This window comes from Bacillus sp. BACIII, from assembly GCF_057836745.1.
Window position 1 is genome coordinate 3043954 of sequence record NZ_CM174437.1, and the last position, 54534, is coordinate 3098487.

Consider the following 54534-nt stretch of genomic DNA (forward strand, 5'->3'; position numbering starts at 1 on the left):
GTGCGAACCGGTTACAATCACTTCACCCGGAGACTGGGTGCCCGAAAGTCTGCCGAAAACATTGCCGACGTCATCGAATCTTGTTTCAAGTCCGAATGAGGACATTTCCGTCTTCACTGCAAGCTGTGCGTCCATCCACTCTTTTGTGTACAAAAGCCTCGTTACACCGCCGTCTGCTGATGCGCCGTATTGGGCGAGCCATTCAATATAATCTGTGATGCTGTTTTTGACTGAAAGCTTCTGCTTCTCCATGTACTCCCCCCTCTGGCCGTTATGGTGACTTCATTATAGAAGGAGGAACACGACAGTTCATTGGCAGATTAACCAAAAAAACGTTTATTTTTTGGTCACAGTATCTCATGTAAAGCCCACAGAAAACACAGTAATCAGCCGCAATGGATGAAAGAACCAGCGAGAGGAAAAAAGGAGGACAAAAAACCTTTCATATGAACAAGCCAAGCTTTGAGGGAGAAGCGATGCGCAGAGCGCGGGCCGGATGAAAACAGAAATACCGGCAGCTTGCCTCCTCCTAACTGAAGCAAAAACCGAGTCTCAGGATACCCCCCAAAGGAACCAATTTACAATTTTAATGAAAAATATACAAAATGACACTTCTATCCTTTATATCAATTTTAGATAATAGATATGAGTTGATAAAAGGAGGGCAAGCGATGACAAAAAAAGCATGGTTTCTGCCGTTCGTCTGTGTATTACTGATTTCCGGATGGTTTGCGCCGGCAGCTTCAGCAAGCGCGCAAACCGCATTAAGCCTGAATGACCGATTGGCGTCTTCCCCTTCAGGAAAAGTGAGCCTTCTCTCATTAGCCGCACCCGCAGCACCTTATACTGATATTGACACCTATTATGAAGGGGCTGACGGAAAAACAGGGAAATCGCTAAAAAGCGCCCTGCACCGCATCATCAGCGGACACACGATGCTGTCCTACAGCGAAGTGTGGAACGCGCTGAAAGAAACCGATGAAGATCCGGCAAATCCGAATAACGTCATCCTGCTCTATACGAATGAATCTCGGTCCAAAAACTTGAACGGCGGCAATGTCGGCGATTGGAACCGCGAGCACGTCTGGGCGAAATCCCATGGCAATTTTGGTACGGGCAAGGGACCCGGAACTGATATTCACCATTTGCGCCCGGCTGATGTCCAAGTTAACAGCGCCAGAGGAAATATGGATTTTGACAATGGCGGCACTGAATATAAGAAAGCACCCGGAAATTATTATGATGGCGATTCATGGGAACCCCGCGATGATGTGAAAGGCGATATTGCCCGCATGCTGTTTTACATGGCTGTCCGTTACGAAGGTGATGACGGCTACCCTGACCTTGAGCTTAATCATAAGACAGGCAACGGCTCGGCTCCTTATATCGGCAAACAATCTGTCCTGCTCGACTGGAATAAACAGGACCCGGTTGACGACCGTGAGCGAAAAAGAAATGAAATCATTTATGAGAAATACCAGCACAACCGCAATCCATTTATCGACCACCCTGAATGGGCCGGCGACATCTGGCCGTAAGTAAAAGGTGCTCCTGAAAAGACATCTTCAGCATGAGCAAATTGCAGAAAAGCATAAAACAATCTCTAAATGATCTTACGCTGGCATATTCAGCTCGGCGCTGTCCCGATTCCAAAATCAGCATCGCTAAAAATATCTCTGTTTTTGATTTCTCCCTTGAAGAAAACGACATGAAGATCATCGATTCGTTTACCCGCCCGGACGTACCCATAAACGGTTAAGATCCCGCGCGGAGTATGAGGAGTTTTAAGAGAAGAAATACTCAATAAAGAACGTGGTATAGCGGCCGTCCTTTTCAGCGAATTAATTATCCCGTAATCACAGCTGCCCTGCTGATTTTAAGTCTTTCACTTGCCGTTACATTAAACGGAGGGACGCGGTTTCACCATCCTTATAGAGTCAGACTGTTTTAAAAAAGACCCCATCGGGTCTTTTTTTGTGTTTTTTCAAATCATTTCCTTTACAGGATTGACATTACACCTTCAAATACATATAATCCTATAAAAATAGTAAGGAATGAATCTATGAAGGAAGGTGGCCATTCTGATGAAGCGAAAAAGGGTCTGCACTCTCATAATCATAGCTGCTTTTTTAAGCCTCACTGCATGTACAGCCAATGAAACAAATGGAAAGCAGCCCATTCGAATCGGATTCCAAAAAGGAAATACGCTGCACCTTTTAAAAGAAAGCCGCTATTTAGAAAAACGATTACCGCACGAGAAAATTGAATGGATTGAATTTGAAGGCGGCGGGGCTTTATTGGAGGCGCTGGCTGCCGGAAAGATTGATTACGGCAATGCCGCTGACGGATCAGGTATTTTTGCGCAAAGCTCCGGCAAACACATTGTCTACGTGGGTGCGAGTCCGCCAAATTTATCAGGTGTCGGTGTCGTCGTAAAAGAGAATAGCCCCATTCAATCCTTTGCTGATTTAAAAGGGAAAATGATAGCCGCGAATAAAGGGGGAAATCACCATTATCTCGCTCTCTTGGCTTTGAAAGCCGCCGGGTTAACCCAGCACGATGTCAAATGGGCTTTCGTATCGGATGCCGCCCAAGGCAGGGCTGCTCTGGAATCGGGTGAAGTCGATGCTTTTGCAACGTACGATCCGTTCCTCGCCGGAGTCGAAGAAAATGGACATGTGAGAACTCTCTCCCATCATGTTACGGCTTATCCGAATCGAACGTTTTACTATGCTGCACCGCAATTCGTACGCGAACACCCCGATCTGGTCAAATCTATATTAGAGGAGACTGACCGCTCAGACCGATATGCCAGCACGCATCAAAACGAAATCGCCAGCCGTATCGCGACTCTGACCGGTATTCAGTCTAATATCTTGAAACGGGCGACAAAGCGAAAAAACTACGGCGTGAATACGCTGACGAAAGACATCATATCCGCCCAGCAGCAGCAGGCAGATGACTACTATCAGCTCGGATTAATAAAAGACCCGATCCGCGTTTCTGACATCATGCCTCTCGATCCTTTGCGGAAGCCTGTTTTAAAAGAAAGTAAAGGAGACGAATGATGATGAGAAAAAGTGTACTTCCCTGGCTGGTGCCGATTTTTATTCTAATCGTTTGGCAATTATTTTCTTCCTCACATGTATTATCAGAGGGTCTTTTTCCTTCTCCGCTATCTGTTTTAAAAGCATTGTGGGAGCTCGTCACAAATGGAGCGCTTGCTCTGCATTTACAAATCAGTTTAGCGCGTGCACTGAGCGGATTATTGATTGGCGGACTGTTCGGCTTTGTCCTCGGTATTATCAACGGCTGGTCAGCGCTTTCCTTCCGTCTGCTAGATACAACCATCCAAATGATCCGGAACATTCCGCACTTTGCCCTTTTGCCGCTTGTCATTGTCTGGCTTGGAATCGGCGAAGCTCCGAAAGTATTTCTCGTCGCGCTTGGCGTCATGTTCCCCGTCTATATTAATACGCTCCATGGCATTCGGAACGTGAACCGCGAACATATTGAAATGGGGAAAATGTACGGCTTACGCGGTTTTCAATTATTCAAACAAATTTATTTCCCTTCCGCTCTTCCTTCTATATTCGTCGGCTTTCGTTATGCGCTCGGCGTGATGTGGCTGACCTTAATCGTTTCTGAAACAATCGCCACAAGCAACGGAATTGGCTACCTTGCCATGAATGCACGTCAATTTATGCAGACGGATGTCATTATCGTCAGCATTTTAGTCTACGCCTTATTAGGAAAAGCCGCCGACATCATTGCTCATATCGGTGAGCGCTATGCGCTTAAATGGCATCCTAATTATCAAAAGCAAGGATAGGAGTGAAAAAAATGGCACAGCCCTCTCAGAAAATAGAGTTGTATAACCAAGCAAATGAGCAAGCGGTCCAAATTAAATTGGACCATGTCAGCAAACAATTCGGCGGCACACAAGTCTTAAAAGACATTTCTTTGACAATTGAACAAGGCAGATTCACGGCCATCGTCGGAAAAAGCGGGAGCGGAAAAAGCACATTGCTCCGCATTCTGGCCCAGTTAGAACAAACGAGCTCAGGCCAACTGACATTCAGCGGCACAGATGAGAACAGCACCACAATGATGTATCAGGATTCACGGCTGCTGCCATGGAAAAAGGTCATCGATAATGTATTAATCGGGCTGCCGAAAGAGCGGACAGAAAAAGCAGAGGAAGTGCTGAAAGCAGTCGGATTGTGGAATTACCGCCACGCATGGCCCTATAAGCTGTCAGGCGGACAGCAGCAAAGGGTTGCCCTTGCTCGTGCTCTCATCAGAAAGCCGTCCCTTCTGCTGCTGGATGAACCGCTCAGCGCATTGGATGCCCTCACCCGTCTCGACATGCAGCAATTGATAGAAAAGCTATGGAAACAAAATGGATTTACAGCTGTGCTCGTCACACACGATGTGCAGGAAGCGGTCCGCCTTTCTGACCGCGTCATCATGATCGAAGACGGAGAAATCAGTTTCGACATCCCGATCCGCGCCAAACGCCCTCGCTCCTTGTCCGACAGCACACTCATTCAGATTGAACATGAGATCTTGCATCGAATTCTTCAGCGGACATGACAAAGGGATGATGCAGCCTGACATTCAAGAGAAAGCTGACGGAATCACTTGTCAGCTTTTTCTGCCTTTACAATATATGAATGCGCAAACTCTTCTAAGCAAAATAAGTGCAGTCTGACAGCAGTTAAAGGTGTATTCATATCATGCTTTACTTTATGCAGGAGTTCCTTTTGCTGTTTGAGTTCCAGTTCGCGGTATGTTGTTCTTTCAATTAACATTACCGACTTGATCAGTTCCCCAATCTGAGGTGCTCCTTTTTAGGAGCACCTTTCCTAATACACAGCCTCTTCCGTCTCCGCATCGAAAAAGACGGCGTGATCCATTTTCACTGCCAGCTGAATCGAATCGCCTGCGGCAATTCGCGTGTTCCCATCCAGGCGAACCGTCAGCCGCTCGTCCCCGCTTGTGACATGAACAATCAGCTCCGATCCCAGATTTTCATTCACTTCCACCTTCGCTTTACACACTGAATCAAACAGCTGTTCATTCCCTGTCATGTGTGTGATATGCTCCGGCCGGATGCCGGCAATCATCTGTTCTCCGGCGTAACCCTTTTCTCTAAGCCGCTTCGCTTTTTCTTCAGGAATGTGAAGCCGGATCGAAGGATTTGTGAAAAACAGCTCGCCATGCTGCTCTTCTATGACGCCCTTCAAAAAGTTCATTCCGGGAGAGCCGATGAAACCTGCGACAAACAGATTTTCCGGATAATGATAAATGTCATGAGGTTTCGCCACCTGCTGGATTTCTCCTTCATTCATCACGACAATCCGATCGCCCATTGTCATCGCTTCGGTCTGGTCATGTGTGACATAAATGATGGTGGCCTCTAAACGCTGGTGCAGCTTGCTGATTTCTGTACGCATCGTCACTCTCAGCTTCGCATCCAAATTGGAAAGCGGCTCGTCCATTAAAAAGACCTTCGGCTCCCTCACAATCGATCTGCCCAGCGCCACCCTTTGCCGCTGCCCGCCGGAGAGCGCCTTCGGTTTTCTCTTCAGCAAATGCTCAATCTCTAAAATTTGAGCTGCCGCATGAACCCGCTCGGTGATTTCCTGTTTGGACATTTTTCTGAGCTTTAATCCGAACGCCATATTATCAAAAACCGTCATATGCGGATAAAGCGCATAGTTTTGGAATACCATCGCGATATCACGTTCTTTCGGGGGGAGATCATTGACCCGCTCCCCATCAATGAGAAGGTTTCCTTCAGAGATGCTTTCCAGTCCCGCCACCATCCGCAGCGTGGTCGATTTTCCGCATCCTGACGGCCCCACCAGCACCAAAAGCTCCTTATCCTTTACATTTAAATCAAAGTCCTTCACCGTTAATTGTGAGTGATATGATTTTTTGACATGTTCAAATGTTAATGAAGCCATCAGACATTCCCCCTATCTTTTCATCTGTTATTTCGTCACTGGAAACAACTCGGTCTTTCTGTTATTTTTAAAATAATCAATTCCTATTTTTGCTATATTCCTAAAATAATAAATGCGAATTTGTATTATAACGTCATATTACATTATAATATGAATAACAGGTTAAAAGGAGGCTACCTTTTGTTAAACAATGGAAGTTCTACACCTTTATACATTCAGCTGAAACAAATCATCACTGATGATATCAAAAAGGGCGTGTATTCTCCCGCCGCCAAGCTGCCTACTGAAAACGAGCTTTGCAGCAAGTATAATGTCAGCCGCATTACCGTCAGGAAAGCCATTCTCGATTTAGTCGAAGAAGGCTATCTGATCAGGCAGCAGGGAAAAGGAACGTTCGTTAAAAGCCCTAAATTAAAACGGGAGCTGATTGCAGTAAACGGCTACTCGGAATTTATGGAATCAACCGGAAAAAAACCGAAACACCATGTGCTGTCCCATGAGATCATTCCGGCGGCAAACCTCATTGCTGAGAAGCTTCAAATCAATCCCGAGAGCCCTGTCGTTGAACTAAAACGGATTTTATATAACGATGACCAGCCGCTCACCTTTGAAGTGACACATTATCCGCTGGATCTGTTTCCCACTATTGATACGTTTATTGCTGACGGCGTATCCATGCATGATATTTTGAGACAGCAATACCAAGTTGTTCCGACTCACAATACGAAGCTATTAAATGTCGTATATGCCCAGCAGGAGGAAAGCAAATACCTGGATTGCGATATCGGCGATGCGCTGTTTGAAATTGATAAAACGGCTTTTACATCAAATGACCAGCCAATCTACTGCTCATTGTTTTTGATGCACACAAACCGTGTCACCTTTACCATCAACAGTCCCTACACATAACAGGTATAAAAAACGAGACACTGCTTACAGTATTCTCGTTTTTTCACTGCTTCCCCCGTCCTCCAAGCGAAAAGGATGTCCATAGCCGAAAGCCCCGTACACGCTGCAAGTTTTCGCAGCCGTTTCCGCCGCTTGGCGCAAAGCAGGCGTTATGTCCTGCTTCTCACAAAAGGCAGTCAAAAAACCAGCGATAAAAGAATCTCCCGCTCCAAGTGTATCTATTATATCAATTTCCACAATCGGCTGATGATAGATTCGGTCTCCCGCAGACAGGATCGCTCCCTGGCTCCCGCGGGTCAGACAAACGAATTTGGCTCCGTACCCATGTGCTTTTTCAATAAGCGCACCGCACTCTGACTCACTCAAATCGCTTCCTGAAAAAAACGCATACGTCACATAAGGACAGACCTTTCTCAAATAATCATCCTCCCGATTGGTTGAAAAATCAAAAGAGACCGGGATCAGCCCGCACAGCTGCGGAAGATCGTTCTCAAGCCGGCTGTACACACTGGTATGCAGCAGATCATGCCCGCTGATAAAGGCGAGATCTTTCTCCTGGAACACGAGCCGGAGCCGGGACTGAATGCCGCCTTTATTTGACCTGACAAAAATCCGGTCCCCCTGTTCATCAAGCGTGACAATCGCCATTCCGTTTTCTCCGTGCGCTTGGCGGATGTAATCCGCATTAACCTTCTCTAAATTCAGTACGTTCAAAAGATGTGCCGCAGCTTCGTCATTGCCGACAATTCCGATATAAGAAGCCTCGTGCCCGAGCCGTTTGGCAAGCACAGCGACGTTCAAGGCATTTCCTCCCGGGTAGAACGTGTCTTGATCCTTATAGTAATCGACAACGTTATCTCCGACCGCAATCAATTTCATTTTCCTTCCCCCTTTAACCTTTTACACTTCCGCTTGCAATCCCGCGGACAAAATACTTCTGCATCAATAAAAATAGAATGATAATCGGCGCGGCTGAAATCGTTAACCCCGCCAGCAGGACGCCCCAATCTGTCTGCAGCGCGTCTCTGAACTGCATCAGCCCGGCTGGAATGGTCCGCAAATTCTCATCATCTATGAAAATAATCGCAAACATAAACTCATTCCACGTATGATAAGCCGTCAAAATGCCGGAGGTGACCAGAATCGGCACACTCATTGGTAAGAAAATTCTGAAAAATACCCCGAAACTCGAACACCCATCTAAATAAGCCGCCTCCTCCAATTCTTTTGAAATAGAAAGAAAATAAGAGCGGATCAAAATGATGGTGAATGGAATCCGGTAAGCCGCATACGGCAGGATCAACGCCCAATACGTATTGTACAGGCCAAGCGACTGAATAATAGAATAAAGCGGCACAAGACTGACCTGCGGCGTCAGCATCAATCCGCCAAGACACAGCACCAAAAAGAATCCTTTTCCTTTAAACTCAAAACGGGAAAGTCCATACGCCGCCCATGCACTGATAAAGACAGTGATCACACACGTCAGCGCCGTGACAATGACACTGTTCATAAAATAAGAAGAAATCCCCTGATTCCAGGCCGACACAAAGTTCTCCGGATGCCACGAAGACGGCAGCGACCAGCTGTGCTCAAAAATATCGTCCGAGTTTTTAAAAGCGCTCATCACCATCCATAGAAGCGGGTAGGCGATCGCAATCAGATAAAGAAACAGAAAAACCCACACAGACGTTTCTCCGATGTACCATTTTCGTCTAGGCTTTCTTTTCTCCTCAATGCGCCGGTCAGGCACAGGCTCCAATCTGAACAAATCTGTCTTCTTCTGGGGCAGCATCTGTTAATCCTCCTTTCCGGTTTTAAAGAACTTCATTTGCATGAGCGACAATGCGAGGGTAATGATTAACACAACGGTGGCAATCGCTGAGGCATAGCCCATCATATCCTTTGTAAAGGCGCTTTTATATAAAAACGTGCTTAAAACTTCTGAAGCGTTGCCCGGCCCGCCGCCTGTCAAGATGTACGGTTCATTAAATACCGTAAAAGCCCCGGTCAGCGTCATGACGACCGCCACAAAAGACATCTCTTTCGTCTGGGGAACGGTAATGTGAAAAAACTGCTGAATTTTTCCCGCCCCGTCAAGCCGGGCCGCTTCATACAGTTCATCCGGTATTTTTTGGATCGACACAATGTACAGCATCGCAATATAACCGACAGATTGCCATTGAGACACGAAAATAACAGAAAGCATAGCCGTGCTGTCCTCCCCAAGCCAAGCCCTCGTCAGCTGATCAAGACCTGCCGCCTGAAGCAGCTGATTCAAAAGCCCCGTCTCAGGGTTGTAAATAAAATCAAACAAAAGCGCGATCACCGTCATAGAGATGACGACCGGCAAAAAGAAAACGGTGCGAAAAAACGGCGACCACTTTCTGACCAGCTTATCCTCAAGCACCGCCGCCAAAATCAAACCGCCAAATACCTGGCATACAATGGAGATCACGGCGTAAAGCACATTATTGGAAAGTGCCTGGTAGAAGACAGGATCATGAAACAGTTCCACATAGTTTTTCAAGCCGATAAACGTTTTTTCCGGAGAAAAAGAGCTCCACTGAAACAAGCTGAGGAAGACATTCTCAAAAATCGGGATATAAACGAAAAGTAAAAAAACGAGAGCGGGCACCAAAAACAAATAGGGGATTATTTTATTCTGATTGACCAAGGATATCTCATCTCCTTTATAAAAAGAAAAGGTGCAAAGCTTCACCTTTTCTTTGATTTATTCAGCTTGCGCCCTCACTTGCTTCGCTGCTTTTTGAACGGTCTGCATCACCTGCTCCGGTGTCATGTCGCCGCCAAGCATTTGCTGGACGCTCGTTAGGTACGCATCTGCGACTTCAACATCGACATCCATATCAAACCATGGAACCATTGATTTGGCATCAACAATATGCTGAACGGCTTCACGCTGGACGGCTGTAGAATTTTCTTCAGTTGCCGTTCCTTGCACCGCACTGTATTTTCCGACATCTTTGACGAGCTTTTCCCCCATTTTCTTCGACGTCAGAAACTGCAAAAATTCCACCGCTTCCTTCGGATGTTTTGTTTTTGAGGAAATCATGAATCCTTCCGGCGCTCCCGTTAACGCTTCTGAAGATCCTTTTTGCCCGCTGATTTCAGGGAATGGGAACATCCCCAGATTCACCGGTTCAACCAGCTTGATCTCCGCTGTTTCCGCATATATCATCGCCGACTTTCCGCTCTTAAATTGCTGCCTTACATATTCGTGGTCGACGGAGTTTACATGTTTATTGAAGTAAGGCATCAGCTCCTGAAGCTTTTCAAGTGCTTTTACATAGCCTTCATCGGTAAATTCACCTGTTTTGGCGTTATAGTCCTTTTCCCGGGTTTTTTCATCGACCATCCGCTGATTGAGCGTGCCGATATAGTGGGAGATTGTCCAAGTTGCCTTTGTGCCGAAGCTGATCGGTGTGTAGCCATGTGCTTTCAGCTTCTTTGACACATCGATTAATTCATCCCATGTCTTCGGCGGATTAAGGTTCAGTTTTTGAAAAATGTCTTTATTATAGAAGAATGATTTAGCGTCCATTTGCCACGGCACGCCATATTGCTTGTTTTCATAAGTAAATGGTGTAATTTGCGATTGAACGAGCTGTGATGACCAATCGGTATCATTTTTGTAGTAGGACGAGAGATCAAGTGCTTTATTGCCTTTGATGAATTTAAAAGCAAACTCGTCGCTCCAAGAGAAGTAAATGTCTGGAGGACTGGTGGTTCCCAGCATAACCTTAATTTTGTCTTTATAGGAGTCATTCAAAACGGATTCAATTTGAATGTCGATATCCGGGTGCTTTTTTTCAAATTCCTTTACAACCTCTTGAAAGTAACTTTTTTCCGGCTCCTTCGGCCATCTGTGGAAAAATTTCAATGTCACCTTTCCGTCCGCTGAACTGCTCTGACTCGAACAGCCTGCAATGGTGAGCAAACTGACAGCTGCAATGATCAAGAACAACAACATTTTCTTCAAAGGGTTGGCCTCCTCTGGACACTAGACTATAATGTTATATAACATTATAGTCTAGTGCATAATGGTTCCTCATTTTCAGATCAATACTCAACTTTCCACATGTATCTTCTATGAGATAAAGGATGATTTCTCGCCTCTGCCAGTTCGTCTGCGTAGCTTCTCAGCACACGGTTGAGGACGAGCGGGGCAAGATAGCCTTTAACTGAATCGTCAATTGCAGTGAAATCGTAAGATGCGGCATCAAGCACAGTGAGCTTTCTGCCATACTTTTTCGAGAAGGAAAGCGCCCGCTCTTCAAGAGGTCTTGTTTCGTCTAAGCCGAGCAGGATAATAAATGGAACGGATTCATCAATGATTTCAAATGGTCCGTGAAAATATTCTCCGGCATGAATGGCGTGGGAATGAATCCATTGCATTTCCATGAGAATGCAGATGCTGTAGGAGTAAGCGACACCGTAGTTTGCACCGCTTGCCATTGTGTAAATGATGCTTTCTTTTTCATGAGCCTTTGCGAATTGCTGTGCGTTGTCAGCTTCCTGCTTAAGGGCTCCTTCATACACAGCCTGTAATTGGTCTAAGCCTTCAATTGCCTGCTCAAATTTCGTGTTTTTTTCTAACACTTGCAGGGTTCCGAAAACGATTTGATACAAAACGCCATAGTTCGTATTGATCGCAAGCGCCTCATCACCCCAATCGTACTGGGCAACATATTGCGCTTCCTGTGCTAAAGGAGACTCCGGTTTATACGTCATCGCAATCGTAAGTGCGCCTTTGCCCCTTGCAAACGCGGCAGCTTTAACTGTTTCCGGGGTATTCCCCGAATGCGAGCACAAAATAACAAGAGACTTTTCACCAAGCTGAACAGGGTTGCGCTGAATAAATTCGTTTGAGCTGTAAAGGTCTGAGCTGATTGATTTTGACTCCCTGTCAAACACATATTTACTCGGATACATAATGGCCGAAGACCCTCCGCAAGCGACAAAGAAGACATGGTCAATGGTTTTCCCTTTCAAATCCTGCAAGAAAGCTTGAACCTCACGATTTACTTTTGCTGTGGCCTGACTCAAATCCTTCACTCCTTATTCTTATTATATAACGTTATATAACATTATATATTGTTATATTAATCGCAATAAAGGTGTGTTGTCAATTATATTTTCTGAAATTTCTAAAATATAAAGCGAGATTGTCTTTATTCCCGCACTCTCTTGACCTGACCCTTAGAGACACGTTTAGAATAAAAGCAGGGAGTGATGCAGAATGAATATAAAAGAAGCCGCCCGGCAGACGGGTCTCACGAAAAAAGCCATCAAATATTACGAGCAGGAAGGTTTAATCACCGTCAGCAAAAACCCTGATAACGGATACCGTGAGTATTCCGCAAAGGATGTAAATACACTGAAAATGATTGCCGCCCTCCGAATGCTGGCACTGTCCGTAAGCGATATTAAAGCGTTCCTCTTAGAGGGCAGCAGCCTGCATGAGATACTGCAGCAGCAGCATCAAAAGCTCAGCCGGCAGATTGAAGGGCTTGAGCAGGAACGGAAACTCACCGAACTGCTGCTCAAACGCGTGGAGGGTGCAGAAAATGTCGATTCCATTTTACATGACATCGGCGAAGTCCAAATAGACGAACCGAAGTATATGGGGCTTCAGCTGAAAAAACTGTTCCCGGGAGATTTCGGAAAATTTATCGCCGCGCTGTTTGAACCGTTCCTCGACTTTTCTATTGATACAGATGAGAAAAAAACGACATGGGCAGAGCTTATTAAAGTATTGGATGATATGGAAGAAGTGCCGGCCGCACACCCGATGATGCAACTGGTCGGCAGCGAGGATCCGGCTCAGCTCCAGCAGCACAAAGTCCAGCATGACCAATTCATCGAGCGGATTTTGGAGAGAGACCCCGCTACTTGGGACACTCATAAAAACACAATCATTCAGCTCGTAAAAAGAGTGCAGACAGATGAAGAATACAGAGAAAACCTGATCAAGGTCGGTGAATCCGCTTCGGATCTGCCGGCACTTAAGGCAGGTTCGCCTTTCAGCAATCTCCTTCAAAAGCTCAGTCCGACCTATGACAAATACGTGCGCCTTCAGCTTGAACTGAAAAAAGAAGCCGACGAGGAGCTCGGCTTTGATTCAGAGGCATATTTAAAAAAGATGCTGCAAATAAAAAAACGCTAAGGCCGATTTCCTTAGCGTTTCTTTCTTCAGCTTCAGTGCTGCGCATTAATGCGGTCCACGACATTAGCGATGAGCTGCTCTTTGCCTAAGTCGGAATCTTCGTCAACGCTTGCTACGGTCAAAATGATGGCCGCTACCGCAAGAGCGATCGTCTCAATGGCGGCTGCCGCGTTTAAAAACACCCAAACTGCCGTTGCGCATTGGCCGATGGCCGTTGATTTTCCTTTGTCCATGCTTTTTTTGTCAAATTCTTCTTTCAGCACTTTCGCCATAATCTGCGAACCTTGATCAATGACGCTGTTCACTTTCTCATAATCGCCGCTGTAGACAGCCGTTTTTAACTTTTTAAAATAATCCGGCGATGACTTTTTAATATCAGCGATCACCTGATCGGAAACTTGCTTTAATTCGTCCTGATTAATCTTTTTGACAGCTTTGGTATCCCACACCTCGGGAAGAAGCTTTGCGACCTCACCTTGTCCAAAAAAGATGCCGGAAAAAATGTCTTCACCCGAATAAGAGACGGCTGGCTTCGTTTGCGCTGTGGCATGCGGGCCGACTAATGCGACCATTAAAACAAACACCAACAGCATGGCGGCTGCTGACCTTTTACTTTTAACCATATAATTTCCTCCTTTTCCTTTTATTGAGAAAATTGTATCTGATAAAATAGGGATTGTAATGGTTCAAAGCTACTGTTTTCTCTGCCGGCACCAAAAACAGGACCAAAATACCAGACACTGTAATGGAAAATGAGGTAAGTCCAAGCATGACAGCAAAAATTTCATGCATAAAAATGGATATAAACAAGATCAGGCGCCAATATTTTTTCGGAGCGAACAAAGCGCAGAACATAATAGTTTGCACAATGAGCGTGCCCCAAGTCGGGATGATGACAAGCTTTGACTGCAACATAAAGTCAAACAGACTGTGAAGCGCATCCGGCAGCCCCAGCATCGGATCGTTCAAATAGTAATAAACGGCGGTGCCGTTCTGCCACTCTTCTTCCATCAGTTTGGCAATGACGGAGTTAAAGTACAGCATCGCGACCTGTATTCTGATGATTGTCAGTGTCGCCCAGCATAAGGAACGGTAATAAGGCTCAAGCGGCCTTTTCTCAAAAGACGCTTCGTACGGAGACCAGTGCCATTTCCGCGGATCAGTTAATGTCAAGGGGAGCAGCAGCAGCGTAAAGACGGCAGCCACCTGATCTCCCCCGTCAAGGGTAACGGCAGAGTTTTGGAAGCTGTATGAAATCCACCAGTGAAAAAAACCGGTTAGGCGGGGCCGCCAGCCAATGACAACCAGAATTAAAATACAGATACAAACGGCTTTGACGACCTCAATGTAACGGAAATCGGGAAACAGCAAGAACAGGCTGAACGTATCGGAAAAGCTGAGCATTTGATTTTGCGTTTTAAAGAAGACAGATGCCGGATTGAACAGCAATGTCAGAAGCGTGCCGAGCGCGATTAAACTTCTGGCAAGACCATACACATTTGTCCAAGGCGGATTCTTCATCATCCATAAGGTGAGCTGCTTTTTTGCATCCTGAATCAATTGACATCCACTCCGATGTATTTTTTGATGGTTCGTTTCGTTTCAGTATGGCTGCTCCATGCCCATGGGGTAATGCGTTCATATGTAATGATCATTTTTCCTTTCAGCCTTGGGGAGGGAGACTCATTTTTCATCTTCAAAAATGTGGTATTCTTAAAGTCTTGGCCGGCCGTGAAGTCGTTCCACTTTTCTTTGGAAGGCAGCTTTTCCAGCATAAGGCCGAGTTCTATCCCTTGCGTCCGTCCGTGCCGATTTAAACCGATCACGTTTTTCAGAGAATTATTCGGCCATCTGAGCTCCTCCCCGGCATCAAGAAGATAGATATTCAGGCTGTCTTCTCTCGGATCCTTACTGAAAAACCCCCAGCTTTGCGGATAAATCATAGAAACGGTTTTGGATTGATGTTTGGTTAATTGGATGGCGGAGCTTGGCAGTGCCGCGATAACGGTTAAAAACAAAACGATGATCCAGGCGGCCATGATAAAAAGAAAGAATGAAAACATGCCGGTTTGCTTCTTGTCAGTCAATCGAAACCCTCCTATTGTTTGGAAATTTCATTGACATGATTATACACCATTCAACAGGTAAAATATTGATAAATTAGATTTTTCGGACTAATATACTATTATATGTAAAAAAGGAGTGTTCATATGTTTTTGATGAATGATAAGGTGCTGTGGGGAGCTGTGGCTCTCGCCTTTATTCTGTCGATTGTGTTTTATCCGTTGCTTCCTGCTGATATGGCCATTCACTATGACGTGTCGAACCGTCCGAATACAGCTATTAATAAAACGGCCGGCGTTCTGATTTTACCCGTGCTTATGGTTGTCTGTATGTTATTCAGAAAACGGATCGTCCAGTTATTCCTCGTCGTATACTTTCTGCTGATCGTCCACATCGCGGTGCTGTGGCTGGCACTGTAACAACAATAAAACCGGAGCCTTGAAGGGCTCCGGTTTTCCTTATTTATAAAATACTTTCTCAATGTTGTATTTCGACTGAAGGGTATTGATCGCGTACGTTTCGTAAATTTCCCTTTCCATCGGATCATTGACGACACATACTTCAATTTTATACACTTCGTCCCTGTGATGTTTAACAGGCGACACATTGTCTTCAAAATGCTTTTTGATTCTTTGTCTTAATTTACGGGCTTTCCCGACAAACAGCAGCTCATCATGAATGTTATAAAACATAAATATGCCGCCTTTGTCTCTCGGAATTCGGTGAAAATCAATGAAACCGTAAATCGCTTTAATCGCCGGTTCATTTTCCGACGGTGACTGCTGCCGTTCCGTAATGGTTACATCAGGAGCAGGAAGGTTTATTTTTATCAAAATGGGTCACGTCCTCTTATTCATTAAAGCTCCATCCTATCATAAGAATGCGCTAAAAGCTATTTTTTATTCAAGCGCCCCGGCCGGATCATAAAGGCTCAAATCAATTTCTGTCTGCTGATCGAGCGCGAGTTTCGCCAGTTCAGCCCCCAGATACGGCCCGCTCGTCAGCCCTGAGGCGCCCAGCCCGTTGGCAACGAGAAGTCCGCTGATATTCGGCAGTCTGCCGATGACGGGTAGAAAACCGGGAGTAAACGGCCGGAAACCGACTCTTGTCTCCATCAAAGTACTATCTGAAAGCCCCGGCGCCACGGTTAATGCTTTATCAAAAATCTCGCGGAGACCGCCGGCCGTCACCCGCAAATCCATGCCGGTATCGTTTTCATGAGTCGCGCCCGCTACAATCCGGCCGTTTGCAAACGCGAGGATGTATTGATCATTTGGAGGCATGACGACCGGCCAGCCGCCCGTATCCTCATCCTGAAGCTCTAAATGAACGATTTGCGCCTTTTGGTACGATACTGAAAAAGCGGATGCCGAGCGGCTCAAGCAGCTCTCTCGCCCAAGCGCCGGCCGTTACGAGAACCTGATCGGCCAAAAGCGTGCGTTCTGCGGTTTTCACACCGATGACGGCACCGTCCTCTGTCAATATTGACGCCTCTTCATTGTAAACAGCCGCGCCGTGCTTAACGGCAGCGTTTAACAGCGCCTTACGAAGCGCCCTCCCGTTCACCCGGGCCGCACCGCTGATATGAACCGCTCCGTATTCCTCCGACAGCGCAGGAAACAATGCCTTCGTTTCTGCCGGAGTCAGTCTCGTAATGTCACCGATTTCGGGAGCGTCCTCTCTTCTTTTATAAGCTCTTTCCTCCATTTGGCTGAGCTTTTTTTCATCCGTATGGAGACTGACGGCACCGACCTTTTGATAACCGGTGTCCGTTTCTCCGTCGGCTTCAAGCTGCTGTATCAATTGGTTATAATAACGGGCTCCGCCTTTTGCGATCGCATACCATGCCTGATTGCGGCGCTGCGACAGCCACGGGCAGACGATTCCCGCCGCCGCGTCAGTCGCCTGCCCCTTGTGTTTCCGGTCAATGACCGTTACATCCGCACCGGCCTTTGCGAGATGATAAGCCGCTGACGCACCGAGAATGCCGGCTCCGATAATGATATAAGACTTCATGTGTAACACCTTTTCTGTCTGTTTTGTCTTATTTATTTTAACAAATGGAGCGCCCGGTTCCTACCGGAGTCCTGACAGCAATGATGAGTTTCGAAAACGGAAACGTATAATAAAAGGAATAGGTCCTTGTCTGGAAGCCGTTTTCCTCAAGAAGCTTTCTGTATTGAGACGTATTTTTAATATCTGACACAGCCAATGTGCCGCCAGGTTTCAGCACTCGCGCCATTTCCGCGATCGCCCGTTCCCTCTCTTTTCTGCCTGAAATGTTGTGTACGACAAAATGTGAAATGACAAGGTCAAACGTTTTATCAGGAAACGGCATATCTTGCGCGAGTCCGTCATACAAAGCAATTTCCCGCGCTCCTTCTGTCCGTCTGTTCTTTTCAAATGCGTCTCTCCCGTTTCCGCCCAGATCCCAGCCTGACCATTTGTCAATCGCTGAGACGTCAGCGCCTTTTTGAGCCGCGGCAATCGCTAACAGCCCCCGTCCCGTCCCAATATCAAGCACCTTCATGTCCGGCTTTAAACCGGAAAGCGCCAGAATACGATGGCGGTGTGAAAGTTTAATGGCCGTTGAATACAAGAGCACCCAAAGTCCGAGCACTAAAAACAAGGCGCCCGTCAGCCAGCCCCAGAAAACAGGAATCATGCCGCATAACGTGCCTGCGGCATAAAGGATCGCAAGTAAGATAAACCCAAAAGCCCCATAAGGCGCATCAATTCCGTATCGTGTTGTCATACCGTCAAGTCCTTTCAATATTTATCCAACTAGTATACCATAATATTCAAAAGCCAAAAGGAGAGAGGACAAAATATGAAACGCGGCATTACCTTTAACATCCCAAATCAATTCGGACGGTTTGCGGCAGATATATTAAAACCGTTCCCCATCTCTTCCTATACGTGGTTTATCGGTGATGGAGAGGCGTATACTGAGTTCAAAGAAGACACCGATACAGAGCTGTTTCCGCAAAATCAGCGCATCATTGAGGGTCAAGAACTCCGTCAGCGTCTGGAAGGAAACCCTTATTATATGATTTTTGCTGAATTGAAAGCTTTCCCGAGCGGGATGGTAACGGAAATCGATACGTACGCGGAGTATGTGGAGAGTTCCTGTGAACTTGTGCTTCTCATCGCGGATTGCTCGTATGTAACGTTATATTGCAAAGATCCGGACATGCTCGAAGCTCTTTTTCAGCAGGCTGTACAATGCGGGTTTCACCGCGTTGACTATGTTACAGATGAGAATGATGCGAGAACAAGATTGTCTGTCTGATGAAGGTGGTTCTTTTTATGAAGCGCCGGATAGGGCTTATGATTCAAAATATTGACAAATTCGTGTGTTTTCAACAAAAAAACACCCCCCTCATGTAAACTGAGTGCGTAACTTACATATGAAAGGGGTATGAAATGAAAATCAGGTTGAAGAAAAAAGCAGTTTTTTGGAAGAAGACGGCGGTTTCATCTCTTATTTTCACCATGTTTTTTACCCTGATGATGAGCGGTACGGTGTTTGCGGCCGGGCTGAATAAGGATCAGAAGCGCCGGGCGGAACAGCTGACCAGCATATTTGAAAACGGAAAGACGGAAATCCAATACGGCTATGTTGAAGCGTTGGATGACGGAAGAGGTTACACCTGCGGCCGGGCCGGCTATACGACGGCTACCGGAGATGCGCTGGAAGTAGTCGAAGTATACACGAAAGCGGTGCCGAATAACTGAAAAAGTATTTGCCTGAATTACGGCGTCTTGCAAAGGACGAAAGCGATGACATCAGCAATCTGAAAGGATTCGCTTCTGCCTGGCGCTCACTTGGCAATGATAAGGCCTTCCGCGCTGCCCAAGATAAGGTAAATGACAGCTTGTATTATCAGCCGGCGATGAAACGTTCAGAGCAAGCCGGACTGAAAACGGCATTGGCAAAAGCAGTGATGTACGATACGGTGATTCAGCATGGCGACGGCGATGATCCAGACTCCTTTTATGCCCTGATTAAACGCACGAACAAAAAAATGGGCGGGTCACCGAAAGACGGAACGGACGAGAAGAAATGGCTGAATAAATTTTTGGATGTGCGCTATGATGATCTGATGAATCCGTCAGATGAGGATACCCAGGATGAATGGAGAGAATCGGTTGCCCGTGTCGACGTTTTCCGCGATATTGTCAAAGAGAAGAACTACAATTTAAACGGGCCGATTCATGTCCGGTCAAGCGAATACGGAAATTTCACGATTCAATAAACAAAAAAACCCCGCCACATGGCGGGGTTTTACTATTAACCGATGGAGCCTTCCATTTAGAACTTGATTATTTTTGAGTATTTTGATATATCATAACCCTTTTCAAGAGTTGATATTTAAACATTTATAATAATTATTGGTCTTATTAAATCATTGATTTTCATAAAATCGTGGGTGTTTTGTGGGTGTACCCACATCTTATTTTGTTGTACTTAAAAGATATACAAATAAAGGAATGATGGTATTGAATATAAATAAAATCAGATCCGCACTATACAAATCGGCCAAGCTTCTTAGAGATGTAAATGCAGCAAAAAAACGGCACATTAGGAAAAAGAGTGGCTCGACGTGCAGCCGGAAAAGCAGCGGTTAAAAAAGGGTCTAAAAAACTGGATGAAACTCCTGATCCACTAACAGCAATTAAACCGTTTGTCATGCGAGAAGATGTAGTTGTAGCAGGTGGCGCCGTATAATGTCATCAACGATGTGAGCGCAAAAGACAGGCTGCTTCAGCTTGCTAAAAAATTAGATGAAAGCAGAAAGCCGTTTACTGTGCAAAAGATAAACCCACCTTGGTTAAATAAAGAGAAGTATGAAGCATATGAAATAAAGGGAAATGTAAAAGCGAAAGGTAAAATTAAAGATGTAAGCCGTAGAGTATATACGATGAAAGATATCGATCTTAATCAATCGTAAAGGCCTTACGAATCTTCACTGATGAAAAATGGTGACGCTCCGTTTGCAAAAGATGGCACACAGATTAATTTACATCACTTGATTCAAGAAGAACCTGGCCCAATGCTTGAAATTCCAAATAGCTTACATACTAAATATAGAATCTGACGGCGAAAGCTTTAGAAACGATCCAGTTTTGGATAATTTCCGAGATAGGTATTGGAAGTGGAGAGCAAAACAATATGAAAAATAAAAAGGAATGGTTTATATGGTATTGATACTTTGGGGTATGACTATGGTGGAGCTTCTGTAGTTGAAACCACAGAAGAATATCGTACTCATTATAATTTATCTGAGGGACTTGTTGTAATAGAAGATATAGATTTTTTTGCATATGCCTTAGATACAAAACAAAATGAACAGTAATAATGAATGTCCGGTTTTTATTTGGGATAGAGTGCTTGGACACCAAAACAAGTTATCCGATAGCTTTATTGAATTTTTCTAAAAAAGATTGCTTTTAAAAAAAGAAAACTGGGAAGAGGATGAAGATTGGGACGATTAAGCAAAAGCATTTAATTTAGAGTTGAAAACTGGTTAATGAATGAACTAAGGCAAAAAAGATATTTTACGCCTCTGTCAGAGATATTGATCATTCATTAACCATAAAAATATTAGAGATCGAGGTTCAAAGATAGCATACATCAGTCATGTAAGGAAGGCTCAAGTTTTTGTATCATATCTTTTAGTTTATTTGCATTTTTGGCGTACATGGCTTTAGCCGATTTTGAGTCAGTCGCAAGAGCAAACAATTCCAAATCGGCCTGACATTTTTTTAACGTTGCCAATAATAGAGGTTTTTCCTGAGGAGTCGGAATTTTAATTTTATCATCATACAGATCCACAGTTAATTGTCCATCTGAGTCAACTTGTCCAAGAAAAACGTTTTCTTTTGTAACACCTAATTTTTCAAGCTCTTCGTGCAGCCAGCGCCGATTTAATCCACCTATAGTCAATGCTTCGTCTAAAATTACTCCGTCCATGATTACGGTTTGAGGCTCTTTCTTTGACTGATAAGGCATCTGTAAATCTTTGATTGTGACCGGTCTGTGTTCTTTTTTTAACAGCACACTCAAATCACCGGTTTGTTCTAGCATGGCAAATTGAACATCAGAAATATTAAATACATTCTTTTTGCGTAAAAGTTCCAACAGCTCATCAGCTGAGTATTTTTCTTTTTTTAAATTATCTTCCATAATTTTTCCATCTTTAATAAAAACTGTTCCGGTTCCTTCAAGAAAATCACGAATTTTTTTATTTTTTAATGAGATCCACTCTACCAAGAAAGAAACGGATGAGAAAATAAAAATGGCGATAATAGCATTAATGATGTTTCTTTCAAGACCCATTACCACCTCGGATGTAATGCCCCCGATTGTAATTCCCGAGATATATTCAAAAACTGAAAGCTCTGCCAATTGTCTTTTGCCCAGCATTTTCGTCATGACAAACAGAACGACTACAAAAATAAAAGAGCGCATGACAATATCTAACCAATCAGGCACATTGATCCCTCCTCCATTATAATACTTTCAAATCAGAATCCTTTATATTGATATTCATCTCGTTCAAGCTCGCCGACCCGTTTTTTCAGATCTAAAATCACTTCTTCACTCATCATCATTGTTTCATGAAAAAGACGTTTCGCTTCTTCATCCTGAGATTTGAGCGCTAAAGCCGACAGACCTGCTTCAATACTCTTGAGACTGGCTAAGCATTGTTTTACCTGAGCTCCAACTGTCATGTGTACAACCTCCTTATCCTTTTGGTTTAAAAATTAGTGCTCCAATCAGACCAAAAATAACAGCAGCCGAAATTCCAGAACTTGTTACTTTAAACATACCGGTGATTACTCCGATTAGGCCATATTGATTTGCTTCTTCCATTGCCCCATGGAAAAGCTGATTTCCAAAACTGACTATCGGTACAGTTGCTCCAGCTCCCGCAAAATCAATAAATGGTTCATAAAGCCCAAACGCATCAAGTAAAGCGCCAATGACGACAAGTGTGGACAGCGTATGTGCCGGTGTCAGCTTAAATACATCGAACATAATTTGCCCAACGACACATATCAGTCCCCCGACAACAAATGCCCAAAAAAAGATCACCTATTTCTCACCTCCGAGCTCAATTGAAACAGCATGGGCAATACACGGAATCGTTTCTTTTTGCTGGTATGACAATGGAGATAATAATGCTCCGGTTGCAACGACAAGAAGACGCTTAATTTCACCTTTTTTCATTAGATTTAATAAATGCCCATATGCAACGGCCGCTGAGCATCCCGCACCGCTTCCTCCGGCAAGTACAGGCTGTCCTTCCCTGTAAATCATTAAGCCGCAATCCTGAAATTGTTTTTCACTAATCCATGTCTCGTGTTTTTTGAATAAATCCAAAGCAATTTCCCTGCCGATGTGCCCAAGATCCCCTGTCGCGATGACATCATAATAGGAAGGGTCAACCCCCCGCTCTTTTAAATGGGTTTCAATCGTATCTACGGCAGCAGGCGCCATCGCCCCTCCCATATTAAAAGGATCTGTCAAGCCCATATCAATAATTCTTCCGATTGTGGCTGATGTGACAACAGGACCGTCTCCCTTATCCTTTAACAGTGCTGCGCCGGCAGCAGTAACAGTCCATTGTGAGGTAGGGGGCTTTTGCGAACCGTATTCTGTTGGATAGCGGAATTGTTTTTCAACTGCCGCATTATGGCTTACAGCCCCGGTCAGCAAACAGTTTGCTCCCTTATGGTTAACAAGAAAAGCACCCAAGGCTAAGCCTTCCATCGATGTGGAACACGCTCCAAATAGCCCAATATAAGGTGCTCCCAGTGTTTTTGTAGCAAAGCTGGTTGGTGTAATTTGATTAATTAAATCTCCGCCTAGAAAAAACTGTACCTGATCTTTTTGGATGTTCGCTTTTTTAATCGCCGTTTGGCAGGCATCTTCCAAAAGAACTTGCTGGGCTTTTTCAAACGAATCCTGATTCAGCCACATATCGTTGTGCAAAAGATCGAAATCATTCGGGATTTTTCCATTCCCTTCGAACGGCCCTCCTACTGTTCCAGTCGCAACAATAACCGGTTTACGATCAAAAATCCAAGTACGGTGACCCGCAAGCATTACAGTCCCCCCCAAGTAATGAGGATGGTTTTAATCGTAGCAAACACAAATGCGGAGAAAACACCAAACATAATGACAGAGCCAGCCAACTTGAACATATTGCCTCCCACACCTAATACAAATCCTTCGGTACGATGTTCAATTGCCGCAGAAATAACCGCATTTCCAAATCCGGTCACTGGTATAGCTGACCCTGCACCTCCAAATTGAGCAATCCGATCGTAAATCCCAAACCCTGTTAAGAGCATAGAGATGAAAATCATTGTCGCAACAGTGGGATTTCCGGCCGTCAGAGTTGTAAAATTAAAATAATACATAAAAAACATTTGAATTGCTTGTCCGATTAAACAAATGATTCCGCCTGTTATAAAAGCATTTAAGCAATTTTTTAAAACAGGCCGTTTGACTTCTCGTTCTTTTGCGAATTGTTGATATTCTTGCATAACAGGTGTTAAATTTTTCTTTTTTTGATTAGCCATTTAACCCCACCTCTTTAAGGCTTTTCTTTCATCATTTTTTTGATTTTCTTAAGTTTTTTCTGCAATTTTTGTTCACTGATTTTTTTGTTTTCAAGCTGTTTTTCTAATTTGTCTAACTCCCAATAGATTTTTTGATCGGTTGACACTTCAATACTGTAACCAGGAATTTTTTTTTCCAGCAGGGCTTTAGACTGTTTCTCGATATCCTTTAGCCGAAAACGGCCAAACTGTTCAACCTGAACAGCCAGGATTAAATCCTTTTTACTATTGGCTCCTCTGACTTTAGTAACTTCATCTTTTTTCAATAACTGATCCTTTGCTTTATTTGCTACGGCCTGATCTGTTTTATCATTTTGAACATTTACATGCCGAATTGCCATCGATTTGTTTTGATTATTGTTTTCGTTTACATTTTGACAACCAATGGTGATGGTACTTATAGTAAGTAAAAATACTGCTATAAGGAAATAATTCAAAAAAACCTTCATCCTCATCACCCCTTTCAAGAAAAAGGTTGGCTAATTATCACCAACCTTTTTCAATCCTTACTGTTGTTTATATTGCGGTTCTTCTTGTTCAATTTGCTCAAGACGCGGCTCGAGTGAATCAACAATCGTTTGAGTTTGTTGGGCAGCTTGTTGATAAAGCTGCTTAGCATTCTGGTTATCAGTGCCTAATGAAAATGTTTCAAAGCTTGCTTGTGCGCTTTTCAGACTTGCTAAGGCCTGTTTGACTTGATTGACAACTGTCATGTTTTCTACCTCCTTTATCAACTTTATAATTATAGAATGTATTACTTTTCATATCATATTCAATCCATTTTTTTCATTTTTCTCTGTTAGTTGAAAATCACATCTTAGACTGGCGAAGCATAAAATGTAAAAGAAAGCAGCTCGATTAGTAGATCCAGTACTATCCATCCCTCCACTTAGGTGTAATGCACATTTCTTCACTCATTTAGATACACATTTTAAAATTAACGAACAACCGAAAAGAGCCGTTTTTTTAAAGGCTTTTTTCCTATTGTCCTGACTTTTTATTGGTTCTCTTAAGGGATGGACAAAATAAAACTACAAAAAGCCCTTATATAGAAAAGGGCCTTTTTGTATCACAATAAATCAACCGCAATGCCAAAGTAGCTATAATTTGACAACATACAATTGTAAAAACCTTGTCTTTCAACGGACATTTTTATTGTAACGGAGGTTGGAATTGTTGGTTTTACTGACCTTGTTGATTAAATGATTGTTGAGCCTTTGAGCCTTTGAGCCTTTGAGCTTTAATACTTGGCCGACCTTGATCAAGTTCGGATCCTTGATACCGTTCAATCTTTGCAGGGTTGCCATACTTACACCTGTTTTCTGTGCAACTACAGATAGAGCATCTCCTTTCTTCACGGTGTACGTCGCCCCGTTAGCCTTTGTTTTTGTTTTCGCAGGAGAAGATGTTTTTTTACCACCAAGGCGTTCTAATTCTGTAGCAATGGCCGCCTTTACTTGTTCCCATCTTCCCTCAAACAAAATGCGGTGCGGGCAATACTTGCCGTTCCAGTCTTGATGCTTTCTTAACCCCTTTCTGTAATGTCATGACTGCTTTAGTCAATTGAATAATTTGATCTTGCATTTGCTTGATGGTTTGACTATCCGTAATGTGCTGCTGCACAAGGGCAACAATTTGCTCTTGGGCCTGCTCCATTGGGCCGGGCGTATTCAAATCATTAATGACGGGATTTTGATAATCCGGGTTAATAATGAGAGCACCATCAGATAATTTGTAACGGAACGGATTGGAAATAAATTCAGCCGTGGCAAATTCATCCGATATCTCAATTGCTTTATCCAGCTCCCCTACCAAAGCATAAGCTGCTACTTCGTTGTTTTCATTTAGGACAATTTGCAATTAAAAGACCCCCTTGATACTCGAAATATAGATTTCAGGGTTACTGATTTCCATTTTTTCAGTATCCAGCGAAAGACATTCTGTCACAACTAATGTCTTTCCGTCCGTGTACTTCAGTCTGATTTCATCTTGATACATGCCTTTCCCGTTGCTTTTTAGGCCGGCATTGTTGATATAAAAAACAGTATCGACCGGGACAGGAAATAGCTGAAAATTAGAAATATCGGCAGCAAGTTTAATAGTATCCCCCGCTTTCGCGCTCCCTGAAAACAATAGAACCGGTGATTTCGATACCCAATTACGAAATGCTCCCTGGTATTTTTCAATATGCCAATCAGATCCCTGCAAAGTCACTAAGCCATTATCCTGATCACTGAAAACGGCGAAAATAAACCCATTCGCGTTGTCGCCGTTCAATTTAGGCGGCAGATTTTGAGTCGTAGAATTATACCAGTACACACCCGTACTAATAATGTCATAAATATCCGCTAAAACAACGGGCGTTGTATCCATTTTGTTAACGATAGCTGTATCAATTTTTTGTTTCATTTCCCCAAGATCAGCGGACACGCTTTTTCCCAAATTATCAACTACGCTGTTGAATTGACTAATTTGATCATTGAGGGTTTTCATATCATTTTCATATTGGCCGGTCGTGACAATATCACTGTTTTGAATTTTAGTATTAAGCGTGTTTAATTGCTCTTGCAATGATTGGATTGTTGTTTTAGTGCCCTCTATGATATTTTGTGTTACGTCCTGATCTGATTTGACCAAGGTTAAAAAGTCGTCATAGGCTTGTTTAAGCTGCGTTTTCAAATTTTCAAAATCAGAAATAAAGGAGGCTGAATTGATACCCATTTCCACTTTGTTCTCAAGCACTTTGATTTTAAATTCTAATGTGGTGTCTGTTTGACTGTCTCGGCTCACTTTAAAGAATGCCTGTTCATATTCCCCCACGGCCGCAAATGCTTGGTAAGGGAACACATAACGAAAAATCCCGCCCTGGGCATTAAGGACAATACCGCCGTTTGTATCAATAATATGCGTGCCGTCAGGCTTCAGCCCTTCGAAAGAGACAGTTTTCCCGGTTAGATCATAAGGCGTACCGTTTGATATGACTGATACCGTCACCGTATTAAAATCCCGAAGGAAACTAAAAACAATAAGGAAATTAAATTTTTTACAGTAGACCAACTAGAAAAATTTCTAAATCAGGTGAAAGAACCTCAGAAAAATTCCAAATACAAACATTCAATACAGTATTATGTTTTATTTTCTCTCATGGCTCGGACCGGTTTACGAATAGGTGAAGCGCTCGCTCTAACCTGGAACGATATAGATTTTGAAGAGTGCACGATAAAAGTGAATAAAACACTAGTCTACCCGACAAATTCCACACCCTATCTTTCAACTCCTAAATCAAAAGCCGGCTTAAGAATAATCAAACTAGATATGCACACCATTCAGCTTTAAAAAAAACGTAGAATCAACAGAAACGAGGTTGTGCTCAAATATAAAAATTACAAAAAACCGGAGACCGATATTGTGTTTTATCAGCATGACGGACGCTGGTTGCGCACAAATGTTGTTAGGGAATATTTCAAAGAGATATGTAAAAGAGCTGAGTTACCAATATTGTCACCCCACGCATTAAGGCATAGCCATGCGATTCATTTAATTGAGGCCAAAGCTGATTTGAAATTTGCATCTGAAAGACTTGGGCATTCGAGCATAAAAATAACCGCAGATACGTACCTCCATGTCACTAAAAAAATTGAAAATGATGCATTAGAGATGTATCTGCGGTATACAATTTTATAATCTTGTGGGTGTTTTGTGGGTGAGGTTTTCTTAAACCCCTGCTGTATCAGGCTTAGCCGATACTGCCTTCCATTTCGAACTTGATCAAACGGTTCATTTCAACTGCGTATTCCATCGGAAGTTCTTTTGTGAACGGCTCGATGAAGCCCATAACGATCATTTCTGTTGCTTCTTCTTCAGAAATACCGCGGCTCATCAAGTAGAAAAGCTGTTCTTCAGAAACTTTTGATACTTTCGCTTCGTGCTCCAATGAAATGTTGTCGTTCAGAATTTCATTGTAAGGGATTGTATCAGAAGTTGATTTGTTATCCATAATGAGCGTATCGCACTCGATGTTTGAACGGGCGCCGTCCGCTTTCCGTCCGAAGTGGACGATACCGCGGTACGTTACTTTCCCGCCTTGCTTTGAAATCGATTTTGATACGATTGTGGATGACGTATTCGGTGCAAGGTGAATCATTTTCGCACCTGCGTCCTGATGCTGACCTTTGCCCGCAAGAGCGATAGAAAGCGTCATGCCGCGCGCGCCTTCACCTTTCAGAATGACAGCCGGATATTTCATCGTCAATTTAGAACCGATGTTTCCGTCAACCCATTCCATTGTCGCGTTTTCTTCACAAACCGTACGTTTCGTTACAAGGTTGTAAACGTTGTTCGCCCAGTTTTGGATTGTTGTATAACGGCAGTAGCCGCCTTTTTTGACGATGATTTCAACAACCGCGCTGTGAAGTGAGTTTGTCGTATACACAGGAGCCGTACAGCCCTCTACGTAATGAACGCTTGCTTCTTCGTCAACGATGATCAGCGTGCGTTCGAACTGGCCCATGTTCTCAGAGTTGATGCGGAAGTACGCTTGAAGCGGTGTTTCAACCTTCACGCCTTTTGGCACGTAGATGAAAGATCCGCCGGACCAAACAGCTGAGTTCAGCGCCGCAAACTTGTTATCTGTCGGCGGAATGACTTTCGCCCAGTGCTCGCGGAAAATGTCTTCATTTTCTTTCAGCGCGCTGTCTGTGTCTTTGAAGACGATGCCTTGCGCTTCAAGATCTTCTTTCATGTTGTGGTACACAACCTCAGATTCGTACTGTGCAGAAACACCGGCAAGGTATTTTTGCTCAGCTTCAGGAATACCGAGTTTGTCGAATGTCTGTTTAATTTCCTCAGGCACTTCATCCCAAGAACGCTCTGAACGCTCAGACGGTTTTACGTAGTACGTAATTTCGTCAAAGTTTAAAGAGTTTAAATCCCCGCCCCACTGCGGCATCGGCATGTTGTAGAAATGCTCAAGAGATTTCAGGCGGAAATCAAGCATCCATTGAGGCTCTTCTTTCATGCGTGAAATTTCTTCTACGATTTCTTTTGTCAATCCGCGCTCTGAACGGAAAATGGAAACGTCCTTATCGTGAAAACCGTACTTGTATTCACCAATTTCAGGCATTTTTTTAGCCATCCATTTTCACTCCAATCTTTTAATTGCCGCCTTTTTCGCCAGCGACTCCTTTTTCAAGTGCTTTCCATGAAAGGGTGGCACATTTAATCCGGGCCGGGAATTTCGAAACGCCTTGAAGGGCTTCAATATCCCCGAGATCTATTGAGTCGTCATACTCTTTCCCTTGCATCATGTCTGAGAAAATCTTAGACATGGAAAGGGCGGTATCAATATCTTTTCCTTTAATCGCCTGCGTCATCATGGAAGCTGAAGCCATGGAGATGGAGCAGCCTTCCCCTTCAAACTTCGCTTCCTGAACGGTATCGCCGTCAAGCTTCATTGTCAGTCTGATCCGGTCGCCGCAAGTCGGGTTGTTCATATCGACGACGATGCTGTCATCCAAAACCCCTTTGTTGCGCGGATTTTTGTAATGATCCATGATCACTTGTCTGTATAATGTATCTAAATTTGCATTAAAAGACATTTGTAAAGTACTCCTTTGTCTTTTGGAGAGCTTCCGCGAGCTTATCGATCTCTTCCTCTGTATTATACAGATAAAAACTCGCTCTCGCAGTAGCAGATACATCCAGCCATTTCATGAGCGGCTGGGCGCAATGATGGCCGGCTCTGACCGCAATGCCCTCAGCATCAAGGACAGTCGCGACATCATGAGGGTGAACCTCATCAAGGTTAAATGTCACAAGGCCCGCCCGCTCTTTCGGTCCGTATACCGTAACGCCGTCGAGCTGTTCGAAACGGTCAAGCGCATAGGCCGCAAGCTTATGCTCATGCCGGGAAATCTCGTCGAGTCCGACCTCTTCAAGAAAATCAATCGCGGCTCCCAATCCGATCGCGCCTGCAATAATCGGCGTGCCTGCTTCAAACTTCCACGGAAGCTCTTTCCAAGTTGATTCATAAAGCCCTACAAAGTCGATCATCTCGCCGCCAAATTCGGCCGGCTCCATATTCTCAAGCAGTTCTTTCTTGCCGTACAGCACGCCGATTCCCGTCGGGCCGCACATTTTATGGGAAGAAAGCGCGAAGAAGTCGCAATCCAGATCCTGAACGTCGATTTTCATGTGCGGTGTGCTCTGCGCTCCGTCCACCACGATGACCGCGCCGTTGTCATGAGCGATTTTGGCGATTTCTTTAATCGGGTTGATCGTGCCGAGCACGTTTGACACATGAGCGACCGCCACGATCTTCGTATGGCTTGTGATAGTCTGCCGGACGTCTTCCAGCGAAAGCGTGCCGTCTTCCTGCATCGGGATATACTTTAAAGTCGCGCCGGTTGCTTTTACAGCCTGCTGCCACGGGATGATATTCGCATGATGCTCCATTTGGGTGATGACCACTTCATCACCTGGTTTTAAGCTGGCGCGGGCATAGCTCAGCGCCACCATATTCAGTGAAGTTGTCGTGCCTTTTGTGAAAATGACCTCAGCCATTGACTTCGCATTGATAAACTTACGAACTTTTTCACGTGCTCCTTCATAGCCGTCTGTCGCTCTTGTGCCAAGAGTATGGACGCCTCTGTGAACATTGGAATTGTATTTGCTGTAATACTGATCCACTGCTTCAATGACAGCACGCGGCTTCTGAGAAGTCGCCGCGCTGTCAAGGTACACGAGGTCATGTCCGTTCACTTGCTGATGAAGGATCGGGAACTGTTCACGAATATCAGTGATATTCATTATTTTACTTTCCTTTCGATGACGGAGACGAGCTGTTTCTTAACTCCTTCAATCGGAAGTTCTTTTACCACCGGAGCAAGGAATCCGTAAATGACTAAGCGTTCCGCTTCTTCTTTCGCAATTCCGCGGCTCATTAAGTAGTAAAGCTGGATCGGATCCACACGGCCGACAGATGCCGCATGTCCTGCAGTTACATCGTCTTCATCAATTAAAAGAATCGGGTTTGCGTCGCCTCGCGCTTTTTCACTCAGCATCAGGACGCGGGATTCCTGTTCAGCGTTTGCTTTAGACGCGCCGTGCTCAATCTTGCCGATGCCGTTAAAGATGGAAGATGCGGCATCTTTCATGACTCCGTGCTTCAGGATATAGCCTTCAGAAGCCTTACCGAAGTGGATGATCTGCGTCGTAAAGTTTTCCGTCTGTTCTCCTCTTCCGACAACCACGGTTTTCGTATCGCCGTATGTGCCGTCTCCGTAGAGGTTTGTCGTGTTTTCAGAAATCGTGTCGCCATCGTTCATCAGACCGAGCGCCCACTCGATTTTGCTGTCGCGTCCGCGCGCGGCTCCGCGGCGGTTGACGTATGTTGTGACGCCTGCTGACAAGTTGTCAACGGCACCGTACGTCACGCTGGCATTATCACCTGTGATCACTTCACTGATAATGTTGAATACAGCTTCTTTCGGATTCACCGTGCTGATATAGTTCTCAACGTAAGTGACGGAGCTGTGGTCTTCAGCGACGATCAGCACGTGGTTGAACAATGCCGTGTCATTGCTTTCATGAACGTAAACGGCCTGAACAGGCGTCTCCACCTGAACGTTTTTAGGAACATAAAGGAATGCCCCGCCATTCATTAATGCCGCATGAAGCGCAGTCAGTTTATGCTCGTCGACCTTTACGCCGTCTTTCATGAAGTATTTCTCAACGAGGTCGCTGTGCTCACGGGCAGCCGTTAAGATGTCCGTGAAAATAACGCCTTTGTCTTTCAGCTCTTTAGAGAGAGACAGGAATGCAGGCGTTTGGTCACGCTGCACATATAACGTTTTGTCTTCGTTTTCGATATCGATCAGCGCTTTTGCTTCATCAGCTAAATCTTCCAAAGAAGCAAGCGGCGCGTTTTCTACTGTATGCTTGTTGAACTTTGTAAAGTTCCAATTTGTGATTTTTGTTTTATCAGGCTTAGGCAGCGGCAGATCTTCAGCTTTTTCAAGAGCCTGTAAGCGCAGGTTTTTCAGCCAGGCAGGTTCTTGATGCTTTTCGGAAAAGCCTTTGACATATTCCTGATCTACGGATAGTTTCGTTTCCAATGTCATGTTAATCCCCCTAACGCTTACGCTTCTTGGCCTACAGTTTCGTCTTCAATGCCGAGTTCTTGTTTAATCCAGTCATAACCTTCCGCTTCAAGGCGCTGTGCAAGCTCCGCACCGCCTGATTTCACTACGCGTCCCTGCATCATAACGTGAACGACATCTGGTGTGATGTAGTTCAGAAGGCGCTGATAGTGAGTGATCATTAAGCAGCCGAAGTTTTCGCTGCGCATTTTGTTGATTCCTTTAGAAACGACTTTAAGCGCATCGATATCAAGACCTGAATCGATCTCGTCAAGAATGGCGATTTTCGGCTCGATCATCATAAGCTGAAGGATTTCGTTGCGTTTTTTCTCTCCGCCTGAGAAACCTTCGTTCAGGTAACGCTGCGCCATTTCAGGGTCCATTTCAAGGAACTCCATGTTTTCGTCCATTTTGCGGATGAATTTCATAAGAGAAATTTCATCGCCTTCTTCGCGGCGTGCGTTAATCGCAGAGCGAAGGAAATCGGCATTTGTCACACCGCTGATTTCGCTTGGGTACTGCATCGCAAGGAAAAGACCCGCCTGAGCGCGCTCGTCCACTTCCATTTCCAGTACATCCTTGCCGTCAAGTGTGATGCTGCCTTTAGTGACTTCGTATTTCGGATGTCCCATAATCGCTGCAGAAAGCGTGGATTTACCGGTACCGTTCGGCCCCATGACAGCGTGGAATTCGCCGCCTTTTATTTCAAGGTTTACACCTTTTAAGATCTCTTTTCCTTCGATTTCAACGTGAAGATCCTTGATCGTTAATGTTGAAGCAGCCATATCTATACCTCCAAAAATATATAATCATTATTCTCAATTTATTCTCATTCTAATTTTATAACAAATGAAAAGTAAATACAACTTTTTATATTACCAGGAACATTCCTAAAGTTTATCAAAGATCAGGGTGTAATTAAAGCTGTTTAAAACAGAAAAAGGGCGGAATTCCACCCTTTTTTACTGACCGATTTTCTCATTAAGCTGCGCTGCGAGGAACTTGCTTTTTTGGTACTCAAGCTCCCTCTGCCGTTCGACTTCCATCCTTTTTGAAAGACGCCGTCCGTATTCCTCGTAGCCGATGCCGTGTGACTTCTGCATCGCTTTTTCCATTTCAGGCGTATAGTCAAGGTCCAGTCTCTCGTGGCTGGTGCAGATAATGAATCAATCCCTTCATATATTTGTTTCTATTGTAACAATGATCCTCTGCTCCGGCCAAAGCGAGTGTGCCCCTGAATCCTTTCGAATGTGCCGGTAACCGGCGCTGGCTTTATCTGAAAAACGGTATTCATACGATTGCTCTTTCTAATGCGTTGTATGTCCGAATTCCTGAATGCACTGCTGCACGAGGGTTACTCCCTGACTGAGAGCCGCGCCTCCCCCGAATGCCGCCGCGACGCTGATGACCTCAAGGATGTTTTCCTCTGTCGCACCCTGATCAAGACAGCCTTTCGTGTGATAAATCATGCAAAATTCATCTTGAGCGCTGATGCTGATGCCCAGAGCGATTAATTGTTTCTCTTTTTCAGTTAATGAATCCGCTGAAAAACACTGTTCAGTAAATTCATTAAACTTCCGCCCCATCATCGGCATTTTTTGCTCGAATATGCCTAAACCTTCTTTATATTGTTTCAATGCGTCATGCACGCTTTTTCCGTTATCCTGGTATTGAGCCACTGCCATTCCCTCCAATCGTTAACCTTCCTTTTTATTATGGACAGTTCTCCGATTAATACCCGAAAAAAACCCCGGATGGTCCATCCGGGGTTTTTGCTTTATTCAGATACTGGAAGCACGGCTCCGTCGTATTTTTTCTCAATAAAGTCTTTGATTTTCTTAGAGTGAAGCACTTCCATAAGCGCTTTGATTTTCGCTGATTTTTCGTCACCTTTGCGTACGGCGATGATGTTTGCGTACGGGTTGTTTTTCGTTGATTCCACTTGAATCGCATCTTTTAACGGATTCAGTTTGTTTTGAATCGCATAGTTGACGTTAATGAAGACTGCATCGCCTTCTTCTTCATTATATGCTTTCGCCGTTAATTCAGGGGCGATTTTTTTGAATGTCAGGTCTTTCGGGTTTTTCGTAATGTTTTTCGTAGTGGCGTCGATCGTTTTTACCTTCGGATCAAGAGTAATCAGTCCGGCTTTTTCAAGCATCGCCAGCATACGGCCTTGTTCAGCGACGTTGTTTGTCATGATGATGGTCGCGCCTTTAGGCAGGTCTTTCAGTGATTTGTATTTTTTCGTGTAAATACCGAACGGCTCAAGGTGAACGGCTCCGGCATTCACGAGTTTGTAATCTTTATTTTCTTTCATTTCCTGTTCAAGGTAAGGAACGTGCTGGAAGTAGTTCGCATCCACTTCATTATCAGCTAACGCTTTGTTGTACATTTTGTAATCGTTCAGCACTTTTACTTTTAATGTGTAGCCTTTTTCCTTCAAGAGCGGTTCCGCTTCTTTTAAGATTTCAGCATGCGGTGTTTTTGTCGCGGCGACGACGATTTCCTTTTTATTTGAGCCGTTTGATCCGCAGGCGGCCAAAACTCCCGCGAACACAAGCAGCAGCGCACTTAATACAATCTTTTTCAATGTAAATCCTCCCTTATCTTTTGTCTATTATATTTGTAATCACATCACCGATAATCTGAATGATAAAGACGATGATGAGTATAAATACTGTCGCTACAAACGTTACATCCGTATTGTTGGACTGGTACCCCTCTACATATGCAAGGTTTCCGAGTCCGCCTGAACCGATGGCGCCGGCAATGGCGGTAGATCCGATCAGGGCGATGGCTGTAACGGTGATGCCCGAAATTAACGCAGGCATTGATTCAGGAATCAGCACTTTGAAGATAATCGTCGATGTCTTTGCTCCCATTGATCTGGCAGCTTCGATGACTCCTTTATCGACTTCCCGCAGCGCGATTTCAACAAGCCGGGCGTAAAACGGCGCGGAGCCGATAATCAGCGCGGGCAATGCGGCGTTCGGCCCTAAAATCGATCCGACCAAAATCTTAGTAAAGCCGAGAAGCAGAATAATTAAAATAAGAAACGGAATAGACCTGAAAATATTAACGACCGCCGCAATCACGGTGTTAATGATTTTATTTTCCCATAAGCTTCCCTTGCCCGTTAAAAAGAGCAGAAGACCGAGAATCGCTCCGATGATAAATGAAAAAACTAATGCGATGACCGTCATATAAAGGGTCTCGTATGTGGCCGTCCACAGCTCGGTTAAATCAACGTTCGGGAACCATTTTTCAAACATTTGTGATCACCTCTGCTTCTACCTGTTTGTCTTTGATGAACCTGATCACGTTTTCTACTTCTTTTTCCTGACCGTCAATATGGATGAATAAAGAACCGTAGGCTCCGTCCTTCGTCTGTGAGATTTTCCCCTGCAGAATATTGACGTCCACATCAAAGTTTCGGATCATCTCCGTAATGAGGGGCTGCTCGGCGGCCTGCCCGACAAATGAAAGCTGAATCGTTTTTCCTGTCGCGGTTTCCTGCAGAAAATGCTGGATGGTTTCTTTCGTCTCCTCCGGTTCTGTCACCTGCTGAACGAAACGCTTGGTCATCGGTTCGCGCGGGTTTCTGAAGACTTGGAGCACTTCGCCTTCTTCAACGACTTTCCCGTTTTCCATGACGGCGACTCTGTTGCAGATTTTTCGGATGACGTGCATTTCATGGGTAATGAGCACGATCGTCAGACCGAGTCTGTCATTTATATCGGATAAAAGATCCAAAATTGAATCGGTCGTCTGCGGGTCGAGCGCTGATGTCGCTTCATCGCACAGAAGGACTTTCGGATTATTGGCGAGCGCCCGGGCGATGCCGACACGCTGCTTTTGACCGCCGCTCAGCTGTGACGGATAAGACTTTTCTTTCCCCTCTAATCCGACCAGTTTAATCAGTTCATCGGCGCGGCGGACCCGTTCGCTTTTTTTCACGCCGGCGATTTCCAGCGGAAACATAATATTCTCCCGGACGGTACGCGACCACAATAGGTTAAAATGCTGGAAAATCATGCTGATTTCCTGGCGCGCTTTTCTCAGCCCGCGGCTGCTTACTTTATTTAATTCCGTCCCCGCGACTTCCACGATGCCTGACGTCGGCTTTTCAAGGCCGTTCAAAAGACGGATTAAGGAACTTTTACCAGCTCCGCTATATCCTATAATTCCAAATATTTCGCCCTTTTTGATATCAAGAGTGACATCTTGGACAGCATTGACATCCCCATGCTTCGCTTTGTACATTTTTGAAACATTTTGAAGATGGATCAAAGCAATCACCTGCCTTACACTATTCTAAGAAATCTTCCGGTTTTCTACGCAAAAGAAAAGCCTTTCTGCAAAAATGAGCAGAAAGGCTTATTGAAAAAGGCCTTTCTCTCATCTTTCAAAGCAGACCGCTTCGAGTGAATTGGCACCATTTCAACAATGTTGATGGTTGCCGGGCTTCATAGGGCACTTCCCTCCACCTCTCTTGATAAGAGAAAACATATCGTATTTTCGTCCGGAAATTCTTACTGTAGAATAGCACGGCGAATGATAAAAAGTCAATAAAATAAATAATGGAAGCTATTGTCACATAGTAGATTGGCTGTTTACGGCCGTTTGCTGATCGTCTGAAAAAATCCGTTTGTCAGCCAGAGGATGGCCTCCAGCTTCAGCAGGGCCCGGAATGATCCTTTCACTTTGAGTTTTCCGCTTTGGATGAGCTTCTGCAAAGAGACATCACCGTGCAGGAGATGGATGATTTCCGCCTGGTTTCCGTAAAAGGTCAAATTAGATTTTTCCTTTGAAACTGACGTTTTTCTCATTTCTCCCTGTCCGTTAATTGAGACCGTTAAGGCTTCTTTTTCTCCCTGGAATGTAATCAGCAGCGTTGAGGCGTTTAATAGCGGTTTCAAAAACAGATGCTGTCCGTCATTCTCCAAAACTTCTATTTTCTCCACTCGTATAACCTCCCGTTTTAATGGCCATACATACACTTTCTCTTTTTAACGGACAGAACCCTTTATAAACCGCACGACATTTTCCAGTAAAAATTGTCACATCGGGAACGTTTGCGATGTTTTTTGTTTAATCAGCTCATATAAATAGGAAACGGAGCGGAAGGCGTATCCTTTCTCAACAAGTTCTCCGCCTTTAAACAGCAAAAAGCACGGAACGCTTTCAATCTGATAGGCTTTGGCGAATGCGGGGGAATAATTCACGTTGTTTTTATAGAAGGCGGTGCCGGGCAGCATTTCTTCGACGACAGAAAGCATCTTGGACGCCAGCTGGCATGTGCCGCAAAACGGGGTGTACAAATACAGAAGATAGACGTCATCCTGAATCAATTCGAGTTCATTTTCTTGGAGTTCTTTCATTTTGATTATCACCTCAGGTCGTTCTTTTTCAAAAATACAGTGTCAGCATCAAAGCCGGCTCTGATCAGCACAGATGCGAGATGATGGCCCGGGCACGACTCGACTTGCCTGTATGTTCTGTCTATATAGATATGGCTCGCTTCGGGAAGCTCCCGTTTCAGCTGTTTTCTTAATTTTTCTCCGGATTCATCTGCGTCCGTTAATATAAAGACGTCTCTGTCAAACAGGCGGTCCGCCAAATCTTCCAGTTCGGTTTGGCCGATCGTCCCGTTTGTACAGACGATTTCCGCGGGTTCGATGAGCACTTCTCTGACTTTGATTTTATCCGATTTCCCTTCTACGATGATCACCTTTTCATCTTCGTTGTTCATAAGCATCACCTGCCGATTGTTTTAGCGTCAGATTAAAAAAGAAGGCAGTGAAATTCACCGCCAACTGTTAACACCAGCCGTTCTCATAATCGCAATCCACATATTTCGGATCACTGCCGTTTATGACATCGGCTGTTTTATAAAATTTTTGATTCTCAAATGAAAAGCCCTGTTTGAGCTCGTACTGGTTCATGCCTGTCATCTCGCCGATGGCTTCATTTTCATGAAACAAGGAAAACCGGCCGTTTTGAAAGCGGCCCGTGACGTTTTCCGTCACATCGACCTTTTGTTTATCAAACGCCATATTAGACACCTCCCGTTACAGATAGAATGTCCAAATGGCCCTTTTGCTATCCGATCAGTCTTCCTGTGTCATTTCGTCATATTGCTCGGAAGTCATGAGGTTTTCGATTTCTTCAGCATCAGCCGGTTCCACGACGATCATCCACGCTTTTTCATACGGAGATTCGTTTACGAATTCAGGGCTGTCATCAAGGTCTTCGTTCACTTCCGTCACCGTTCCGTTAATCGGTGCGTACAATTCGGATACGGTTTTGACGGATTCTACGCTGCCGAATGGCTCGTCCGCTTTAATTTCAGCGCCGACTTCCGGAAGCTCGACAAATACGATATCGCCAAGTTCGGCTTGTGCGAAATGTGTAATCCCGATACGAGCTTTTCCGTCCTCAACTTTGACCCATTCGTGCTCTTTGGAATAACGCATATCTTTCGGTGTGCTCATCTAAATCCCTCCAATTTTTTCTTATAATAAGAAGATACCATAATTCTTAGAACGCGGCATTACATCCAATATTTTTCGAATTGGTCTTCTTTGAAGCCGACAGTGACTTTTTCGCCGTCTGTCGTAATCGGGCGTTTCAGGAGCATACCGTCAGATGCCAGAAGGTCAAGCTGTTCATCCTCTGACATGTGATACAGTTTTTCCTTTAGGTTCAGCTCGCGGTATTTCATGCCGCTCGTGTTGAAAAACTTTCTCAGTTCAAGTCCGCTCTTTTCATAGAGGTCTTTAATTTCTTCTTTCGACGGAGTTTCCTCCACAATATGTATTTCGTTTATTTCCTTACCGCGGTCTTCCAGCCATTTTTTCGCATTACGGCACGTTCCGCATTTAGGGTACCAGTAAAAATTTAACGACATCTTCTTCACCCCTTGTAAATGATCGTCGTTATTTTAACACAATCACTTGTAAAAACCTATAACGTTGCTTCATGAAAAAGCGCTCCGGATGAAGGAGCGCTTACAGCATGTGATCAGACGATATATTTTTCTTCACGGAAGACAGCTGCAGCCGCTTCACGTTTTTTCCGAATCAGATTTTTCGGTGTCAGGCGCGTCAGTTTGCGCAGCACGGAAAGCATCATGCGGAGGGAATCTCCTTCCTCCATGGCGATCAGTGATTCTTTGGCATGCGCTTCAATATTCTGAAGGGCTTCCTGGGCAAAGATTTCCGTATATAACAGCTTTTGCGCGGCTTTTTCGGCACCGTCCGCCGCAATCGCTTTTTCCGTTCTGAGGACGGCAGATTCCAAAGCGTACACCGCGCTGACGATATCAGCGATGTTCACCATGATTTCCTGCTCGCCTTCGATCTCTTTTCCGTATTTCTGCGCCGCGAGTCCCGCTGTCAAGAGGGCGATTTTTTTCGCCTGTCTGACAATGTATTTTTCCTGCTCAAGAGGCTCTGAGCCCGGCTCTTCAGGCATCAGCATCATGAGCTCTTCCTGGAGCGCCTTCGCTTTTTCAAAGAGCGGAAGCTGCCCTTTTACGGCTTTTTTCAGGAACGTGCTCGTTACGATCAGGCGGTTGATTTCATTTGTGCCTTCAAAAATTCTGTTGATTCGGGAGTCACGGTAGGCGCGCTCTACTTCATATTCCTGCATAAACCCGTAACCGCCGTGAATTTGAACGCCTTCGTCGGCAATGTAATCAAGCGTTTCAGATCCGCACATTTTGTTGAGCGAGCATTCAATCGCGTACTCGGCGATTGACTTTGCGACTTCGCGTCCGTCTTTTTGCGCTTCTTCCGTCAGCCGGCTCATATTATCTTCGAACAAGCCCACTGTTCTGTATACAGAGCTCTCCATGGCGTAAAGCCGTGCCGACATTGTCGCAAGCTTTTCCTGAGTGAGCGTGAAGCTTGAAATCGGCGTTTTAAATTGCCGGCGCTGGTTTGCGTAAGCGGCAGACAGCTCAATCACCCGTTTAGAAGCGCCGATTGTGCCGACGGCAAGCTTGTAGCGTCCGATATTCAGGATATTAAAGGCAATGACATGGCCTTTTCCGATTTCGCCGAGAAGGTTCTCTTTCGGCACTTCCGCCTGATCTAAAATCAGCGTTCTCGTCGATGAACCTTTAATCCCCATCTTTTTCTCTTCAGGGCCCGTTGACACGCCCGGATAATTTTTCTCTACGATAAATGCGGAAAACTTATCTCCGTCCACTTTTGCGTAGACGACAAAGACATCTGCAAAGGCGGAGTTAGTAATCCATTGTTTTTCTCCGTTGAGAATATAATGTGTGCCCGCATCATTCAAAACGGCCGTTGTTTTCGCGCCGAGGGCATCTGAACCTGAACCGGGCTCAGTTAAGGCGTATGCCGCGATTCTTTGTCCTGAAGCCAAGTCCGGCAAATATGTTTTTTTCTGTTCTTCCGTTCCGAAGAACACGATCGGCAATGAGCCGATACCGACGTGAGCGCCGTAAGATAGCGAAAAGCTGCCGGCACGCGAAAATTTTTCCGTAATGAAGGCTGAACTGATTTTATCCAAGCCGATGCCTCCATACTCTTCAGGCACGTCTGCTCCGAGGAGGCCCAAGTCTCCGGCTTTTCTGAGCAGTCTGACTGAATGCTCAAACTGATGGTTTTCAATTTCATCAATATAAGGAAGCACATCGTTTACGACATAGTCTTCTGTCGTTTTGCCGATCATTTTATGTTCGTCTGTAAAGTCCTCCGGAGTGAATATTTGATCATATCCCGTCTCCTCAATCAGAAAGCTGCCGCCTTTTTTGACGTTGACCGTTTCCTGTTTCATATTCGTTTCCCCCTTTGTTTAAATGAGCTCAAATACGCCGGCAGCGCCCATGCCGCCTCCGATGCACATCGTCACCACGCCGAATTGCTCGTTTCTCCGTTTCATTTCATGAATGAGTGACAGGGTCAGCTTCGTCCCCGTGCAGCCGAGCGGATGTCCGAGCGCGATGGCGCCCCCATTGACGTTCACCTTTTCTTCATCTATTCCCAGTGATCTGATAACTTGAATGGCCTGTGAAGCAAAGGCCTCATTCAATTCAAAAAGCCCGATATCCTGCAATTCGAGTCCGGCAAGCTTGAGCGCCCGCGGAATAGCTTCAATCGGACCGATCCCCATGACCTCAGGGGGAACGCCGCCTACGGCAAAGGAACGGAATTTGACTAGCGGCGCCAATCCGAGCGACGAAGCTTTTTCGCGATCCATCAGCATGACAGCAGCCGCGCCGTCACTCGTTTGTGAAGAGTTCCCGGCCGTCACGGTTCCCGTTTTAGAAAAAGCCGGACGGAGCTTTGCCAATACGTCAGCCGATGTGCCGGGGCGCACGCCTTCATCTTGAGAAAAGGTAAATTGTTTTTTCCGCGGCTTATGGTCATCCCCGGCTTCTGTCAGCGATACTTCAACCGGCACGATTTCGTCATTAAATTTCCCTTCTTTAAGGGCTTTCGCGGCATTTTGATGGCTGCGGACGGCAAATGCATCCTGGTCTTCTCTGGATACGCCGTATGTTTCGGCGACCTGCTCCGCTGTGTGCCCCATACTCATGTAATACTCAGGCGCATGCTCCGCCAAAGCGATATTCGGGCGGGTCACATGCCCCATCATCGGAACTTGCGACATGGATTCCGCCCCGCCGGCGATGACGGTGTCGCCCGCGCCGATCATAATTTTTTCCGCACCGTAAGCGATGGATTGAAGTCCGGAAGAGCAGTAGCGGTTCACCGTAATGGCCGGCACCGTATGAGGAAGCCCCGCCAGCGCACCGATATTCCGCGCCATATTTAATCCTTGTTCGGCTTCAGGTGTTGCACATCCGATAATTAAGTCATCGATGTTTCCTTCATAGCCGCCTGCCCGTTTCAGCGTTTCTTTCACACAAAGCGCGCCTAAATCATCAGGACGAACGGCTGCAAGCGACCCTTTTTTCGCTTTACCGACCGGCGTTCTCGCACCGGCCACAATGACTGCTTCTCTCATAAACACCCTCCTAGTTCCGTAAAGGTTTGCCTTTGACCAGCATATGCTGCATTCTCGCTTGAGATTTCGCCTCGCCAGCAAGGCTTAAAAAGGCTTCTCTTTCAATCTCGAGTAAATATTCTTCTGAAACCTCCGTGCCGAACGGGACTCTTCCTCCGGCAATGACATGGGCCAGCTTCTTCGCAATCTTCATATCGTGATCTGATAAATAGCCGGATCTTCTCATTTGGTCTGCTCCAAGCAGTAACGCCGCACAGCCGGTTTCCCCCGTGACTTTTACTTTTTTGCGGGCAGGCGGGCGGTATCCGCTGTCATATAAATAAGCAGCCAGCTGTTTCGCATCGTGCAGCAGGTGATCCTGATTCATGCTGATGCGGTCTGCCGCAGACAAAATCTTCATATCACGGGCTTCGTGCGCCGAGCCGGACACCTTGGCAAGCGCAATGGTTTCGAAGGTTTTAATGGCCGCGTCCATCAGTTCACTTCCGCCGTTCAAGTAATTCATGTACAGCTCTTTATTTCCTCCGCCGCCCGGAATAAGGCCGACGCCGGTTTCGACAAGACCCATATACGATTCGCTCGCCGCCTGAACGCGTGCCGCCGGAAGACAGACTTCCGTCCCTCCGCCGAGTGTCATTCCGAACGGCGCCGCCACAACAGGTTTGGCGCTGTATTTGATGTTCAGCATCGTCTGCTGAAAACGGCGGATGACAAAATCGACTTCCATGAAGTTATCATCCTGAGCTTCCATTAAAATCATCGCAAGGTTTGCTCCCGCGCAGAAATGTCTGCCTTGGTTTCCGATGACAAGACCTTTATAATTCCGCTCCGTTTCCTCAAGCGCATTGTCAATCATCTGAATAATGTCTAAGCCGATCGCGTTGCTTTTCGTATGAAATTCCAGCAGAGCGATATCATCGCCGAGATCAATCAGACTGGCGCCGCTGTTTTTATTGATCACGCCCTTTGTTTCCTTTACCGTTTGCAGGCTGATCCGTTTCGGATTTTCTTTCACAGCCCTGTATTGGCCGTCTGAATAGTAAAATCGTCTTCCGTTTTCCTTCATATAAAATGTTTCATGGCCCTCGTCAAGCATTTCTTTCACCCAGCCGGGAAGTTCTGCGCCTTCTTGTTCAAGCCGCTCCGCTGATGTTCTGACACCGATGGCATCCCATATCTCAAACGGGCCGAGCTCCCATCCGAAGCCCCATTTCATGGCATCGTCAATCGCTTTGATATCATCAGCGATTTCACCTAAAAGCCGGGCTGAGTATAAGAGAGTTTGCGACGTGATATTCCAAAGCAGGCGGCCGGCGCGGTCATCAGAGTATATAAGCGCTTTCATTTTCCCTTTGGCACCCTTTGCCTGTTTGGCGGCTTCTAAAGCGGGCGTCTTCATTTTCGAGCGCTCGCCGTATGTCATGGTAAGCGGATCGAGCTCATATATTGTTTTACCTTCTTTTTTGTAAAAACCTTGGCCTGATTTGCTGCCCAGCCAATTGTTTTTCAGCATGTCATTCATAAATTCCGGCAGCTTAAACATGTCTTTTTCAGCGCCGTCGGCTTTATCATAAACATTTTTTGCCACATGGGCGAATGTATCAAGCCCCACGACGTCAAGGGTTCTGAAGGTCGCGCTTTTCGGTCTGCCGATCAACGGCCCGGTCACCGTGTCCACCTCGCCGATGCGGCAGCCGGAGGAAAGCATTTCCCTTACCGTGACCAACAGGCCGTACGTACCGATGCGGTTAGCGATAAAGTTAGGCGTGTCTTTTGCGATGACGACACCTTTTCCGAGTGTATTTTCGGCAAATGAAGTCATAAATTGCAATACGTCAGGATCTGTTTCCTGAATCGGAATGATTTCCAGAAGCTTCAAGTAGCGGGCCGGATTAAAGAAATGGGTTCCTAAGAAATGAGCTTTAAAATCGGCAGATCGCCCTTCCGCCATTTTTGTGACGGAGATACCGGACGTATTGCTGGACACGATGCTTCCCGGTTTCCGGTATTCATCAACAAGTGAGAAAATCTGTTTTTTCACGTCAAGATTTTCGACGACGACTTCAATAATCCAATCGGCATCCTTCAATTGAGCCGCGTCATCTTCCAAATTCCCCGCCGTTATATAATCGAGATTGGCAGCTGAAGTCAGCGGCGCCGGTTTTTGCTTCAGCAGCTTTTGCATGGCCGATCGGCTCAGTCTGCTGCGGACCTCCGGGCTTTCTAATGTCAGCCCTTTTTTCACCTCATCCTTTGTCAGCTCGTTTGGCACAATATCAAGCAGCAGGACGGGAATTCCGATGTTAGCCAAGTGCGCGGCAATTCCGGACCCCATGACGCCTGACCCGAGAACGGCTGCTTTCTTTATAAACTTGTGCATGAGTCATCCCCCTTGAACTTTGAATGAATAGTCATTCATTTTTTCGGCAAAAAAAATGAAACCCTTTTCTTCTTTCATCTTAAAAGATTTTCAGGATGACTTCAATAGCAAATATGGAATTTTTTTAAATTTTTTGGCTTCCGCATGTTCCGTGCCGCAGGCGGGAAACTTAAACCCGGAGGTGAAGGGAATGGTGCGAGGGAGAAAAGATCCGTCTTCCGGCGCAGTGAGCGCGGCAAGCATGAAAGGAAATGCGGGACCGAAGCAAAAATACGGCGGCGGCAAGCGGACAAGCCAAAATCAGCAATATAAAAAAGACAACATGGAGTAACATACTGCGGCTGCTTTTTTAAGGCAGCCGTTATTTTTTGAAGATTCCTTTCAGCACAAACGCCGCATTTGCCGGACGCTCGGCAATTCTTCTCATCAGGTAGCCGTACCAATCGGTTCCGTACGGGACGTACACCCTCATCCTGTATCCTTCTTCGGCAAGCTTCTTCTGCCGCTCCATTCTGATGCCGTACAGCATTTGGAATTCAAACTGCTCCCGGGGAATTTGATACTCGCTGATGAGTGTTTTCGTATACGAAATCATGTCGTCATCATGTGTCGCCACCGCTGTTTCATGCCCGCTCAAAAGCTGCAGCTTAATCAGCTGCTGGAAATGAAGATCGGTCCCTTTTTTATCAGGAAACGCAACGGACGCTGATTCTTTGTATGCGCCTTTTACAAGTCTGAGCCGCGGCTTATATGGCATCAGGCTGCTGATGTCTTCAGCCGAGCGGTACAAATAAGCCTGAATGACGGTGCCGAGCATCGGAAAATCCGGTTTGCACCGCTTATACAGATCAAGCGTGCGGGCGCATCTGGAATAGTCCTCCATGTCAATCGTGACGGGGACGCAGTGTTCTTTTGCCTCCGTCAATATGTCTCTGATGTGCTGTTCGGCGAGATTCTCAGATATATCCAGACCGATAGATGTTAATTTCAGCGACAGCTCACAGTCCAATTGATTCTCGGCGATCGCCCTGATTGCTTTTTTGCATTCTTCGGCCGTCCTTTTGGCATCCTTCCGGGACCCAGCATATTCACCCAGATAATCTATCGAGGCCGACAGCCCGTTTTGGTTCAGCCGCTTCACCGTTTTTACAGCTTCTCGAAGTGTTTCCCCCGCAACGAATCTTCCCGCGCCGAAGCGGAGGCCGTAAGCCTGGGCGAATTTCGTAAGCATTTTATTTTTCGACAAAAATAAACATATGCTCCGCAGCAAGGGCGAACTCCCTCCTTTTTCTTTTATTAGTGTATGAAATCCCGGTCGCAGAGAAAGCTAAGAAGAACAGAATTGAAGGAGGCGTTTATATGAATAACCAGGAGCAGCACGGACATTTGCCGCCTGCCGTCATCTCAACGAAAGACCATTTGTATCTTGAAGACATGCTGAACTGGAATCTGCTTGCCATGAAAAAAGCGCATTTCATGGCGGAACACTGCCAGAATCAGACGTTAAAACAAGAACTTGAACAAATAGGCCGGATGCACCACAAGCATTATCAAAAGATTTTGGGTCACCTGAATCCCGCTCAAGGCGGACAGACAACAACAGGCTATATGCAATAGGAGGACAATACATGGAACAGCAAAATCAAAAAATCACTAACCCGCAAACACCCGTGCCCGATACGGCGCAAATGAATGACCGAGACTTGGTGAATGAACTGCTGACGACGGAAAAGTATATCACGTCTTCATATTGCACAGCCCTGCACGAGTTCAGCCACGAGTCTCTTTATCAAGATATTCAGGCGATTTTCGATGAGTCACAAAAAGCGCAGAGAAGATTATACGATGTAATGTTTCAAAATGGCTGGTATTCCATTGAAGCGGCCGACACCCAAAAGCTTCAGCAATCGTATCAGAAGTTCCAGCAGACCATTCAGCAGCAGTCTCCCTACCAGCAGTAACATAAGAAAGGATTTGATGTTTTTCACTAAGCATCAATCCTTTTTTTATTTTTGCACAAAAGGATTGACTTATCTTTAATCCTTATTTATATTTAACTAATGTTAATTATTTTCCCGAAGAACCAGATGAGGAGGAGTTATGAAAAACGCGGATCAATATGTGTCTGACATCCAAAAATCCCTTCAGACGCTGCTGCAAAACATACAGCCGGAAATGATGGAAAGCATGGCAAAACATGAGGTGACTCCTGCCCAATTATTTGTTTTAGCCAGCTTAAAAAAACAAGGCAGCTGCAAAGTTTCCGAAATTGCGGAGCGCATGGAAGTAAAGCCGAGCGCAGTGACGCTGATGGCCGACCGCCTTGAGCAAAAAGGACTGATCGTCCGCAAACATAATCAGCAGGACAGACGTGTCATCGACATCAGCCTTACCGAAAAAGGCGAGAAGAAATTCGAGGATGTCGTGGAAGGAAGAAAAGCGATATTAGCGCGAAACCTGTCCGTTCTGACTGACGATGAACTGATTCAGTCCGTGAACATCATCCGCAAAGTAGCGGAAGCCGCCGAGAAATACGCGGCTGACCAAAAAGAAAACGAATAGAAAAGAGGAGCTGCCGAACCATGAGCATTGAACAGAAGGATCCAAAACGCACATTATTAATAACGGGCTTAATTATCGCTATGTTTTTCTCAGCCCTTGACGGCACGATTGTAGGAACGGCGATTCCAAAAATCGTGGGTGACCTCGGGGGATTAAGCATGATGACGTGGCTGACCACGGCATATCTTTTAACTTCGACGACGATCGTCCCGATTGCGGGGAAACTTGCAGATTTATTGGGACGGCGCGTCGTATATGTATCAGGTTTATTGATTTTTATGGGAGCTTCCGCACTGTGCGGAATGGCCAGCAACATGACGGAACTGATTATTTTCCGCGGACTTCAGGGAATCGGCGGCGGTGTCATGATGCCGATGGCCATGATCGTCATCGGGGATTTGTTCACAGGGAAACAGCGTGCCAAGTTCCAAGGGCTTTTCGGGGCGATTTACGGGCTGGCTTCTGTTATCGGCCCGCAAATCGGGGGCTGGATTGTTGACTCTTTAAATTGGAAATGGGTTTTCTATATCAACCTGCCAGTCGGAATCTTAGCCGTCATCTTTATCGCAAGAGGACTTCAAGGCAGAAAACAGACCGGGCCGATTAACTTTGACATCGCCGGCATTTTCACAATGATCGTCGGAATCGTCAGCCTCCTGCTAGCACTCAGCTTCGGAGGAAAGGATTATGCATGGGGGTCTTGGCAGATTATCGGTCTCTTTGCGCTTGCGCTTGCCGGGATTGTCGGATTCATTTTCGCTGAAATCAAAGCAAAAGAGCCGATTCTGCCGATGTACCTGTTTAAAAACAGAACGTTTACCGTACTGAATCTGATCGGGTTTTTCATGAGTATCGGCATGTTCGGCGCCGTTACGTTCGTTCCTTTCTTTATGCAGGGAATTATCGGAGTCAGCGCTACCGCGTCCGGAACGATTATGACGCCAATGATGGTATCTATGATCATCACAAGTATTATTGGAGGCCAGCTGGTTTATAAGATCGGCATCAAACCGCAAATCATGATCGGCATGCTGATCATGGCCGTCGGCTTCTTCTTATTAACGACTTTGCAGCTGGATACAAGCAAGCTCGCGGCTACATGCTATATGGCCGTGATCGGTCTGGGAATGGGGCTCGTCATGCCGCTTCTCACACTCGCTCTGCAAGAAACGTTCTCAAAAGAAGAGCTGGGTGTGGTGACTTCATCAAGCCAATTTTTCCGGATGATCGGGGGAACATTCGGCATTACGGTGCTCGGCGCTGTCATGAATGCCAGATCAGGAACCCTTTTAACCGACAGACTGGTGCCTTACTTAGATTCACTCCCGAAACAGGCAAGTGCCTTTGCCGCCCAGTTTAAAGGTATGATTGACAAGAATCCTGAAGGGCTGCTTCAATCCTTGTTCAGCCAGGAATCGATTAAACAGATTCCGGCGGCATTTTCTTCCCATATCGTGCCGGTTTTGAAAACGTCACTGATGGATTCGCTTCACAGCGTGTTTTTCACAGGCCTGGCCTTTATCGCTGCCGGATTGATCCTCACACTGTTTGTTAAATCAATTAAACTGACAAACAAAAAAACAGGCAAACAAGAAGAAAAGGCGAAAGCCGTTTAATAGAGAAAATCCCGCGGATGCCGCGGGATTTTTTTATATCATCTGGGCCTCTCCGTTTCCAAATGACCAGTCTTCCGCCGCATTTCCTGAGAGGACGATAAACACATCTTCTTTTCTGACGCCCAGCTTTTTGTTCAGCCGGTCAGCCAAATGCTGATAGAATGCTTGTTTCTGATGAGTGGTTCTGGAGTTTTTCAAAGTAAAGCGGATAAACATCAGTTCATCGCTCCGCTCAACTTGAAGATATGACGGATCATAGAAAAACTCCCCTTTTTCGTGCTGATGCACCACTTGAAAATAGTCATCATGCGGAACATCAATCATCTCCGTCATCGCGGTGTGAATAACGGTGCTCATCTTTTTAAGCCAAAGTCCGCTTTTTCCTTTCTGTAAATGGATCTGTACAAACGGCATCATTTCTCTCTCCTTTCGTCACATCGTCTGGCCGCAATCGGCTGTTATGATTTGTCCCGTCAGTGATTCCTGCTCCAGCACAGAGCAAATCAGTTCACCGATATCCTCCGGAGCAGCGATCCGTTCCAGCGGAAGGCTTCCGGCAAGCCGGTACATCGTCTCTTCCCGCCCCGTCCACCATCTTGTTGCAACGGCTCCGGGCGCGACACAGCATACGCGGATGTCCGGCGCCAGCGCATGGGCCAATGATTTTGTCAGGCCATGCACCGCCGCTTTGGAAACAGCATACGGAAGGGAAGAACCCGCTCCCGTCAGGCCGGCGATGCTCCCGACATTCACAATAGCGCCTGACTTTTGCTTTTTCATATGAGACGCTGCCGCTCTTGCGCAATGAAACATCCCGTTTACGTTGACAGCAAATAATTCATCCCATACTTCTTTCGTTGCAGATTCCAAATCATGAAGCGGAATATGTCTGGTGATGCTCGCATTATTCACGAGTAAATCAAGGCTTCCGAATCGGCTGGCCGCTTCGTTCACCATGTCTCTCGCCTGTTTGTCTATAGAAACGTCTGCTTGAATGATCATCGCGTGTCCGCCTGCTTTTATTATGAATCCTGCTTTTATTATGAATTCCGCCGTTTGTTCTGCTTCCGTTTTTGAATGTGAATAGTTAATGACAACAGCCGCTCCCCGTTTTGCCAAGGCAAGGCACGCCGCTCTTCCGATTCCTGTACCGCCGCCTGTGACCAGTGCCGTTTTATGTTGTAAATTCATGGCTTCTTCTCCTCTTACGTTCGATGTTCATCAGCTGATATGTTTATTGTAATGGAGATCTGCATTTTCGTATAATGATTGTTAAAGATGTTTCATATCACAAAAAATGATAGCAAAGAGGGAGAGATGACAATGGAAAGCGGAGATTTGCGGATTTTTCAGATGGTGGCCCGTGAAGGTTCCATTACAAAGGCGGCGGCGCGTCTCGGCTATGTGCAGTCAAACGTGACGGCCAGAATCCGCCAGCTGGAAGAAGATTTGAAAACCGAGCTGTTTTTCCGCCATAACCGCGGGATGACGCTGTCTTCAAGCGGCACGGTGCTCCTCCATTATGCAGATCAGGTCGTCGGTCTGATAGAAGAAGCCAAAATGGCGCTCGCTTCAACAGATAAGCCGAGCGGACCGCTTATGATCGGCTCCACCCAGACAACAGCCGCCGTCAGGCTGCCGAAACTTTTAGCCTCTTATTATGAGCGGTATCCTGATGTGGAGCTGTCCCTTACGACAGGACATACACAATATGTAACCGATAAAGTTCTTCGCTATGAATTGGACGGCGCATTTATCGGCTGTCACTTTCATCATCCGGATTTGCACTCCATCCCGGCCTTTGAAGAAGAAGCCGTTGTCGTGACTCCCGCTGCCGTCACCGCTATAGAAGAAGCGGTAAAAAAGCCGCTTCTTGTGTACAGCACGGGCTGTACGTATCGTGATACATTAGAGCGGTGGCTTCATTCTATTGGAACGGCGCATCCGGTCATTATGGAATTCGGCACCCTTGAAGCGATTATCGGGGGAGTGACGGCGGGACTCGGCATTACGCTGCTCCCGCGAAGCGTAATAACGCAGCACGCCGCACTGGGCGCGGTTCGGTTATGGACCATTCCCGAATCTTTCAGCCTGATGAAAACGGAATTCGTCACGCGGAAATATTCATATATGAGCAGTGCATTACGGGCCTTTATTGATTCCTTTTCAGCAAAAAAAGCTTCCGCTACCTCTCTTTGATGCCGGAAGCTTTTTATTGTTTTTTTCTGTGCTCTTCATTGAGCTGTTTAATGTACTGTACCGCGGCTTTGATGCCCTCTTTGGCTTCAAGGAAGCCGGCATTGCAAAAGCAACGTTGTATAATAACAAGGGGTTCCGTTCGAAATTTTAAGAAACCAACAATCGCAAGTACCCACCCCGCAACAAGTGAAACGGGGAATGAGTGTAAGTAACAAGGACCCCCTCATTACATCCCTAAAAAGAAAACATCAAAAGCTGGAGAAGGGGTGTCCTTTTTCTTATGCTGCTAACGGTGCAGTTGAGTAAGGGGTAAAAATTCAAAAAATAATGATGAAACCCTTTAATAAACCTTAAACATTTCATCGTTATCTTTATAGTACGACATAATAAAGTCACGAAAATTTCTTACCGAAGAAGATAACAGCTTATGTCTCATCCAAGATAAGCCGACTGGGTATGAAGCAGAGTTATCAGTCACTTTTATAAAATTCAGCCCCAATGTTCTGCAAACTGAGATAGGAAGCAACGCAACACCTCGATCCAGCTTTATAATCTCGACCAGTAAATGAGAATCCGCCTCAAATGCAATATTTGGGGTGAAACCAGCTTTCTCACAAAGCGAGGTTGTAAAACCTCTATACTCCTCATTATTAGCAAGGGTAATAAATGGTTCATCGGCGACAAGACGTAAAGAAATTTCTGTTTTACCCGTAAATCGGTGGTTTGAGGGTAAAGCCAGAACAATATCTTCATTTACCAGCACACAACTCTCTATCTCTTCATCTTGAATCGGATGACCTGTTATTCCTAAATCAATGTCCCCTTTTTTTAAACTTGTTATGATCTCGCTTTTAACTCCGATTGCTTGGAGAATTTTTGATTGAGGAGAGCGATTGATATATTCACTCATCAGTCCTGCAAGGAATCTTGGATTGGAAATAGATATTCTTATGGTGTCAGAAATTTGATGTTCCTCCAATTGAATTTCCGTTTGTGCATTTTCAATTTCAGTAAAAATCCTGTTTACATGTTTTAAAAGAATTTTCCCTGATGAACTCAGCTTAATATTTCTGCCTTTTCTCTCAAACAAGGCTGTTCCCAGTTCATTCTCAAGTCTTTTTATAGTTAGACTTAAAGAAGGCTGGGCAATCTTTAATTGTTCTGCTGCTTTAGAAATATGCTCAGTATAGGCAACTGTCTGAAAGTATTTTAGCTGCAGCAATTCCATCTGTCTGCATCTCCCTTATTTATTTCAATAAATATACATATACCTTATTATGTATTAGATTAAATGTAAATGCGGATGTAAGATAATAGCATAGTTAAATTGAAAAAACATAAAAAAGAAAAGGAAAGGGTGTCATTCAATGAAAATTGATGTGAAAGATATAGCAAAAAATTTAAATACGCCGCTAACGGCTCCTGCTTATCCTATCCCAAATTATAAATTTGTTAACCGTGAATATTTAAATATTATTTACCGAACGGATGAAAAAGCTTTACGGGCGGCAGTGCCAGAGCCTCTTGAAATTACTGAACCTTTAGTGAAATTCGAAGTGATGTGGATGCCTGATGTTTCCGGACTTGGTGCCTATACAGAGGCAGGACAGGTCATCCCTGTCAGCTTTAATGGTGAAGAAGGGGATTATGTACATTCTATGTACGTAGACAATTTTCCAGCTATTGCAAGCGGACGGGAACTTACTGCATATCCAAAGAAATTGGGTGCCCCTAAGCTGTATATAGACTCTGATACTCTTGTCGGCACACTGGATTATGGCAGTCTTCGCGTGGCAACTGCGACTATGGGATATAAACATTTCGAAATGGACAAGGAAAAAGCGAAAAGGGAAATTTGCCGACCTAATTTTATGGTTAAGATTGCTACTGATTACAATGGTGATTTAAGGGTTTGTGATTTGGTGCGAACGCAAATAACGAATATAGTAGTTAAAGGTGCCTGGACTGGACCCGCGCGGCTTCAATTATTTGAACATGCTTTAGCACCTCTTGCAGATTTGCCTGTATTAGAAGTCGTTTCAGCATCTCATATCCTTACAGATTTAACCTTGAATGCTGCTCAGCCGGTTTATAACTACTTAGAGGAAAAATAAGGAGACGTATACAATGAGAATTGCAATTTTAGGAGCAGGTTCTTTAGGAACCATAGTGGGAGCATATCTGTCTGCTGGCGGAATGGATGTCGAATTGATTGATTCATACAAAGAACATGTAGATACTCTAAATCAAATAGGTGCTAAAGTAGTTGGCACAACGGCATTTCAGGCGAAGGTGAAAGCCATTACCCCTGAAAACAAGTCAGGCAAGTATGATTTAATATTACTTCTGACGAAACAATTATATAATGATTCCATTCTTAAAGAGTTACTGCCTTTTTTAAAGGATGACAGTGTTGTATGTTCCTTGCAAAACGGTATACCTGAACAGAAAGTTGCTTCGATTGTTGGGGATGAACGTGTTATTGCGGGTTCTGTTGAATTTGGTGCTACGTTTATTGAACCAGGCGTATCCAGACTTACAACTGAGTATACTCAATTTAAAGAGTACGCTTTTCAAATTGGAGAATTACATGGTGAAACAACAGAAAGAATCCAGCGTATTAAATCGGTTTTAGACCTTATCGGCGGAACACATATTTCCGATAATTTAGTTGGAACGAAGTGGTCAAAATTACTTATCAATAATGCATTCAGTGGTTTATCGGCAGCATTAGACGGAGAATACGGAGGCATTCTTGACCATGAAATCGGTGTTGCTAGTGCAGTTCATATCGCAGATGAGACGATTAAGGTTGGACACGCCAATGGTGTCAAATTTGCGAAAATGGGCGGCCTTGATTTAGAATCTTTGGAATTAAGAAGCGAAAATGATATTCCTGAACGTATCCAAACATTCAGGGCAGCCATGGAACCATCTAGGCTGCTAAGAGCAAGTATGCTGCAGGATCTTGAGAAGAAACGTAAAACTGAAATTGATTATATTAATGGAGTTATTCCAAAAATGGCAGAAGGTACTGGAATTTCAACACCTTTTAATGATTTGGTTGTAGCACAAGTCAAATGTGCCGAGGAATCTCAAACAGTGCCTAATTTTGATACAAATATAAAAGCATTTGAAGAGTTATTAAGTATCCGAAAAGAAATGTGATATATAGGAAAGAGAGAAAGGGATTGCTGCGGCGGTCCTTTTTTCTTGGTTCAACAAGCGGAAGAATGTACGTAAACAAACGGGTGCGTCAGTTAAATTAAAGTTCTTCGCTATGAATTGAACGGCGCCTTTATTGATTCCTTTTCAGCAAAAAAGCTTCCGGCACCTCTCTTTGATGCCGAAAGCTTTTTATTGTTTTTTTCTGTGCTCTTCATTGAGCTGTTTAATGTGCTGTACCGCGGCTTTGATGCCCTCTTTGGCGTCCGGGTAGGATTGGTTCCAATGCTTTACGAGCGGAGGCATGCTTTTTGCGATATGTGTATACAAAATCCATTGCCTGACTTCTTCCTTTAGTTCCGGATTTGTTTCGCCAAGCAATAGTTCCGTGTATTTTTCAAGCAGGCCGTCCAGCTGCTGCCGCAGTTTTTCTTCCATACCGTTCCCTTCCCTTTTTCATGATTATGACAATCGGGCGGTGAGAGCCGCTTCCTGCACGATGCATCTCCCGCGCCCGTGCGGAATGCAAAGCGGCGTGCCGAACAGCGGGTCCTGCGTTACTTGGCAGTTCATCGCAAATACCTGCTGCACAAGCTCGCAAGTGATGACTTCTTCGGGACGGCCCTCCGCGTAAATCTGTTTATCCTTAATGGCGACAAGATAATGAGCATAGCGGCATGCGAGATTAAGGTCGTGCAGC

The 54534-nt window shown here is 45.2% G+C and carries 63 protein-coding genes, 9 pseudogenes and 1 riboswitch (2 of these 73 cut by a window edge); of the genes and pseudogenes, 22 read left to right on the top strand and 50 right to left on the bottom strand.

Features of this window, described 5'->3' with window-relative positions; genetic code table 11:
- Nucleotides 1-252: the beginning of an allantoate deiminase gene (gene allC / locus ACXN9U_RS14850; protein WP_489201836.1), read on the bottom strand. 987 nt of this gene lie to the left of the window's left edge; only the first 252 of its 1239 coding nucleotides appear in the window; it begins with the start codon at nt 250-252; its stop codon lies beyond the left edge, outside the window.
- A gap of 419 nt (nt 253-671) precedes the next feature.
- On the opposite strand from allC, the gene ACXN9U_RS14855 reads away from it, so the two are divergent.
- From ACXN9U_RS14855 to ACXN9U_RS14875, 5 genes and pseudogenes are all read left to right on the top strand, one after another.
- A complete protein-coding gene (locus tag ACXN9U_RS14855) occupies nt 672-1538 on the top strand; it encodes an endonuclease I family protein (RefSeq protein WP_060964362.1) in 867 nt (288 codons plus the stop codon).
- A 37-nt stretch (nt 1539-1575) separates the two neighbouring features.
- Nucleotides 1576-1788 (top strand): annotated as a pseudogene (locus tag ACXN9U_RS14860) (aldo/keto reductase); the annotation flags it as partial.
- 296 nt (nt 1789-2084) lie between these two features.
- Nucleotides 2085-3068, top strand: coding sequence for an aliphatic sulfonate ABC transporter substrate-binding protein (locus ACXN9U_RS14865; protein WP_060964360.1), 984 nt, complete (start codon nt 2085-2087; stop codon nt 3066-3068).
- Nucleotides 3068-3832, top strand: a complete 765-nt coding sequence (locus ACXN9U_RS14870) for an ABC transporter permease subunit (protein WP_489201837.1) — start codon at nt 3068-3070, stop codon at nt 3830-3832. Before ACXN9U_RS14865 ends, ACXN9U_RS14870 begins: the two co-directional genes overlap by 1 nt.
- Nucleotides 3833-3843: 11 nt before the next feature.
- Nucleotides 3844-4596 carry an ATP-binding cassette domain-containing protein gene (locus ACXN9U_RS14875; RefSeq protein WP_489201838.1) on the top strand — a complete coding sequence of 251 codons (753 nt, stop codon included), beginning with the start codon at nt 3844-3846 and terminating at the stop codon, nt 4594-4596.
- A 92-nt stretch (nt 4597-4688) separates the two neighbouring features.
- Here ACXN9U_RS14875 and ACXN9U_RS14880 read toward each other — a convergent pair.
- Nucleotides 4689-4853, bottom strand: a pseudogene (locus ACXN9U_RS14880) (two-component sensor histidine kinase); the annotation flags it as partial.
- A 15-nt stretch (nt 4854-4868) separates the two neighbouring features.
- A complete protein-coding gene (locus ACXN9U_RS14885; protein ID WP_489201839.1) occupies nt 4869-5972 on the bottom strand; it encodes an ABC transporter ATP-binding protein in 1104 nt (367 codons plus the stop codon).
- A 180-nt stretch (nt 5973-6152) separates the two neighbouring features.
- Here ACXN9U_RS14885 and frlR point away from each other — a divergent pair, with 180 nt between their 5' ends.
- Nucleotides 6153-6881 carry a transcriptional regulator FrlR gene (frlR, locus tag ACXN9U_RS14890; protein WP_489201840.1) on the top strand — a complete coding sequence of 243 codons (729 nt, stop codon included), beginning with the start codon at nt 6153-6155 and terminating at the stop codon, nt 6879-6881.
- Between the two features lie 24 nt (nt 6882-6905).
- Here the strand turns inward: frlR and ACXN9U_RS14895 are convergent, their stop codons facing one another.
- The 5 genes from ACXN9U_RS14895 to frlB form a co-directional block, all read right to left on the bottom strand.
- A complete protein-coding gene (locus ACXN9U_RS14895; protein ID WP_489201841.1) occupies nt 6906-7760 on the bottom strand; it encodes a fructoselysine 6-kinase in 855 nt (284 codons plus the stop codon).
- A gap of 13 nt (nt 7761-7773) precedes the next feature.
- Nucleotides 7774-8676, bottom strand: a complete 903-nt coding sequence (locus ACXN9U_RS14900) for a carbohydrate ABC transporter permease (RefSeq protein ID WP_060964354.1) — start codon at nt 8674-8676, stop codon at nt 7774-7776.
- Between the two features lie 3 nt (nt 8677-8679).
- Nucleotides 8680-9558 (bottom strand): carbohydrate ABC transporter permease, encoded by an 879-nt coding sequence (locus ACXN9U_RS14905; RefSeq protein WP_060964353.1) that lies wholly within the window; start codon nt 9556-9558, stop codon nt 8680-8682.
- Nucleotides 9559-9615: 57 nt separating this feature from the next.
- Complete coding sequence (locus ACXN9U_RS14910) at nt 9616-10884, bottom strand: ABC transporter substrate-binding protein (RefSeq protein ID WP_060964352.1); 1269 nt, start codon at nt 10882-10884, stop codon at nt 9616-9618.
- Between the two features lie 80 nt (nt 10885-10964).
- Nucleotides 10965-11951 (bottom strand): fructosamine deglycase FrlB, encoded by a 987-nt coding sequence (gene frlB, locus ACXN9U_RS14915; protein ID WP_016938024.1) that lies wholly within the window; start codon nt 11949-11951, stop codon nt 10965-10967.
- A 193-nt stretch (nt 11952-12144) separates the two neighbouring features.
- Here frlB and ACXN9U_RS14920 point away from each other — a divergent pair, with 193 nt between their 5' ends.
- Nucleotides 12145-13071, top strand: coding sequence for a MerR family transcriptional regulator (locus tag ACXN9U_RS14920; protein ID WP_060964351.1), 927 nt, complete (start codon nt 12145-12147; stop codon nt 13069-13071).
- Between the two features lie 32 nt (nt 13072-13103).
- Here the strand turns inward: ACXN9U_RS14920 and ACXN9U_RS14925 are convergent, their stop codons facing one another.
- The 3 genes and pseudogenes from ACXN9U_RS14925 to ACXN9U_RS14935 all read right to left on the bottom strand — a co-directional run bounded on the left by ACXN9U_RS14925 (nt 13104) and on the right by ACXN9U_RS14935 (nt 15158).
- Nucleotides 13104-13694, bottom strand: a complete 591-nt coding sequence (locus tag ACXN9U_RS14925; protein WP_060964350.1) for a sporulation delaying protein family toxin — start codon at nt 13692-13694, stop codon at nt 13104-13106.
- Nucleotides 13695-13778: 84 nt separating this feature from the next.
- Nucleotides 13779-14595: pseudogene (locus ACXN9U_RS14930) on the bottom strand (sporulation-delaying protein SdpB family protein); the annotation flags it as partial.
- A gap of 32 nt (nt 14596-14627) precedes the next feature.
- Nucleotides 14628-15158, bottom strand: a complete 531-nt coding sequence (locus ACXN9U_RS14935; RefSeq protein WP_060964348.1) for an SdpA family antimicrobial peptide system protein — start codon at nt 15156-15158, stop codon at nt 14628-14630.
- A gap of 123 nt (nt 15159-15281) precedes the next feature.
- Here ACXN9U_RS14935 and ACXN9U_RS14940 point away from each other — a divergent pair, with 123 nt between their 5' ends.
- Nucleotides 15282-15554 carry a DUF1648 domain-containing protein gene (locus ACXN9U_RS14940; RefSeq protein ID WP_060964347.1) on the top strand — a complete coding sequence of 91 codons (273 nt, stop codon included), beginning with the start codon at nt 15282-15284 and terminating at the stop codon, nt 15552-15554.
- Between the two features lie 39 nt (nt 15555-15593).
- On the opposite strand, the gene ACXN9U_RS14945 is transcribed toward ACXN9U_RS14940, so the two are convergent.
- The 4 genes from ACXN9U_RS14945 to ACXN9U_RS14960 all read right to left on the bottom strand — a co-directional run bounded on the left by ACXN9U_RS14945 (nt 15594) and on the right by ACXN9U_RS14960 (nt 17890).
- Nucleotides 15594-15968, bottom strand: coding sequence for a nucleotide excision repair endonuclease (locus tag ACXN9U_RS14945; protein WP_003151888.1), 375 nt, complete (start codon nt 15966-15968; stop codon nt 15594-15596).
- 66 nt (nt 15969-16034) lie between these two features.
- Nucleotides 16035-16517 carry an NAD(P)/FAD-dependent oxidoreductase gene (locus tag ACXN9U_RS14950; protein ID WP_489201842.1) on the bottom strand — a complete coding sequence of 161 codons (483 nt, stop codon included), beginning with the start codon at nt 16515-16517 and terminating at the stop codon, nt 16035-16037.
- Nucleotides 16444-17151, bottom strand: a complete 708-nt coding sequence (locus ACXN9U_RS14955; protein WP_489201843.1) for an NAD(P)/FAD-dependent oxidoreductase — start codon at nt 17149-17151, stop codon at nt 16444-16446. Before ACXN9U_RS14955 ends, ACXN9U_RS14950 begins: the two co-directional genes overlap by 74 nt.
- A 37-nt stretch (nt 17152-17188) precedes the next feature.
- Nucleotides 17189-17890 carry a class I SAM-dependent methyltransferase gene (locus tag ACXN9U_RS14960; protein ID WP_489201844.1) on the bottom strand — a complete coding sequence of 234 codons (702 nt, stop codon included), beginning with the start codon at nt 17888-17890 and terminating at the stop codon, nt 17189-17191.
- A gap of 75 nt (nt 17891-17965) precedes the next feature.
- Here ACXN9U_RS14960 and ACXN9U_RS14965 point away from each other — a divergent pair, with 75 nt between their 5' ends.
- The 4 genes and pseudogenes from ACXN9U_RS14965 to ACXN9U_RS14980 all read left to right on the top strand — a co-directional run.
- On the top strand, nt 17966-18427 hold the full coding sequence (locus tag ACXN9U_RS14965) for a DUF2691 family protein (protein ID WP_060964345.1): 462 nt from the start codon (nt 17966-17968) through the stop codon (nt 18425-18427).
- 134 nt (nt 18428-18561) lie between these two features.
- A pseudogene (csn, locus tag ACXN9U_RS14970) lies at nt 18562-19394 on the top strand (chitosanase).
- Between the two features lie 305 nt (nt 19395-19699).
- Entirely contained in the window at nt 19700-19867 is a 168-nt protein-coding gene (locus tag ACXN9U_RS14975; RefSeq protein WP_162492438.1) for a hypothetical protein, read from the top strand.
- Nucleotides 19860-20322 (top strand): annotated as a pseudogene (locus ACXN9U_RS14980) (HNH/ENDO VII family nuclease); the annotation flags it as partial. The gene ACXN9U_RS14975 and the pseudogene ACXN9U_RS14980, both read left to right, overlap by 8 nt.
- Nucleotides 20323-20773: 451 nt before the next feature.
- On the opposite strand, the gene ACXN9U_RS14985 reads toward ACXN9U_RS14980, so the two are convergent.
- From ACXN9U_RS14985 to ACXN9U_RS15030, 10 genes and pseudogenes are all read right to left on the bottom strand, one after another.
- Nucleotides 20774-21634 carry a DUF421 domain-containing protein gene (locus tag ACXN9U_RS14985; RefSeq protein ID WP_060964342.1) on the bottom strand — a complete coding sequence of 287 codons (861 nt, stop codon included), beginning with the start codon at nt 21632-21634 and terminating at the stop codon, nt 20774-20776.
- 32 nt (nt 21635-21666) lie between these two features.
- A complete protein-coding gene (locus ACXN9U_RS14990; protein ID WP_060964341.1) occupies nt 21667-21873 on the bottom strand; it encodes a DUF1657 domain-containing protein in 207 nt (68 codons plus the stop codon).
- Between the two features lie 13 nt (nt 21874-21886).
- Nucleotides 21887-22237 carry a stage V sporulation protein AE gene (spoVAE, locus tag ACXN9U_RS14995; protein ID WP_060964340.1) on the bottom strand — a complete coding sequence of 117 codons (351 nt, stop codon included), beginning with the start codon at nt 22235-22237 and terminating at the stop codon, nt 21887-21889.
- Nucleotides 22238-23251, bottom strand: a complete 1014-nt coding sequence (gene spoVAD, locus ACXN9U_RS15000; protein WP_060964339.1) for a stage V sporulation protein AD — start codon at nt 23249-23251, stop codon at nt 22238-22240.
- Entirely contained in the window at nt 23251-23730 is a 480-nt protein-coding gene (spoVAC, locus tag ACXN9U_RS15005; protein WP_060964338.1) for a stage V sporulation protein AC, read from the bottom strand. Before spoVAC ends, spoVAD begins: the two co-directional genes overlap by 1 nt.
- A gap of 14 nt (nt 23731-23744) precedes the next feature.
- The gene (locus ACXN9U_RS15010; RefSeq protein WP_060964337.1) at nt 23745-24218 is read right to left on the bottom strand and encodes a hypothetical protein; all 474 of its coding nucleotides are present in this window, start codon (nt 24216-24218) and stop codon (nt 23745-23747) included.
- Between the two features lie 57 nt (nt 24219-24275).
- Nucleotides 24276-24482 (bottom strand): DUF1657 domain-containing protein, encoded by a 207-nt coding sequence (locus ACXN9U_RS15015; protein WP_060964336.1) that lies wholly within the window; start codon nt 24480-24482, stop codon nt 24276-24278.
- A 513-nt stretch (nt 24483-24995) separates the two neighbouring features.
- A pseudogene (locus ACXN9U_RS15020) lies at nt 24996-25298 on the bottom strand (LysM peptidoglycan-binding domain-containing protein); the annotation flags it as partial.
- Nucleotides 25243-25629 carry a DUF2977 domain-containing protein gene (locus ACXN9U_RS15025; protein WP_060964334.1) on the bottom strand — a complete coding sequence of 129 codons (387 nt, stop codon included), beginning with the start codon at nt 25627-25629 and terminating at the stop codon, nt 25243-25245. The gene ACXN9U_RS15025 and the pseudogene ACXN9U_RS15020, both read right to left, overlap by 56 nt.
- Nucleotides 25630-26763 carry a BppU family phage baseplate upper protein gene (locus tag ACXN9U_RS15030; protein ID WP_235588374.1) on the bottom strand — a complete coding sequence of 378 codons (1134 nt, stop codon included), beginning with the start codon at nt 26761-26763 and terminating at the stop codon, nt 25630-25632.
- Between the two features lie 39 nt (nt 26764-26802).
- On the opposite strand from ACXN9U_RS15030, the pseudogene ACXN9U_RS15035 reads away from it, so the two are divergent.
- Nucleotides 26803-27453, top strand: a pseudogene (locus ACXN9U_RS15035) (site-specific integrase).
- 52 nt (nt 27454-27505) lie between these two features.
- On the opposite strand, the gene sufB reads toward ACXN9U_RS15035, so the two are convergent.
- The 19 genes from sufB to ACXN9U_RS15130 all read right to left on the bottom strand — a co-directional run bounded on the left by sufB (nt 27506) and on the right by ACXN9U_RS15130 (nt 44292).
- Nucleotides 27506-28903 carry a Fe-S cluster assembly protein SufB gene (sufB, locus tag ACXN9U_RS15040; RefSeq protein ID WP_003151878.1) on the bottom strand — a complete coding sequence of 466 codons (1398 nt, stop codon included), beginning with the start codon at nt 28901-28903 and terminating at the stop codon, nt 27506-27508.
- A 19-nt stretch (nt 28904-28922) separates the two neighbouring features.
- On the bottom strand, nt 28923-29366 hold the full coding sequence (sufU, locus tag ACXN9U_RS15045; protein WP_003151877.1) for a Fe-S cluster assembly sulfur transfer protein SufU: 444 nt from the start codon (nt 29364-29366) through the stop codon (nt 28923-28925).
- Entirely contained in the window at nt 29356-30576 is a 1221-nt protein-coding gene (gene sufS / locus ACXN9U_RS15050) for a cysteine desulfurase SufS (protein ID WP_060964333.1), read from the bottom strand. Before sufS ends, sufU begins: the two co-directional genes overlap by 11 nt.
- On the bottom strand, nt 30576-31889 hold the full coding sequence (sufD, locus tag ACXN9U_RS15055) for a Fe-S cluster assembly protein SufD (protein WP_016938012.1): 1314 nt from the start codon (nt 31887-31889) through the stop codon (nt 30576-30578). Before sufD ends, sufS begins: the two co-directional genes overlap by 1 nt.
- Before the next feature lie 17 nt (nt 31890-31906).
- Entirely contained in the window at nt 31907-32692 is a 786-nt protein-coding gene (gene sufC / locus ACXN9U_RS15060; RefSeq protein ID WP_003151872.1) for a Fe-S cluster assembly ATPase SufC, read from the bottom strand.
- A gap of 177 nt (nt 32693-32869) precedes the next feature.
- Nucleotides 32870-33022 (bottom strand): YuzK family famiily protein, encoded by a 153-nt coding sequence (locus ACXN9U_RS15065; protein ID WP_003151857.1) that lies wholly within the window; start codon nt 33020-33022, stop codon nt 32870-32872.
- A 192-nt stretch (nt 33023-33214) separates the two neighbouring features.
- Nucleotides 33215-33592, bottom strand: a complete 378-nt coding sequence (locus tag ACXN9U_RS15070; RefSeq protein ID WP_031306536.1) for a carboxymuconolactone decarboxylase family protein — start codon at nt 33590-33592, stop codon at nt 33215-33217.
- Nucleotides 33593-33684: 92 nt separating this feature from the next.
- Nucleotides 33685-34500: a methionine ABC transporter substrate-binding lipoprotein MetQ gene (gene metQ / locus ACXN9U_RS15075; protein WP_060964332.1), complete on the bottom strand. Its 816-nt coding sequence runs from the start codon at nt 34498-34500 to the stop codon at nt 33685-33687.
- Between the two features lie 13 nt (nt 34501-34513).
- Nucleotides 34514-35182 (bottom strand): methionine ABC transporter permease, encoded by a 669-nt coding sequence (locus ACXN9U_RS15080; protein ID WP_060964331.1) that lies wholly within the window; start codon nt 35180-35182, stop codon nt 34514-34516.
- Nucleotides 35175-36200, bottom strand: coding sequence for a methionine ABC transporter ATP-binding protein MetN (gene metN / locus ACXN9U_RS15085; RefSeq protein ID WP_060964330.1), 1026 nt, complete (start codon nt 36198-36200; stop codon nt 35175-35177). The genes ACXN9U_RS15080 and metN overlap by 8 nt, the downstream gene beginning before the upstream one ends.
- Nucleotides 36201-36305: 105 nt before the next feature.
- Nucleotides 36306-36412: riboswitch (SAM riboswitch) on the bottom strand.
- A gap of 111 nt (nt 36413-36523) precedes the next feature.
- Nucleotides 36524-36874 (bottom strand): SCP2 sterol-binding domain-containing protein, encoded by a 351-nt coding sequence (locus ACXN9U_RS15090; protein WP_060964329.1) that lies wholly within the window; start codon nt 36872-36874, stop codon nt 36524-36526.
- 96 nt (nt 36875-36970) lie between these two features.
- The gene (locus ACXN9U_RS15095; protein ID WP_016938005.1) at nt 36971-37291 is read right to left on the bottom strand and encodes a thioredoxin family protein; all 321 of its coding nucleotides are present in this window, start codon (nt 37289-37291) and stop codon (nt 36971-36973) included.
- An 8-nt stretch (nt 37292-37299) separates the two neighbouring features.
- Complete coding sequence (locus ACXN9U_RS15100; RefSeq protein ID WP_082761642.1) at nt 37300-37662, bottom strand: toprim domain-containing protein; 363 nt, start codon at nt 37660-37662, stop codon at nt 37300-37302.
- Nucleotides 37663-37729: 67 nt separating this feature from the next.
- Complete coding sequence (locus ACXN9U_RS15105; protein WP_016938003.1) at nt 37730-37966, bottom strand: YusG family protein; 237 nt, start codon at nt 37964-37966, stop codon at nt 37730-37732.
- Nucleotides 37967-38020: 54 nt separating this feature from the next.
- The gene (gene gcvH, locus ACXN9U_RS15110) at nt 38021-38404 is read right to left on the bottom strand and encodes a glycine cleavage system protein GcvH (protein WP_003151844.1); all 384 of its coding nucleotides are present in this window, start codon (nt 38402-38404) and stop codon (nt 38021-38023) included.
- 59 nt (nt 38405-38463) lie between these two features.
- Nucleotides 38464-38820, bottom strand: a complete 357-nt coding sequence (locus tag ACXN9U_RS15115; RefSeq protein ID WP_049627325.1) for an arsenate reductase family protein — start codon at nt 38818-38820, stop codon at nt 38464-38466.
- A gap of 113 nt (nt 38821-38933) precedes the next feature.
- Nucleotides 38934-40718, bottom strand: coding sequence for an acyl-CoA dehydrogenase FadE (locus tag ACXN9U_RS15120; protein ID WP_060964327.1), 1785 nt, complete (start codon nt 40716-40718; stop codon nt 38934-38936).
- 18 nt (nt 40719-40736) lie between these two features.
- Nucleotides 40737-41912, bottom strand: a complete 1176-nt coding sequence (locus ACXN9U_RS15125; RefSeq protein WP_060964326.1) for an acetyl-CoA C-acetyltransferase — start codon at nt 41910-41912, stop codon at nt 40737-40739.
- Between the two features lie 10 nt (nt 41913-41922).
- Nucleotides 41923-44292 (bottom strand): 3-hydroxyacyl-CoA dehydrogenase/enoyl-CoA hydratase family protein, encoded by a 2370-nt coding sequence (locus tag ACXN9U_RS15130; RefSeq protein WP_489201845.1) that lies wholly within the window; start codon nt 44290-44292, stop codon nt 41923-41925.
- A 190-nt stretch (nt 44293-44482) separates the two neighbouring features.
- Here ACXN9U_RS15130 and ACXN9U_RS15135 point away from each other — a divergent pair, with 190 nt between their 5' ends.
- Complete coding sequence (locus tag ACXN9U_RS15135) at nt 44483-44623, top strand: YuzL family protein (RefSeq protein ID WP_076982541.1); 141 nt, start codon at nt 44483-44485, stop codon at nt 44621-44623.
- Between the two features lie 30 nt (nt 44624-44653).
- Here ACXN9U_RS15135 and ACXN9U_RS15140 read toward each other — a convergent pair whose 3' ends face one another.
- Nucleotides 44654-45562, bottom strand: a complete 909-nt coding sequence (locus ACXN9U_RS15140; protein ID WP_489201846.1) for a proline dehydrogenase family protein — start codon at nt 45560-45562, stop codon at nt 44654-44656.
- Between the two features lie 89 nt (nt 45563-45651).
- On the opposite strand from ACXN9U_RS15140, the gene ACXN9U_RS15145 reads away from it, so the two are divergent.
- From ACXN9U_RS15145 to ACXN9U_RS15160, 4 genes are all read left to right on the top strand, one after another.
- Complete coding sequence (locus ACXN9U_RS15145; protein ID WP_489201847.1) at nt 45652-45909, top strand: hypothetical protein; 258 nt, start codon at nt 45652-45654, stop codon at nt 45907-45909.
- Between the two features lie 11 nt (nt 45910-45920).
- A complete protein-coding gene (locus ACXN9U_RS15150) occupies nt 45921-46253 on the top strand; it encodes a spore coat protein (protein WP_045926004.1) in 333 nt (110 codons plus the stop codon).
- 139 nt (nt 46254-46392) lie between these two features.
- Complete coding sequence (locus ACXN9U_RS15155; protein WP_045926003.1) at nt 46393-46854, top strand: MarR family winged helix-turn-helix transcriptional regulator; 462 nt, start codon at nt 46393-46395, stop codon at nt 46852-46854.
- A 20-nt stretch (nt 46855-46874) separates the two neighbouring features.
- A complete protein-coding gene (locus ACXN9U_RS15160; RefSeq protein WP_489201848.1) occupies nt 46875-48470 on the top strand; it encodes an MDR family MFS transporter in 1596 nt (531 codons plus the stop codon).
- Between the two features lie 33 nt (nt 48471-48503).
- On the opposite strand, the gene ACXN9U_RS15165 is transcribed toward ACXN9U_RS15160, so the two are convergent.
- Nucleotides 48504-48884: a tautomerase family protein gene (locus ACXN9U_RS15165; protein ID WP_489201849.1), complete on the bottom strand. Its 381-nt coding sequence runs from the start codon at nt 48882-48884 to the stop codon at nt 48504-48506.
- Nucleotides 48885-48902: 18 nt separating this feature from the next.
- Nucleotides 48903-49661 (bottom strand): SDR family NAD(P)-dependent oxidoreductase, encoded by a 759-nt coding sequence (locus tag ACXN9U_RS15170; RefSeq protein ID WP_489201850.1) that lies wholly within the window; start codon nt 49659-49661, stop codon nt 48903-48905.
- A 132-nt stretch (nt 49662-49793) separates the two neighbouring features.
- On the opposite strand from ACXN9U_RS15170, the gene ACXN9U_RS15175 reads away from it, so the two are divergent.
- A complete protein-coding gene (locus ACXN9U_RS15175; RefSeq protein WP_489201851.1) occupies nt 49794-50669 on the top strand; it encodes a LysR family transcriptional regulator in 876 nt (291 codons plus the stop codon).
- 91 nt (nt 50670-50760) lie between these two features.
- Nucleotides 50761-50975: pseudogene (locus ACXN9U_RS15180) on the top strand (hypothetical protein); the annotation flags it as partial.
- A gap of 34 nt (nt 50976-51009) precedes the next feature.
- On the opposite strand, the gene ACXN9U_RS15185 reads toward ACXN9U_RS15180, so the two are convergent.
- Nucleotides 51010-51897: a LysR family transcriptional regulator gene (locus ACXN9U_RS15185; protein WP_489201852.1), complete on the bottom strand. Its 888-nt coding sequence runs from the start codon at nt 51895-51897 to the stop codon at nt 51010-51012.
- 139 nt (nt 51898-52036) lie between these two features.
- On the opposite strand from ACXN9U_RS15185, the gene ACXN9U_RS15190 reads away from it, so the two are divergent.
- Entirely contained in the window at nt 52037-52783 is a 747-nt protein-coding gene (locus ACXN9U_RS15190; RefSeq protein WP_489201853.1) for an acetoacetate decarboxylase, read from the top strand.
- Between the two features lie 13 nt (nt 52784-52796).
- Nucleotides 52797-53837 (top strand): ketopantoate reductase family protein, encoded by a 1041-nt coding sequence (locus ACXN9U_RS15195; RefSeq protein WP_489201854.1) that lies wholly within the window; start codon nt 52797-52799, stop codon nt 53835-53837.
- 189 nt (nt 53838-54026) lie between these two features.
- Here the strand turns inward: ACXN9U_RS15195 and ACXN9U_RS15200 are convergent.
- Nucleotides 54027-54294, bottom strand: a pseudogene (locus tag ACXN9U_RS15200) (YusU family protein).
- Nucleotides 54295-54296: 2 nt separating this feature from the next.
- Nucleotides 54297-54534, bottom strand: partial view of an ABC transporter ATP-binding protein gene (locus ACXN9U_RS15205; protein ID WP_016937987.1) — the 3' end only. 587 nt of this gene lie beyond the right edge of the window; only the last 238 of its 825 coding nucleotides appear in the window; its start codon lies beyond the right edge, outside the window — the gene reads right to left on this strand; its stop codon occupies nt 54297-54299.

Excerpts from the sequence above, each read along its gene's own strand:
- ACXN9U_RS14855 (WP_060964362.1), top strand. The coding sequence starts at position 672 with ATGACAAAAAAAGCATGGTTTCTGCCGTTCGTCTGTGTATTACTGATT.
- ACXN9U_RS14865 (WP_060964360.1), top strand. The coding sequence starts at position 2,085 with ATGAAGCGAAAAAGGGTCTGCACTCTCATAATCATAGCTGCTTTTTTA.
- ACXN9U_RS14870 (WP_489201837.1), top strand. The coding sequence starts at position 3,068 with ATGATGAGAAAAAGTGTACTTCCCTGGCTGGTGCCGATTTTTATTCTA.
- ACXN9U_RS14875 (WP_489201838.1), top strand. The coding sequence starts at position 3,844 with ATGGCACAGCCCTCTCAGAAAATAGAGTTGTATAACCAAGCAAATGAG.
- ACXN9U_RS14885 (WP_489201839.1), bottom strand. The coding sequence starts at position 5,972 with ATGGCTTCATTAACATTTGAACATGTCAAAAAATCATATCACTCACAA.
- ACXN9U_RS14895 (WP_489201841.1), bottom strand. The coding sequence starts at position 7,760 with ATGAAATTGATTGCGGTCGGAGATAACGTTGTCGATTACTATAAGGAT.
- ACXN9U_RS14900 (WP_060964354.1), bottom strand. The coding sequence starts at position 8,676 with ATGCTGCCCCAGAAGAAGACAGATTTGTTCAGATTGGAGCCTGTGCCT.
- ACXN9U_RS14920 (WP_060964351.1), top strand. The coding sequence starts at position 12,145 with ATGAATATAAAAGAAGCCGCCCGGCAGACGGGTCTCACGAAAAAAGCC.
- ACXN9U_RS14925 (WP_060964350.1), bottom strand. The coding sequence starts at position 13,694 with ATGGTTAAAAGTAAAAGGTCAGCAGCCGCCATGCTGTTGGTGTTTGTT.
- ACXN9U_RS14940 (WP_060964347.1), top strand. The coding sequence starts at position 15,282 with ATGTTTTTGATGAATGATAAGGTGCTGTGGGGAGCTGTGGCTCTCGCC.
- ACXN9U_RS14955 (WP_489201843.1), bottom strand. The coding sequence starts at position 17,151 with ATGAAGTCTTATATCATTATCGGAGCCGGCATTCTCGGTGCGTCAGCG.
- ACXN9U_RS14960 (WP_489201844.1), bottom strand. The coding sequence starts at position 17,890 with ATGACAACACGATACGGAATTGATGCGCCTTATGGGGCTTTTGGGTTT.
- ACXN9U_RS14965 (WP_060964345.1), top strand. The coding sequence starts at position 17,966 with ATGAAACGCGGCATTACCTTTAACATCCCAAATCAATTCGGACGGTTT.
- ACXN9U_RS14975 (WP_162492438.1), top strand. The coding sequence starts at position 19,700 with ATGCAGCAAAAAAACGGCACATTAGGAAAAAGAGTGGCTCGACGTGCA.
- ACXN9U_RS14990 (WP_060964341.1), bottom strand. The coding sequence starts at position 21,873 with ATGACAGTTGGAGCTCAGGTAAAACAATGCTTAGCCAGTCTCAAGAGT.
- spoVAD (WP_060964339.1), bottom strand. The coding sequence starts at position 23,251 with ATGCTTGCGGGTCACCGTACTTGGATTTTTGATCGTAAACCGGTTATT.
- spoVAC (WP_060964338.1), bottom strand. The coding sequence starts at position 23,730 with ATGGCTAATCAAAAAAAGAAAAATTTAACACCTGTTATGCAAGAATAT.
- ACXN9U_RS15010 (WP_060964337.1), bottom strand. The coding sequence starts at position 24,218 with ATGAAGGTTTTTTTGAATTATTTCCTTATAGCAGTATTTTTACTTACT.
- ACXN9U_RS15015 (WP_060964336.1), bottom strand. The coding sequence starts at position 24,482 with ATGACAGTTGTCAATCAAGTCAAACAGGCCTTAGCAAGTCTGAAAAGC.
- sufB (WP_003151878.1), bottom strand. The coding sequence starts at position 28,903 with ATGGCTAAAAAAATGCCTGAAATTGGTGAATACAAGTACGGTTTTCAC.
- sufU (WP_003151877.1), bottom strand. The coding sequence starts at position 29,366 with ATGTCTTTTAATGCAAATTTAGATACATTATACAGACAAGTGATCATG.
- sufS (WP_060964333.1), bottom strand. The coding sequence starts at position 30,576 with ATGAATATCACTGATATTCGTGAACAGTTCCCGATCCTTCATCAGCAA.
- sufD (WP_016938012.1), bottom strand. The coding sequence starts at position 31,889 with ATGACATTGGAAACGAAACTATCCGTAGATCAGGAATATGTCAAAGGC.
- sufC (WP_003151872.1), bottom strand. The coding sequence starts at position 32,692 with ATGGCTGCTTCAACATTAACGATCAAGGATCTTCACGTTGAAATCGAA.
- ACXN9U_RS15065 (WP_003151857.1), bottom strand. The coding sequence starts at position 33,022 with ATGGAAAAAGCGATGCAGAAGTCACACGGCATCGGCTACGAGGAATAC.
- ACXN9U_RS15070 (WP_031306536.1), bottom strand. The coding sequence starts at position 33,592 with ATGGCAGTGGCTCAATACCAGGATAACGGAAAAAGCGTGCATGACGCA.
- ACXN9U_RS15080 (WP_060964331.1), bottom strand. The coding sequence starts at position 35,182 with ATGTTTGAAAAATGGTTCCCGAACGTTGATTTAACCGAGCTGTGGACG.
- ACXN9U_RS15095 (WP_016938005.1), bottom strand. The coding sequence starts at position 37,291 with ATGAAAGAACTCCAAGAAAATGAACTCGAATTGATTCAGGATGACGTC.
- ACXN9U_RS15100 (WP_082761642.1), bottom strand. The coding sequence starts at position 37,662 with ATGAACAACGAAGATGAAAAGGTGATCATCGTAGAAGGGAAATCGGAT.
- ACXN9U_RS15105 (WP_016938003.1), bottom strand. The coding sequence starts at position 37,966 with ATGGCGTTTGATAAACAAAAGGTCGATGTGACGGAAAACGTCACGGGC.
- gcvH (WP_003151844.1), bottom strand. The coding sequence starts at position 38,404 with ATGAGCACACCGAAAGATATGCGTTATTCCAAAGAGCACGAATGGGTC.
- ACXN9U_RS15115 (WP_049627325.1), bottom strand. The coding sequence starts at position 38,820 with ATGTCGTTAAATTTTTACTGGTACCCTAAATGCGGAACGTGCCGTAAT.
- ACXN9U_RS15120 (WP_060964327.1), bottom strand. The coding sequence starts at position 40,718 with ATGAAACAGGAAACGGTCAACGTCAAAAAAGGCGGCAGCTTTCTGATT.
- ACXN9U_RS15125 (WP_060964326.1), bottom strand. The coding sequence starts at position 41,912 with ATGAGAGAAGCAGTCATTGTGGCCGGTGCGAGAACGCCGGTCGGTAAA.
- ACXN9U_RS15130 (WP_489201845.1), bottom strand. The coding sequence starts at position 44,292 with ATGCACAAGTTTATAAAGAAAGCAGCCGTTCTCGGGTCAGGCGTCATG.
- ACXN9U_RS15135 (WP_076982541.1), top strand. The coding sequence starts at position 44,483 with ATGGTGCGAGGGAGAAAAGATCCGTCTTCCGGCGCAGTGAGCGCGGCA.
- ACXN9U_RS15145 (WP_489201847.1), top strand. The coding sequence starts at position 45,652 with ATGAATAACCAGGAGCAGCACGGACATTTGCCGCCTGCCGTCATCTCA.
- ACXN9U_RS15150 (WP_045926004.1), top strand. The coding sequence starts at position 45,921 with ATGGAACAGCAAAATCAAAAAATCACTAACCCGCAAACACCCGTGCCC.
- ACXN9U_RS15155 (WP_045926003.1), top strand. The coding sequence starts at position 46,393 with ATGAAAAACGCGGATCAATATGTGTCTGACATCCAAAAATCCCTTCAG.
- ACXN9U_RS15160 (WP_489201848.1), top strand. The coding sequence starts at position 46,875 with ATGAGCATTGAACAGAAGGATCCAAAACGCACATTATTAATAACGGGC.
- ACXN9U_RS15165 (WP_489201849.1), bottom strand. The coding sequence starts at position 48,884 with ATGCCGTTTGTACAGATCCATTTACAGAAAGGAAAAAGCGGACTTTGG.
- ACXN9U_RS15170 (WP_489201850.1), bottom strand. The coding sequence starts at position 49,661 with ATGAATTTACAACATAAAACGGCACTGGTCACAGGCGGCGGTACAGGA.
- ACXN9U_RS15175 (WP_489201851.1), top strand. The coding sequence starts at position 49,794 with ATGGAAAGCGGAGATTTGCGGATTTTTCAGATGGTGGCCCGTGAAGGT.
- ACXN9U_RS15185 (WP_489201852.1), bottom strand. The coding sequence starts at position 51,897 with ATGGAATTGCTGCAGCTAAAATACTTTCAGACAGTTGCCTATACTGAG.
- ACXN9U_RS15190 (WP_489201853.1), top strand. The coding sequence starts at position 52,037 with ATGAAAATTGATGTGAAAGATATAGCAAAAAATTTAAATACGCCGCTA.
- ACXN9U_RS15195 (WP_489201854.1), top strand. The coding sequence starts at position 52,797 with ATGAGAATTGCAATTTTAGGAGCAGGTTCTTTAGGAACCATAGTGGGA.